This is a genomic window from Lentzea terrae (assembly GCF_003265345.1).
GTDB lineage: Bacteria > Actinomycetota > Actinomycetes > Mycobacteriales > Pseudonocardiaceae > Lentzea > Lentzea terrae.
Genome location: NZ_QFWW01000018.1, coordinates 1 through 57,671 on the forward strand (window position 1 = coordinate 1; position 57,671 = coordinate 57,671).

A 57,671-nucleotide genomic window follows, 5' to 3' on the forward strand; every position below is an offset into this window, starting at 1 on the left:
CACTACAACACTGAACGCGGTCACACCGCACTCGATGGCCACCCACCCATCAGCCGCGTTCAGTCACCAACCTCATGACCAAGTACAACTAGTGGCGTGGCCCAGAACGACGGCCGGGTAATTCACGCTCAGCAGGGCGCCTCGCGGCACCGCCCCCGCGCCCCCATACGTCCAGTATGAAGACGCGGGGGCGGCACCACGATGCACCCGTCTGACCGCGAATTCGCCTGGCAACGTTCTGGGCCACGCCACTAGGTCTTCGGGTCTGGCGGCGGGTTGTCGGGTTTGCGGGTCTCGACGAGCAGGTCGCGAATGTCACCGTTCATGTGCCCTTCATAGAGCGAACGCGTTGTTCGGTTCCGCCGACTGGACGCCGAACAAACAACGAGGGAACAATCCGCCGGGTGCCGAGACCCGAGCGCCCGCTGGATTCCGACGACGACGAGCTGCTCAGGTTCGCCGCGGACTTGAGATTGTTGCGTGAGAAAGCAGGTAAGCCGACCTACCGCGAGCTGAGCAAGGCCGCGCACTATTCGGTGACGGTGCTCTCCGAGGCCGCGAGCGGCCGGAAACTGCCCAGCCTGGCGGTGACCACGGCCTACGTGCACGCGTGCGGCGGTGACGTCGAACAATGGCGGCGAAGATGGCACGAGGTCGCCGACGGCGCGAAGCCCGCCGATCCCGAGCGCGAACCCCCGTACCTCGGACTCGCCGCCTTCCAAACCGAGGACTCGGGCCGGTTCTTCGGCCGGGAAAAGCTCGTCGGACAACTGCTGGAGAAAGTGGCCGAACGCCCTTTTGTGGGCGTCTTCGGTGCTTCCGGATCGGGCAAGTCGTCATTGCTGCGCGCGGGGCTGGTGGCGGCACGGCCCGCCGACGTCTTCTTCCCCGGCCCGCACCCGCTGGCGTTGTGGGACGGCGTGACCGCGGACCTCGTGGTGATCGACCAGTTCGAGGAGGTCTTCACCCTCTGCCGCGACGAGGACGAGCGGGTCGCGTTCATCGAGGCGATCACGCACTGCGCCAATACCGACTTCTCTGCACGCAAGGTCGTCATCGGCGTCCGTTCCGACTTCTACGGGCATTGCGGCCGCTATCCCGCGCTGGTCGACGCGTTGCACGACGCGCAGATCCTGGTCGGCGCGATGAGCCCACAGGAGCTGCGGCGGGCGATCACCGAACCGGCGTTGCGGGCCGGCTACACCGTCGAGGGCGCACTGGTGTCGGTGCTGGAGGCCGAGCACGCGCCGTTGCCGCTCGTCTCGCACGCGCTGCTGGAGACGTGGCGTCGTCGTCGCGGCACCCGTCTGACCGTGGCGGGCTACGAGGAGACGGGCGGTGTACGGCACGCGTTGGCCCAGAGCGCCGAGGCCGCCTACCTGGCGTTGGACCCCGCGCAGCAGGCGATCGCGCGCAAGATCTTCCTGCGGCTGACCGCGCTCGGCGAGGGCACCGAGGACACCAAGCGCCACGTGAGCCGCGACTCTCTCGACGGTGTTTTCAGTGACGACGACACCAGGCTCGTGCTGGACCATCTCGCGCGCGCACGGCTCATCACGCTCGACGACACCGGCGTCGACCTCACGCACGAGGCGGTGATCCGGTCGTGGCCGCGGTTGTCCGGCTGGCTGACCGCGAACCGCGACGCGCTGCGCGTTCACCACCAGCTCACCGAGGCGGCCGCGACCTGGGAGACGCTGAACCGCGACTCGGGCGCGCTTTATCGGGGCGTGCGGCTCGCGCTGGCCCGTGAGTGGGCAACGGGCGACGACGACGCGATGTCCGCGCGCGAACGCCGATTCCTCAACGCCAGCATCGCAGCCGAAGAAGAAGAGCAGGAGGCCACACGGCGCCGCACCCGCAGGCTGCGGCAGCTCGTCGGTTTACTCACCGTGCTGCTCGTGCTCGCCGTGACGGCGGTGGGGTTCGCGATCACCGCCCAGCGCGAGTCGACGGCCCAGCGGAACATGGCCCTCTCCCGGCAGGCGGTCAGCGACGCGAAGACGCTGCAGTCGTCCGAGTCCGACCGCGCCGCCCAGCTCAGCCTCGCCGCACACGAGCTCACCGACAACGCCGAGACCAGGGACAACCTGGCCAGCGCCCCGTCGGGACCGCACTTCACCCACTGGCACGCGGCCACCAAGGACATCCCGGGCATCGCGCTGCACGGCAGCACGCTCGCCACCACCAGCTGGGACCACTCGGTCAAGCTGTGGGACATCACCGACCACCGCGCGCCTGCTCTACTCGCCAGTACGACCGTCGACGAGCAGGCGCTGGGCATCGCGTTCAGCAAGGACGGCCGGCTGCTCGCGGTCGTCGACGAGCACGCGGTCACCTTGTTCGATACGGCCGACCCGCGTGCCCCGCGGCGCCTCGGCGTCGTCCGGTCGGCCGAGCAGCTGTGGGCCGGTGCCCTCAACCCGGACGGCACGCTCCTCATCACGACGCACGACGACGGCAGCGCACGGTTGTGGAACATCAGCGACCCGCGCACGCCCGTGCTCACACACACGTTGCCTGGTCACCACCGTGTGATGCGAGCCGCCGCCTTCCGTCCAGACGGCCGCGCGTTCGCCGTGTCGTCGCGTGCGTCCGTCGTGCTGTATTCGCTCGATGGCGCACCACAGCGCAAAGGTGAGCTGACCGGCCACTCGCAGGCGGTCCAGTCGCTCGCCTTCAGCCCGGACGGCCGGACGATCGGCACCGGCTCGTGGGACCACACGGCCAAGTTGTGGGACGTCGCCGACCTGCAGGCACCGCGGCCGCGCGCCGAGTTCACCGGCAGCACGGCGATCGTCTGGGGTGTCTCGTTCTCGCCGGACGGCACCACGTTCGCCGCGGTCGGCGACGGGCGGGTGCGCCTGTGGAGCGTCGACGGCGTCGGCCTGACCGGCACTCCCCGGATGCTCGGCGCGCTGCCCGGCGGCATCTACGCGGCGGAGTTCACGCGGGACGGCACCACCGTGGTGATCGTCGAAGGCAGCAAGGTGCGGCTGCAGGAGCTGCGCGAGATGCCGTTGTTCGGGCACGAGAACAACGTGTCGTCGGTGTCGTTCCGCCCGGACGGCCAGGTGCTGTCGAGCAGCAGCTGGGACGGGACGGTCCGGCTGTGGAAGATGACTCCGCAGCGCACCCGTGAGCCGCTCGCGTGGATCACCGACGCGGCCGGGTTCGTGCGTTCCGCGACCTTCAGCCCGGACGGCAGGTGGCTCGCCGCCGCGAGCGACGACTCGTGGGTCCGGATCTACGACGTGACCGACCCGGCAGCGCCTCTGCTGAAGGCGCAGTTCGTCGCGCTGGAGAACCAGCCGTCGGTGTCGGTCGCGTTCAGCCCGGACGGCAGGACGCTGGCCGTCGGCTCGTACAAGGTGTTGTCGTTGTGGGACATGACTCCTGAACAGCCGCAGGAGCTCTTCCGGCGGGAGGCCTGGTACGCCGCCGTGTGGACGGTGAGCTGGAGCCCCGACGGCACCCGGCTCGTCGCGGGCACCGGCAACCAGGCGCGGCTTTTCGATGCCACGAACCTGCGGTCGCTGCAGGAGATCGCGTTCCCCGGCAACGGCGACAACCCGTTGCGCGGCGGGTTCAGCCAGGACGGCAAGCTGCTGGCCACCGGGCACGGCGACAGCGAGATCCGGCTGATCGACACCTCGACACTGCGCGAGGTCGCCGTGCTGAAGGGCCTCGGCGGAATCGCGTACGCGGCGGCGTTCCACGGCGACCGCATGGCGATCTCGCACTCCGACGCCAGGATCCGGCTGTGGGACGTCGTGGACCCGGCCCGGCCGCGGCTGGAGACGACGTACACCGGCCACGTGTGGGACGTGCCGGGGCTCGCGTTCAGCCCGGACGGCACCTATCTCGCGTCCGGCGGCAACGACACCACCGTCCGGCTGTGGGAGGTCGGGCTCGACCGGGCGGTCGGGCGGCTGTGCGCGACTGCTCCGGCGCCGCTGACGCCGGAGCAGTGGCAGACGCACTTCCCGGACGTGCCCTACCGGCGGTTCTGCCGGTAGGGCACGGGGTTTTCCGGTTACGTGCAGGGAATGACGTCCGGATCATTGCCCGCCTTGGGCACCCACCGCACGTTCGCGAACGACGCCTGGAAGGTGCCGTCCGTGTAGACCAGGAACGGCGTGTTGACGTTCTCCAGGTCCAGTCCCTTGCTGGCGAAGCAGTTGACCGCCACCTTCACGGTCGCCTTCTGTCCAATGGGGAGTGTGCGGAACGCTTGCGTGGCATCGACTTCCGCCATGCACGGGTACACGCAGTGCGCGCTGATGACCGTGCGGTTGGCCGGTGCCTGATGCACGATCACGTCGAACTGGATGGCCGCGTTGGCGTTGCCGTAGCCGCGCAGGTCGGTGCCGGTCGGACTCTGCGCGTACACCTGGCCGGCCCCGGCGCCGGTCCACGTCGTCTTGAGCGCGTCCTGCTGAACGTTGACGTCGGACTGCACGACGTTGATGTTCGCCTGCGAGGCCTGGCCGTCGGGGCCGATCTCCAGGCCCCAGTTCTCCGGCGAGCCGAGGTAGCTCTTGTAGGGCGCGATGTCCGTGCGGTTGAAGACCTCGAGGTCCTCGGTCGCCGTGCCACCGCCACCACCGGAGCACAGGATGCCGGGGCTGGTCTCGTCGAGCGCGCCGACGTTGCCGGTCTGCCAGTCGCGCAGGCCGTAACCGAGCTTGAACAGCGGGGTCTTGGCCGGCTCACCGGGCAGTGCCGGGCAGGCCTCGGCCGGCCACGAGTAGGACAGCTTGCCGCTGAACCCGTTGTGGCGTCCCTTGATCAGCAGGTCGGCGATGCCCTGGCCCTCGGTGCCCGGCAGCCAGGCGGCCACGAACGCGTCGGACCGGTTGATCTCCTTGTTCATGTACATCGCACGACCGCCGACGTACACGGTGATGACCGGCTTGCCCTTGCCGGACACCTTGTCCAGCACGGCGATGTCCTGCGGGTACAGGCGCGCGGTCTCGAACGAGCGCTTGCCGAGGTCGCCGACGCCCTCCGCGTACGGCGTCTCACCGATGACGGCGATGACGGCGTCGAACGCGCTCGGGTCCACGTTGTCCGCGGTCTCGGCGAACGTGACGTTGGCGGCGCCCAGCGTGTCCTGGATGCCCTTGAGGATGCTGGTGGCGTTGGGGAAGTCGGCGTTGGTGTTGCCGGTGCCCTGCCAGGACAACGTCCAGCCACCGGTCTGGTTGCCGATGTTGTCCGCGCTCTTGCCGACCACCAGAACCTTGCTGCGCTTGGACAGCGGCAGCACGCGCTTGTTGTTCTTCAACAACACCGCGGACTCCCGAACCGCTTCCCGCGCGAGTTCCTTGTGCAGCAGCGCTTCCTGCTCGCCGGCGTGCTCCCGCTGCGACGGCTTGGGCGCGTCGAACGTGCCCGCGCGCAGCTTGACGCGCAGGATGCGGGTGACCGCGTCGTCGATGCGCGCCATCGGGATCACGCCGCTCTCGACCTGGCTGATCGTGTTGGTGATGAACGCCTTCCAGTCGTTCGGCACCATGATGATGTCCATGCCGGCGTTGATCGCCTGCGGGCAGCTGTCGTTGGTGCAGCCGGTGACCTGCCCGATGCCGTTCCAGTCGGAGACGAGCAGCCCGTCGAAGCCGATCTTCTCCTTGAGGATGCCGGTCTGCACGTACTTGCTGCCGTGCACCTTGCCCTCGTTGATGACGTCGTTCGTCCAGCTGTTGAACGAGATCATCACCGTCTGCGCACCAGCGGCCAGCGCCCCGTAGTAGCCCTGCCCGTGCACGTTGATCATCTTCTGCTCGGTGGACGGGTTGACCCCTTGGTCCTTGCCACCGGTCGTGCCACCGTCACCGATGAAGTGCTTGGCGGTGGCGATCACGCCATCGTCGCCAATGCGCCTCTTCGCGTTGTCCTGCAAGCCCTTGACGGCCTCGAACCCGTAGGCGCGCGTGATCCGCGGGTCCTCGCTGAAGCCCTCGTAGGTGCGCCCCCACCGGTCGTCCTCGACAACCGCGAGCGTGGGCGCGAACGCCCAGTCCTGCCCGGTCGCCCGAATCTGCTCGGCCGTGGCCTCGGCGATGTCGCGGACGAGGCACGGGTCGTGCGCGGCGCCAAGACCGATGTTGTGCGGGAACACCGTGGAGCCGTAGACGTTGTTGTTGCCGTGCACCGCGTCGATGCCCCAGATGACGGGAATCTTGGTGCGCGTCGCCTTCGACGCCTCCCAGTAGGCGTCGGCCAGCTTGAGCCAGTCCTGCGGCGTGGCCTTCTTGTTGGCGCCCGGCCAGCTACCACCACCGTTGAGGACCGACCCGAACCCGTACGTGGTGACGTCCTGCGCCGTGATCGCACCGATCTCGGGCTGCGTCATCTGGCCGACCTTCTCGGCCAGCGTCATGTCCTTGAGGATGGCCTTGATCCGGGCCTCGTCCCTGCGGTCACCCTTGAACTGGCTCTCGACCCGAGGCCAGTCCTTGAGGGTGGGCAGCGACTTCTCGATGCGAGCACACCCGTGCTCGGTGCGGGGCTGCCCGATGACCGGCTGCTTCGGTCCGTGCTGCGCGTCCGGCGCGGCGGCCGCGGTCGCGCTGGCGGCAAGCGTCAGCCCCAGCACTGCGGCGAGAGTGCTTCTCCAATGCATGCCGCAGATCCTCAACTTTGTGTTACGTCTGCGTCAATGGGAACGCTCTCACGACTTTGTTCCGGTACTCGGCGGGAGGAACTGCACATACCGGGCCCGCGCACTCGTGCGGGCGTGGACGGGTGGTCCGGTTGGGCGGCTCGGGTTGGGCGGTTGAGGTGGCGGCCGGTCGGGTGGTTTCCTCGCCCGGGGTGGTGTTGGCACCGGTTTTAGCGGGCTTTTAGCGGGCTTTAGCGGTTCCAGGGGCCCGTCCCGTGCGTCGTCTCACCTTGCGTTGTGCAGGGCTGGACGGGCGTTGGTCGCGTCATCGCCGCTTCGCGACGATCGCATGCATGGGCACGTCGGGTTGTTCGAGTTGCGTCATTACCGCTGTTCAAGAGCAGTCGGCTGTCGAAGCCCGCGTCGATCAGCCGGTCGTAGGCGGCGAGTACCTCCGGCGGGCACGTCCTTGCTCCACCGCGAAGCCCAGCTTCGGGTACTCGACGACCCGCTGCAGGTCCCCTACCAGCATGTCGATCACCAACTTCTCGTCGCCGATCGACCGGACGTAGTCGTCGAGCTTCAGCGGTTCGGACGCACACACACCTCGACCTCCGGCCACACCTTGCGACAGGTCGCGTATGCGCGGCGCTCCATGTACGGCTTCGAGATCAGCAAAACCGAGCGAGGCTCGCAGCCGTGCGCGGCGAGCAGTGCGCGCGAAAGCGACACGTTCTGTCCGGTGTTCGCGGCCTTGGGCTCGACCAGGATCGCGCTGTCCGGCACTCCGAGCGTGATCGCGTGATCGCAGTAGTGCCCCCGGTTCCCTCAGGAACCAGGGGCCGCCGAAACGAGCAACTAGCCGACGAGCGCGCGCACGCGCCGCAGCACCTCGTCCTTGCCCAGCGTGCGAGCCACCGAGTGCAGGTCCGGGCTGCGGGTCGACCCCGTCAGCGCCACCCGGATCAGCTGAGCCGCCTCACGAATCGAGCCGGGGTAGGCGTCCGGGTTCTTCTTGAGCTCCTTGGGGTTCGGCGCGAACCCGTGCTTGGCGGCGAGCTCGCGGATCTGACCGAACCACTCCTGGCCGTCCTCGAGGTCGGCGTACCCGTCCGCGAAGTCCGCGGCGAACGCCGAGATCAGCTCCGGCGACAGCCCGCCCAGCCGCTCGTCGGTCCGGTCGGTCACCAGCTCGAACAGCGACGGGAAGAAGAAGCCGTAGGCGGAGCGGAAGTCGGACCACTTGCGGAGGTCCTTGCGCGGGTTGGCGACCTCCGGGCCGCGCTCGACCTGCAGCGCGGCCAGAGCCTCGGCGCGCGAGTCGGAGAGCACGGACACGAGCGACGGGTCGTAGGTCGCGGCCCACTCGGAAATCCGCGACACGATCTCCTCACCGGACAGACCAGCCACGTAGTCGGCGCAGATGTCGTCGAGCTTCACGAGGTCGACGAGCGGGCCGGCGACACCGCACTCGGCCAGCGAAATGGGCGCCGCGAGGGCCTCCGCCAGCGGAAGCTCGGCCAGGCGGGCGTTCACCAGGCCGCGCAGGTAGTACTGGACGGCCTCGGCCGGGAAGCCCGCCTCGATGAAGAACTCGACGGAGGCTTCCGGGTCCTTGCGCTTCGAGAGCTTGCGCCGGGAACCGCCCTGCTGCTTCATCAGCGGCGCGATGTGGGCGTACTCGACGCGCTCGAAGCCCAGGGCGTCGAACAGCTGCAGGTGGGTCGGGACGGAGGAGATCCACTCCTCGCCGCGGATCACCAGGTTCACGCGCATCAGGTGGTCGTCGACGGCGTGCGCGAAGTGGTACGTGGGCAGCCGCGGCGACTGGTCGGACGCCTTCAGGATCACCACGTCGTTGCGGTTGGCCTCGTGCTCCAACGGGCCGCGGATCGCGTCGACGAACGACGTGCGCTCCCCCGCCTTGCCCGGCGAGCGGAAGCGGACGACGTACGGACGGCCGGCCTCCAACGCCTCGGCAACATCCTCGGCCGTCTTGTCGCGCCAGATCGCCCAGCGGCCGTAGTAGCCGGTGGGGAGCTTGGTGGCCTGCTGGCGCGCGGTGATGTCCGCGAGCTCTTCCTTCGTCGCGAAGCACAGGTACGCGGCACCCGAACGCAGCAGCTCGCGCACGTACGTCAGGTAGATCTGCTCGCGCTGCGACTGGTGGTACGGGCCGTACGAACCAACGGCGTCGGCCTCGTCGGGCTGCACACCGAAGTACGCGAACGCCCGGTTGAACTGGTCGACGGCGCCGGGGACCTCGCGCGCCTGGTCGGTGTCCTCGACGCGCACGATGTACGAGCCGCCCGACTGCGTGGCGATGTCGCGGTCGATCATGCCGACGTACAGGCCGCCGATGTGCAGGAAACCGGTCGGCGACGGGCCGAGGCGGGTGACCTTCGCGCCGTCGCCCAGACCACGGGGCGGGTACTGCTGCTCCCAGAAGGACGGCTCAGGCAGGTCCGCGGGGAACAGGGCGTCGACGACGGCACGGTCGAGCATCGCTGGGGGTCTCCATAACCGGGGTGAAAGAAGTCGTCCCAGGTTATCAACGCAAGCCCTCGGGGAACGCCAGTGGGCATGAAGGCAGTCACTTGGCACGGCAAACGCGACGTCCGGGTCGACAGCGTCCCCGACCCCGCGCTCAAGGAACCGGAAGACGTGATCGTCAAGGTCACCTCCAGCGGCATCTGCGGATCCGACCTGCACCTGTACGAGGTGCTGGGGCCGTTCCTCACCGAGGGCGACATCCTCGGGCACGAGCCGATGGGCGTCGTCGAGGAGGTCGGCGCGCACGTCACCCAGCTCAAGCCGGGCGACCGGGTGGTGATCCCGTTCAACGTCTCGTGCAACGCCTGCGTCATGTGCAACCAGGGCCTGCAGAGCCAGTGCGAGACCACGCAGGTCAGAGAACACGGTTCGGGCGCCGCGCTCTTCGGCTACACGAAGCTCTACGGCCAGGTGCCCGGCGGGCAGGCGGAGTACCTGCGGGTGCCGTTCGGCAACACGCTCCCGATCAAGGTGCCGGAGGGGCCGCCGGACGACCGGTTCGTCTACCTGAGCGACGTGCTCCCGACGGCGTGGCAGGCCGTGGAGTACGCGAACGTGCGGGAAGGAGGTGTCGTCGCGGTCCTGGGGCTCGGTCCGATCGGCGACATGTGCTGCCGGATCGCGCGGCACAAGGGAGCCCGCGTGATCGGCATCGACCTCGTCCCGGAACGACTGGCCCGCGCCAAGGCCCGCGGCACGGAGACGATCGACCTCAGAGGAGCCGGCAAGCGCCTCACCGAGGTCGTCCGGGACCTCACCGCCGGACGCGGCCCGGACGCGGTGATCGACGCGGTCGGCATGGAGGCGCACGGCGCGCCGGTCGGCAAGCTCGCCCAGCAGCTCACCGGGCTGCTGCCGGACACCATGGCGCAGAAGCTGATGAAGGAGGCGGGCGTCGACCGGCTCAAGGCCCTCTACAGCGCGATCGACATGGTCCGCAGGGGCGGCACGATCTCGATCGTCGGCGTGTACGGCGGCATGGCCGACCCGATGCCCATGCTGACGATGTTCGACAAGCAGCTGCAGATCAGGATGGGCCAGGCCAACGTGTGGCGCTGGGTCCCGGAGATCCTGCCGCTGCTCACCGACGACGACCCGCTGGGCACCGAGGACTTCGCCACCCACCGCCTCCCGCTCGAAGACGCGCCGCGCGCCTACGAGACGTTCCAGAAGAAGAACGACGGCATGGTCAAAGTGCTGCTCAAACCTTGATCGGCATATCCTGCCCCGCATGGCCAAGTACCTGGACGTCCACCCGGTCAACCCGCAGAAGCGCGCCATCGACCAGGCCGTGCGGATCCTGCAGGAGGACGGCCTGATCGCATACCCCACCGACTCCTGCTACGCGCTCGGCTGCCGCCTGGGCAACAAGGACGGCATCGACCGCATCCGCGAGATCCGCAAGCTCGACGACAAGCACCACTTCACGCTGATGTGCGAGAACTTCGCGCAGCTCGGCCAGTTCGTGGTGGTGGACAACGCGGTGTTCCGCGCGATCAAGGCCTCCACGCCGGGCAACTACACGTTCATCCTGCCCGCGACGAAGGAGGTGCCGCGCCGCATGATGCACGCGAAGAAGAAGACGGTGGGCGCGCGCATCCCGGACCACGTCGTCACGCAGGCGCTGCTCGAGGCGATGGGCGAGCCGCTGCTCACGTCCACTCTGCTGCTGCCCGACGAGGCCGAGCCGCTCGTGCAGGGCTGGGAGATCAAGGAACGGCTCGACCACGTGGTGGACGCGGTGCTCGACTCCGGCGAGTGCGGCACCACGCCCACCACGGTGGTGGACTTCTCCAGCGGCGAGGCCGAGATCATCCGCTACGGCGCGGGCGACCCGGACCGCTTCGAGTGACGGTCACACCCGCCGGAACCAGAACTGGTAGGTGAGGCGGCTGTCGCAGGTTTCCAGCCGGACGTTGGTGGTGCCCAGGCGCGTCAGGCACTTGCCGGTGCTGTGGGCGCGGATGGTCAGGCGCGAGGCCGAGCCGCTCACGACCCAGATCTGCGACACGGACCCGTTGCAGGTCGCGAGGCCCACCCGGTCGCCCTCCTGCCAGGCGCACTTGTTGCTCTGGTTGCTCACCAGCTGGGTCTGGCGGCCGAACGAGCCCACCCACCTGAAGTTCTGGAACGCACCGTCGTTGCACCCGGTGTGGTACACGTCGCCTTCCCGGTGGCCCACGTAGCCGTCCAGGCAGTGGCTCGTGTTCGTGCCCTGGAACTTCCAGGTCACGGCGGCCGAGGCGGGCTGGGCGACACCCACGGCGGCGGCGACCGCCAGTGCGGCTGCGCCAAGAACGCGGAGCTTCTTCATCGGAGGACTCCCCTCTCGCGCGCCGGCGTTCCGGCGCGTCCGAGGGGAACCCTGCCCGAGCTGTCTTGCGCGGTTTCTGGAATCCGCAGGTCAGAGCACGGATCTACGACACGACCAGCGCGTAGTCCGCGTCGGTCGCCGCCGTCTCGACGTGACCGTCCACGTTGACCGCGGTCGCGATCACCTCAACGGTCCAGGTGCCCGCCGCCGGCGCCTGGACGAGCACGTTCTCCACGGTGTCGACGGTGTTCGCGGCACCACCGGGCGTGGACCAGTTGCCGGCGAGCAGACCGTTGTTGCCCCAGTAGACCGTGCCGTCGGGAGCGGTGACCTTCAGCGTCAGGTCGTTCACGGTCGCCTTGGCCGCGGTCGGCGAACCGGCCGGGTCGGTGTAGGCCAGGGTCGCCCGCAGCGGCGTGGACCCGTTGGACGCCACCGCGTACTTGCGCGACTGACCGGTCGTGACCAGGTCGGTCTCGTTCACCAGCACCGGCAGCTTCCAGCCACCCGCACGAGCCCGGTCGTGCAGGTTGCGCACCGACACCGTGCCCCAGCCCTGGTGGGTGCGGGTCATGTCGTGCGCGGTGCCGCTGAACGCGTGCTGGTCGGCGGCGTTGATCAGCAGTGCCTTCGCGGTCGACGCGTGCGGACGGGACGCGAAGACGTCGCGCTTCTTGCCCGGACCGCCGTCGAACACGCCGTCGGCCCACATCTGGAACATCAGACCGGCGTTGCCGCAGGTGATCGGCGTGGCGCCGGACGTGCCGCCGAAGTCCGGCCGGTAGGCGGTGTCGCTGCCGATCGTCGTGGTGTCGATGCGGTCGAAGTAGTTCGACAGCTCCGGCTTGATGCGGCCGTCGGCGGCGGGGCCGATCGACGCGGTGCCGGCCCACCTGTCATCGGTGCGCGCCAAGGTGTTGTAGTGGTTGTGGGCGCCGACCGACAGCACGTTCTTCGCCCATGCCTGCGGGCGTGACGAACGGTTGCCGGTGTTGCTCTGCGACTGGCAGATCAGGATGTCGTGGTCGAACACGATCCGGTCCATCTGCTGCGATTCCGACGTGTAGGCCGTGGTGAGCGAGCCGCCCCAGCTGTTCGACTGGAACACCGCGCGGTACTGGCCGGCCGGGTCGACGAGCTGCTTGGTGTGCGCGTACCGGTCAGAGACGTTGCTGTAGGCGGCCGTGATGCCCTGCCCCTCGGGCAGCAGGCCGCGGTGCGCGGACGAGACGCCGGACGCGAAGATCTGCCCGTACGTCGACGTGCCGTGGCTGTATTGGTTGCTGGGGCCGTTCGAGGTGTGCTGGACCGGCGGACGAGCGCGGAACTCCTGGTGGGTCAGGAGGAACCCGCTGTCCATCACCTCGCCCCGCACGCCCTGGCCGCGGTAGCCGCCCGCGGCCTCGACGGCATTGGCACCGGTCGACTCGCGCGAGATCGCCATGTCGGTCTCGGGCGCCGACACCGGGTCGATGGCGAGCACGGCCGGCAGCTTCGCGAGCTGTGCGGCCTGGCCCGCGTCCAGCGCGGCCATGATGTGCTCGCGGTCCTCGGACAGCACGTTCACCTTGCCGCCCAAGGACTTCACCTTGGCCGCGACCGTCTGCTGGTCTCGTGTGTCCTGCTCGACGAGCGTGATCAGGTAGTCGGACGAGCCGCCCAGCGCCATGATCTGCGGCTGGGCCTGGAACGGGCGCACGTCGCGGACGTAGCTCAGCCGCGACACGCGCGAGGTGTTCGTCATGCGGGCCAGGTAGGTGCCGTCCTGGACGAACGCGCCGAGCCGGACGCCGAGGCCCTTGAGCTGGTGGCGCTGGGCGTCGGACAGGGTGGTGCGGAACTGCAGCAGGTAAGCGCTCTCCGCCGGCGCGGCGACGGCAGGAACACCGCTGATCAGGGCAAATGCGGATATGGCCGACAATAATGTGCGCAGCACGAATCCAACCTCCACATCAGGCAGGGATGGCGGAGACCGGAGGGAGTCACCGCCCGTGACCAGCACGTTACCGCTGCGGACCAGGTCAGGACATCAGTCGATCGGCGGTGATCATCTTGACGTCTGGTGTAGAACAATCCCTTTGGCCGCCGATATTCAGATCACCCGGATGGTGCACGCGGAGTAACGTCCGGCGTGGTGTGCCCGACATGCCCGGCAAAGCATTTCCGCGCGGAGGACGGATGCCAGTCTCACCTGAGCAGCTGATGGAAGAACTGCGCACGTTGTGCCGCGGGCGCGGTGTGCAGACTCCCGGAATCGACTTGCACGTCGGGCCGGCGCTGCGCCAGGTGTGCGGCATCGTGGAGACGGACGGCGCGGAAGCCGTCAGAACGAAACTCCGCGACTGGGTGACGAACGCGGTGCGCGCTTTCCCCACGGAGGTCCGCAACGCGGTTCTGGCGCCGCTCGGACTGCACGAGGAAGCGCAGTTCCGGTTCCTCAACGAACGCATCGAGTGGCTCGCGAAGCAACAGGACCGCGGCGCGCGCACGGTGCGCAGGAGGATGGAGGCCGGGCTGCAGCGCCTCGTCGAGGTGGCACTGCAGCCGGCACCCTCGACGGCGCACGTGGCGCCGTCGGAACTCTGGCACGTCAAGGAGTTCGACGCACTGCTGAAACTGGACGGCCCGACGCCCGCGTGCACGGAACGCCGGACCGTCGTGGCCGACACCGACGGTGTCAACGAGATCGCGTGGTCCATCACGATCCCCTCCCCCACGCTCGGCGGCGCACCTGGCGACATCGACATAGAGGTGTTGCACGGGGTGGAGCTCATCGGCCACGAGCGGCCGTCCCCACGGCGCTTCCTCATGAAGCTGCGGTTGCCCCGACCCCTCAACGCAGGACAAACGCACCAGTTCGCGCTGGAGGTGAAGGTGCCGCGGGGACAGTCGATGCGTCCGACCTACGTGTTCTGGCCGGAGCGGATGTGCGAGTCGTTCCGGTTGCGCGTTCGGTTCGACCGGAACGACCTGCCCGACTCGGTGTGGCGCGTCGAGGAGGCCCTGGCGCGCGACACCGACGACCTGACGCCCTGGCCGCACACGCTGCCGCTGGACGAGATCGGTGAGATCGACGTGTCGTTCCCACATCCTCGCCAGGGCCGCGGCTACGGCGTGCAGTGGACGCCACGCGGGTAGCCGGACGCGTTCAGATCAGTTCGATGCAGAAGTGCGGTTCCATGACTGACACCTCCCTTTGTGGGCTAAGGGAGAACCGCAGTCCGAAGTAGAGTCAGATCACCGATACCATGAACACGCTGCCGACCATGAACCCCACAAAGAGGCAGATCACGGCAACCTTCACGACGGTGGCGAGTGAGCAGATCATTCTCATCGAGAAATTCACCTTCTCATTCTGACTGGCTTTCGGACTGAAGTTCTCGCCGATGCACCAAGAGTGGCTTTTCGCCAGTCGAATGAGAACGGGTTTCCTGTTTCCAGCGAAATCAGGAAACCCTCCGAGCTTTATTTTCCGTTCGTGCGGCGCAGTGCCATGACGAGCAGCGCGTGCGAGCTGCCGGCGTGCGGGAGCATGCCCTGCTGGACGAGGTCGAGCGCGTGGTGAAACGGCAGGGTCCGCACGCGCAGGTCGGCCTCACCGGGCCCGAGATCGGGTTCGCCCTGGGTGAGGCCGGTGGCCAGGAAGATGTGGTCGACGTGGTTGCTGAGGCTGTCGGCGCCGTGGATCTGACCCAGCCGCTCCCACCTGTCGGCTCTCAGCCCGGTCTCCTCCGCCAGCTCACGGCGTGCCGCGGCCAGCGGGTCGGCGTCCGCGTCGTCGACGGCGCCGCCGGGCAGCCGCCACTCGGTGCCGCCGTGGGTGTAGATCCACTGTCTGGTCAGCACGACGTGGTCGTCGTCCTGGAGGGCCAGCACGGTGACCGATCCCGGCGCCACCACGTGGGTGTAGGTGGAGTGCCCGCCGTCCGGCCTGACGACGTCGTCCGACCGGACCTCGAACCACGGGGACCGGTGAACCACGTTGGTCGCCAAGCGCTGCCAGACCATCACCACACCAGCCGCCTCGTTCGAGCACGTCATCGCCATGACTCACATGGAACCATCGCGAACCGCTCGGTTTAGCCCCAGTTGATCGTCAATCTCCGGCCAATTCGTTGACATTCGGTGTCCTGGAGTTTGAACGCCAGCACACTACCGGGGAGGGGGTGAAGCCGGTGCCGCCCACGTTCGGGCAGGAGGTCCGCCGCCTGCGCAACGAGCGCGGCCTCTCGCTGACCCGCCTGACCGAACTGGTGCCCTACAGCAAGGGCCACCTCAGCAAAATCGAAAATGGACAGGTCCAGCCCAACCCGGACATGGCCCGCGTCTTCGACGACGTCCTGCAGGCCGAAGGCCGCCTGATCGAGCTGGCCGACGTGCCGGCGCGGCCGATCCCCAGCGACCACACGACCCTGCGCACGTACAACTCGATGTTCGACCACCACCGCGCCCTGGGCCACCGGCACAGCCCGGAGATAGTCCTCCCCGGCCTGCGACCGCAGGTGGACATCCTCAGCAGCATGGCCCGTTCCGCCGACGACCCCGGCCTCGGCCGCGGCCTGTGGCTGCTCGCCGCCCGGTACGCCGAGTACGCGGGCTGGATGGAGCAGGAACGCGGTGACGACGCCTCGGCCGCCGACATGACCAGGAAAGCCGTGCAGTACGCGGCGAAGGGCGGCGACCCGGAGCTCGAAGCGTGGGCGTTGGTCCGAGCCGCGGAGTTCGCTCTATACAGAGGAGACGCACGCGGAACCGTGTCCTTCGCGCGCCGCGCCGGCAAGTCCCGCTCCCCCGCCGTGCAGGCCGGTGCCGCCCTGCGCGAAGCCCAGGGCTACGCACTCGCCGGCGCCGCGGCCCAGTGCCAGGACGCCCTCGACCGGGCCGACGAACTGCAGCAGGCCGTCCGCGAATCCCCTTACGGCACCACGAGCCTGGTCGACCAGGTGGTCGTCGCCCGCGCGTGGACGTTCTACGACCTGGGCCGGCACGCGGAAGCCGCCGCCATCCTGGACATCCAGCTGCCGCTGATCGCACCGACCTCCCTGCGCGCCCGCACCCGCTTCGGCATGCGCCGCGCGCTGGCCCACGCCGCGGCAGGCGACGTGGACCACGCGTGCGACCTGGTGACCGAGCTGCTGGACGACATCCGCCAGGTGCAGTCGGCGACCGTGCACACCGACCTGACGTCGTTCAGCAAACTGTTGTCCCGCTTACGTCCTTCGGCCGGACGCGAGGTGGCGGGCGAGATCAGCGAGATCCTGTTCGCCGGCTAGACGGCCTGTCGCCGGCTCTCGCGTTCCAGCGCGTCGGCCATCTCGGCCCACACCTCTGCACAACCGCGGGCCATGTCCGCGACCAGCTCCCGGCAGTGCGACGGCACCCCGTCGACGACCGCGGCCCATTCGCCGGACGACACCGCGTGCGCCTCCAGCCACCGCAGCACCAGCCGCCCGTGCTCGTTGAACCGCAACGACGGATCGCGCCGCAGGATCGGCAACGTGGCGTCGGGCGCCCGGACCTCGCTGCGCGCGGCCGGCACCTCGACCTCGGCGAGCTCGGCCGCCCGCATCCGTTCCGGCACGGGGTCGAGCCCGGCGAGCAACCGCCGCCGCACGTCACGGACGGTCCCCGGCGACACCCCGGCCGCGCGCGCGATGTCGCGCAACGACGCCGTGGGCCGCGCCTCGATCATCTCGCCGGCCAGCCGCCGCCCGGCCGCGGAGTTGACCGGCCGGACCTTCCCGTCCCGTCCGACGCGGTTGGCCGCGCGGCCGCCGACCGCGCGCCGCAGCACGCCGACCGACTTGGCCGCGAGTCCGGTGGACGCCGCGATCGCCCGGTCCGACCACTGCGGGTGCGAGCGCAGCAGCCGGCGCGCGGCAGCTTCCCGGTCGGCGGTGGTCAGCGTCGACACGTTCAGCGACACGGACAGGACGAACACGTCCTCGACGGGTCCGTCGACGTACTCGACCTCGACCGACCGGAGCCCGCGCAGTGCGGCTGCCCGCAGGCGATGCGCGCCGTCGACGACTCGCATGGAACCGCGGTGCACCACGATCGGCGCGAGCACCGCACCGGAAGACGCGAGCTTGCGGACGAACTCCTCGCTGCAGCCACCGAGTCGCGGCGAATCCGCGGGCTGCAGCACGTTGATGTCAACGAGCATGGTGAAAAAGCCCCCCAGGCTTGGTGTCCCCGGAACCCCCAGGCGTCCGAGGACTTCAAGCCGCAGACTAGTCAGTTGGTCAACCGGAGCGCCACTCGATCGCCGGGCAGACGTCCATCACCATGTGCAGCCCGGCCGCCTTCGTCCGCCGGTAGGCCGCGTCGTCGACCACGCCGAGCTGGAACCACACGGCTTTGGCGCCGATCGCGACGGCCTCGTCGGCGAACTGACCGGCGTCCTCCGAACGGCGGAACACGTCCACGACGTCGACCGGGAACGGGATGTCCGCCAGCGTCGGGTAGCCCTGCTCACCGTGCACGGTCTCGGCCACCGGGTGCACCGGCACGATCTTCTTGCCGCGCTGCTGCAGGAACCGGGCGACGCCGTGCGCCGCGCGGGACGGGTTGTCCGCGAGCCCGACGATGGCCCAGACCTGGCAGTTCTCGAGGATCCAGTCGACGTCTTCGCGCATGCCCCCAACACTAACCTTGTGACGCCGGTCACATTTTCAGAAAGCTGGTCGAAACCAGCCGAAGCCGATCGACGCGTGAGTAGAACGGACCCACCAGACCTGAGGAGATCGAGATGCGGTTCATGGTCATCGTCAAGGCGAACGAGGACACCGAGAACTCCGTCATGCCCACGACCGAGGAACTGGCCGCGATGGGCAACTACAACGAGGAACTGGTGAAGGCCGGGGTCATGCTCGCGGGCGACGGCCTCTACCCGAGCGCCAAGGGCGCGCGGGTCGCGTTCGACGGCAGCGGCGCGACGAAGGTCATCGACGGCCCGTTCACCGAGGCCAAGGAACTGATCGCGGGCTTCTGGATCTGGGAGCTGCCGTCGCTGCAGGACGCCGTGGAGTGGCTGAAGAAGGCGCCGTTCCAGAGCGGCGAGGTCGAGATCCGGCAGATCCACGGCCCCGAGGCGTTCGAGGAGGTCATGACGCCCGAGATCCAGGCGCAGGAGGACCGTCTGCGCGAGCAGATCTCCGCCCAGAATCAGTAGGCACAGAACCAGTAGGCACAGAATCAGTAAGCGCGCGGCAGCGGAACTTGAGGCGTTGAGTGCGCCGTCAGCGCGACGCTCAACGTGAGCAACGCACGCGGTGAGGTCGGACGGCAGCCCGTGAGCCGTTCGACCAACCGCAGGCGGTGATCGAGCGTGCTGCGGTGGATGTCCAACCGGCGCGCCGCCGCCGCACGGTTGCCATCCTCGGAGATGAACGCCCGCAGCGAGTCGAGCAACGGCTGCTGCGCCACCACGGGTTCGATCATGCGGGCCAGTCGTTCGGCGACGTGCGGCTGACGCAGCACCGCGAAGTCCGCCAGCACGTTGCGCAGCTCGTAGACACCTGGCGCGCGGCAGGACGCGATCCGCAGCACGTCCTCGGCCGTCGCCCGCGCCGAGGCCAGGTCGCGCCGGGACGCCCACGCGACGGCCATCCAGACGTCGGAGCCGAGCCGGTCGTGCAGCGCCCGCGCCAGTCCCACGTGCTGGTCCTGAGCGCACGGCAGCAACAGGTACCCGCCGCGCACGCCGTCGAGCACGAGGACGTCCGCGTTGTCGCCCACCGCCGCGAGCACCTCGGTCGCACCGTCCTCAGTGGACGTGCAGAACGCGACGACCGCGTAGGCGAGCGCCAAGCCGTTGAAAGATCCGTTGTCCTGACCGGAAAGCAGCGTTCTGGCGAGCTGGCGGCGGGTGGTCACGTCCTCGACGGGGGGAAGGTCGTACGGGCTGAGGATGTCACGCAGCACGTCGTTGAGCAGCCGGCTGTGCAGAACGGTGGTCACTCGTCGCCTCCCTGAGGGCCCTACGGTGTCTCGCCCTCAGAACGGTAGGCAACTGTCGACAGTTGGCACAGATGGCTTGAGCCACCCTTAACGTTCACCAGAGTTGTTCGGAACCGTTTCAGCCCAACGCGTTCGTGCGGCTCAGGCCGATCGCGGTGCCGAGAAGCGCGAGGTCACGTGGGTTGACGGGGCTCAGTCCGGTGAGCTGCTCGATCTGCCACAACCGGTAGTCGATCGTGCTGCGGTGGATGAACAGCTTCCTGACAGCTACTGCCCGGTTGCCATCCGCCTCAAGCAATGCGAGCACTGTCTGCACGAGAACGGGGTTCGCCAGCAACGGCGCGACGACCTTGTCCAGCTCGTCGCGGACCTCCGGCGTGTCCAGCACCGCGCTTTCGAACAACATGTCGTCGATTCGATACACCCCGGGCGGCCGGCCGAGCGAGGTGACCAGCGCGTCGATCTCGTCAACCTCCTTGCGCGCCAAGGCAACGCGCGCGGCGGGCCGTTCCGCGACCGAGAACCACACCTCGCCGCCGAGCTCCGCGCACACGTCCCGGCACAACGGCAGCGCGGCCGCCTCGGGCACGGGCAGCAGGAGATGTCCGGATGTCGCCAGGAGCACCGGGCCGTGTCTGCGGAAAGCGTTTACCACCCGGTCTGCCAACGCTCCGCGCACGAGCGCGACGGTGTAGACGGCGGCGGCTCCGTCGGGTGCGCTCCCGGCGAGCAGTGCGTCCGCCAGGCCGTCGTCGTCGCCGGCGCAGAACGCGGACATGAGCTCGGCGGCGAGAGCGGTTCCAGCGGCGGCCAGCGCACGGGCGTCGCCGCCGTCGTCCAGCATGGCCTCGGTCAGCAGCCGATCGGTGGACCGCAGCGCCACGACCACCTGCGCGACGGGAACTTTCGCCGAAATGAGACGGGATCCCACGCGGCGCGCGACCGACACGGCCGCGTCCTCCCAGCCGTCGGCGTCGGCGGCAGCGGCGCGGTAGACGGCGAGGAACTCCTCGTGCAACAGCCGGCCGACGTCGAAGAGCACTGGCTGTCCCCTTCCCATCTTTCGGTCCGTTGCAAGGATTTCAGCGCCGGCCGTGGGGAAAACCCCAGCGTTCTCCAGCGCCACGCCAGTGTCGGCCACCCTAACTTCGAGTGCAGGTCGCGCCCAGTCATCCGCACGAATTGGAGACCGAAGTGGCACCTCAGCTGCTCGCCCCGTCGCGACCGGCCGTCCTCGCGCCCTCGAACGAGGCCTGGCGCCAGTTCGCGCACGCCCTGGAGCCCGTCGAGTTCTCCCGCGGCGACGTGCTGCTGCGCCTGGGCGCCCGCACCGACGAGCTGTTCGTGGTCCGCGCCGGCAAGGCCAAGACGTGCTGCACCTCCGCCGACGGCCGCGAGCTGGTGCTCGACTTCCACTGCGCGGGCGACGTGCTGGTGGAGCCGACGCTGTTCGACGCCGCACCGGCCGTGTCGACGACGATCGCGATCACCGACGTGCAGGCGGGCCGGATCACGCGGGCCGACCTGACGAAGTGGCTCGCGCTGTGCCCGGAGATCACCGAGCGGCTGCTGGGCTGCATCGCCCGCCGCCAGCGCGAGTCGCACCGGATGCGGATGGACCTGGTGCAGCTGGACGCCTCCGCGCGGCTCGCGAAAGCGTTGCTGCGCCTCGCGGGACGGTTCGGCACCGACCGGCGGGGCGCGCTGCTGATGATCGAGGACCTCACGCAGGAGGAGCTCGGCCAGTACATCGGCTCCCGCCGCGACACGGTCAACAAGACGCTCTCGGACTTCGCCCAGCGCGGCTGGATCTCGATCGAGCGCAAGAGCATCTTCCTCACCGACCCGGCGCAGCTGTCCCGCCGGGTTCGCGTGGGGATGCCATCGGTACCCGCGCAACGCTGAAGTTCCGCCATCCGAACAGGAGTGCTCCACCATGACAACCCGAACCAAGGCCGGCACCGGCAAAGTCGCGCTGGGAGTCGTCGCCGCCGTCGTCATCGCGTCGATCGGCAACGCGGTCGTGTCCTACTTGGCGCAGGCGCTCGGTGCCGACCCGAAAGCCGTGCTGGGCCTCTACCCCCAGGTCTTCGTCGTGCTGACCGCGCTCGGCGTGCTCATCGCGGCGTTCGCGTGGGCGTCCATTCGCAAGCGCGCCAAGGATCCGGCGCGCACGCTCGGCAAGCTCGTGCCGATCGTCGTAGTGCTGTCGTGGCTGCTCGACATCCCGTTGTTCTTCCAGCCCGGAGCTGACGTCGTCGGCATTGTCGCGCTGATGGTCATGCACGTCGTCGTGGCCGCGGCCGCCGTCCCCGTCTTCCGCCGCGTGCTTCCGGTCTGACCGCACACCGGAAACGGCCGGGGAGGCGTTCTCCCCGGCCGTTTCCGCGTTCACTCCGAAAGGCTCAGCTCCGGCCACACCAGCGTGGTGGCGCCCCACGTGAGGCCGCCGCCGAACGCCGTGAGCAAGACCTTCTGCCCTGCCTGCAGCTCCCCCGACCGCACGCCGTGGGCCAGCGCCAGCGGAATCGAGGCGGCGGAGGTGTTGCCGACGTCGGTGATGTTGGAGACGAACTTGTCGCGCGGCACGTCGAGCTCGGCCGACACGGCGTCCAGGATCCGGGTGTTGGCCTGGTGCGCGATCACCCTGTCCACATCGGACGCGACCCAGCCCTGCCGTTTGACGGCGTTGCGCGAAGCGGCGGACATCCGGGCGACCGCGTTCGCGAAGACCTCGCGTCCTTCCATCTGGAAGAACTTGTCGCCGTGCGGCACGATGTCGCGCGACGACCGCTGCCGCGACCCGCCGGCGGGCACGGTGATCAGGTCGGACAGCTCGCCGTCCGAACCGAGGTCGAACGGCCCCAACGCACCTGGCTCGTCAGGAGATCCCGCACGCAGCACGACCGCACCAGCGCCGTCGCCGAAGATGACGGACGTGGTGCGGTCCTGCGGGTTGAGGATCGTGGAGTAGGCGTCGCCGCCGATCACGAGCAGGCTGTCCGCGATGCCGGACGTGATCAGACCGGCTCCGACGCCCAGCCCGTACACGAATCCCGTGCACACGGCCGCGATGTCGAACGCCGGCACGTCGACGAGCCCGAGCCGGGACGCGATCTCCGGTGCGGTCGCGGGGCAGGGCCGGTCCGGTGTCGTGGTCGCGAGGACCACCCCGCCCGCGCCCGGCACCCCGGCCGAGCGCAGGGCGCGCCGCGCCGCCTCGACCGAGAGGTCCGAGGTCGCCATGCCGGGTTCGACCACGTGTCTGGTGGCCACGCCGATCCGCGTTCTGATCCACTCGTCGGTCGTGTCCAGCTTGGTTATGAGCTCGTCGTTGGTGACCACTCGCGGCGGGAGCCATGACCCGAGTCCCGCGACCACCGCTGCGCGCATTCTCCGACCTTCCTCACGCGTTGCCAGTCACAACTTCTGCCAGCACTTCCGGCAGGAAGCGGCTGGGAAACCCTTGGAACACCACGGGACGCTGGAACCGTTCGACGGCCCGCACGCCGACGGAGGTGTGGAACGGGGACGTGGTCGCGGGCCAGGGCCCGCCGTGGTGCATGGCGGGGGTCGTCGCGATGTCGTTGGGCCACTGGTTCCACACGATGCGTCCGGCACGTCCGGTCAGTTCGCTGATCAGCTCGGGCAGGACGTCGTCGTCTGCGCCCTGCACGGTCGCGGTGAGCTGTCCCGGCAACGCGACGGCGAGCTCCAGCAGTTCGTGGCTGTCGCGGTAGGTGGCGACGACGGAGACGGGTCCGAAGCACTCGGACAGCGCCTCGTCGTGGCCTTCGAGGATCTCGGCGGCGGTGGTGCGCAACAACGTCGGTGCGTGCCCGCCCGCGCCCGACCCGCCCTCGACCAGCACGTCGAGGAACTCGGTCAGCGCCTCCACGCCGGTCTCGTAGCGCTTGGCCACGAGCTTGTTGAACAACGGCTCTGCCCGCAACGCGCGCACCTCGGCGGCGACGTCGTCGGCGAAAGCCTCTGGTACCACGAGAAGTCCGGGTTTGGTGCAGAGCTGTCCGCTCTGCTGCGCCAGCGCGTTCGCGAATCCCCGCGCGATCTCGTGGCCGCGGGTTTCCATCGCCCGCTTGGTCACGAACACGGGGTTCACGCTGCCGAAGCCGCCGTAGAACGGGATGGGTTCGGGGCGGGTGGCGGCGAGGTGGTGCAGTTCGCGGCCGACGCGCGAGCTGCCGATGAACGCGACGGCTTTGATCCGCGGATCGAGCACGAGCTGACGGGCCCGGCGCTGACCGTGGACGAGCGCGAACACGCCCTTGGGCAGCACTTCTTCGACGATTTCGGCGGTGCGGTCGGCGAGGTCGGGGTAGCTGTGGCTCGCCTTCACCACGACCGGGCAGCCGGCGGCCAGCGCGGACGCCGTGTCGCTGCCCGCCACGGAGAACGCGAACGGGTAGCTGGTGGAGCCGAAGACGGCGACCGGGCCGAGCGGGACCAGCATGCGGCGCAGGTCCGGTCGCGGTCCGGCCGGCCAGTTCGGGTCCTCCCGGTCGACCACGACCCCGTTGACGGCGCCCGAGCGCAGGTACTCGGCGAACGAGCGCAGCTGGAAGGTGGTGCGACCCACCTCCGCGCGCAACCTGTCGCCGGGGAGCCGGCACTCCCACTCGGCCAGTGCCACCAGCTCGCCGGTCTCGCGGTCGAGCGCGTCGGCGACGGCGTCGAGTGCCGCCGCGCGGTCGTCCGGACTGGTTCCGGCCCACTCGCGGGCGGCGTGTGCGGCCCGGTCGAGGATCTCCTCCATGACCGCGTGACCTACTTGATGTAGTCCGCCGAGACCCGAGGCGGCCAGCTGGCGACGCTCAGCACACCGAGGCTGTAAGCGCGGGACACGAGCGCGGCCCGGTTGGGCGCCTTGAGCTTCTTGAGCATCGTGCCGACGTGGTACTCGACCCCCTGCCGCGACAGGAACAACCGCGACGCGAGCCGCACGGTCGACTCCCCGGTCGCGATCCCCTCCAGAATCCGCGCGTCGAGCTCCGTCAGGATCCGGTTGCGGTCGACGACGACGGCGTTGGGCTGCTCGCCCTTCTCCGGGTTCACGACGACGACGAACTGCACCAGGTCGCCGTGCGCGTCGTGGACCGCGATGCCGGTGATGTCGCCGGTGAAGACGGCGTGCCGCGGGCCGATGCCGGCGAGGTGCTCGACGAAGCGCTGGCGGCGGCCCTCGACGAGCCGGTCGAACTGCTTGCGCATCGGGCCGTGCACGCCGGGGTGCAGCAGCTCGTAGAAGCTGCGGCCGAGCAGCGACTCGCGGGAGTGCCCGAACTGGGTGACGAAGTCGTCGTTGGCCTCGACGACGCGCAGCTGGAGGTCGAGGCGGGCGAGGCAGAGACCGGACCGCTCGAGCAAGGAGCGGAACACGTCGGCGTCGGGAACGACGGTGGTGTGGTCAGGTACGAGAGAACCAGCGGCAACAGTGTGCATCGGAGAGTATCCCTCTCGATCTCGTCGAACTCGGCGTTCCGCGACTGCGTGCAGAAAGACTGGGTCGCCAGGCGATCTAGGGTTATTTCCTGATTCCCGCCTTGACACGATGAATCGTAGGAAGATTCACCGAACGCGGTCAACGAGGAGTGAGGGGTGGCCCCTAATGTTGTGGTAGGGGTGGGCCGGGGGTTCGGGGAGGAGTCCGCACATTTCGGTAGGGCGTTTCGGGTGCGTCTCACCTGATGACCCGCTACGGCGCTGAGCTGCGGAGATACTCGCCACACCGATCGAGACGCCACCACCCGGTAACCGAGGTGCGACTCAACTGTGCGGTAATCGCGCACCAGAAATTCGTAGATGTGTCGCCGATGTTACGCGGATGGCGGATAGGCCCTGGCGAGCGCGCCGGGCAGTTCGGTGCGCCTGCGGATGCCGAGCTTCCGGAACGAGTTGGTGAGGTGCTTCTCGATCGCGCGCGAGGTCACGGCGAGCTCGTCCGCGATTTCGGCGTTGGTGAGCCCTTGGACGACGAGTCCGGCGACCTTGAACTCGGTCCGGGTCAATGCCACGACCATGCCCGGCGAATTACCGTCGAGTTCCTGCGCAATTCTCCTGGCCAGTCTCTCGGCACCTGACTGCACCGCGAGCCGGTGTGCCTCGTCGAGGTGGTGCTGCGCCTGCGGGTCGCCATCGGCTCGTTCGCGCGCGCCGAGCTGGAGGAGTGCCTTGGCTCGTTCGAACGGGTTGGCGTGCAGGACTTCGACGGCTTCGTGCAGCAGGTCGAGCCCCTTGCGGCCGGGCGTGCAGCGGCCCAGCACGGACAGCGCCCGTCCGACGCCGACCGGCGCGCCCCATTCGGTCGCGCGGTCCCAGGCCTGCGCGGCGGCTTCCCGTGCGGCGGTGAGGTCGCCGAGCCGGGCGTGCAGCCGGGCCGTCGTGATGCACCACGGCAGCAGCACCGGGTTGCGCCAGCCGACGCTGTCGAGCGCGCGGCCGCAGTCCACGAGCTGCTTCAACGCCTGGGCGTGCCGGCCCGCCAGCGCCTCGCCGGCCGCGTGCAGCATGCGGTAGGCCGCGTCGCAGCCGGCGGACTCCTCCCGGTCGGGGCGGGAGGTGAGGATCTTCGCGATCAGGTCGGGGTCGCTGAGCTCCATCGCGACGGCGGTGAGCCCGATCGCGGCGGTGGTCGTGTCGCCGCGCCAGTCCAGCACGGCGAGGTCGACGGCGTGCTCGGCCGCCCGGTGCGCCTCCCCCGGCCGGCCTTGGTGCATCAGGACGCACGACTGCTGGGCTCGGATCAACGCCTGTTCGACGGTGCTCGTGGCCTGGCTGAGGGCCCGGTCGAGCCACGGCACGGCCTCGTGCGCGGCGTCGGCGGCGGCGAGCACCCTGATGAGCAACGGGATCGCGGTGTGGACGTGCCTGGGGTGAGGTGCTTCCTGGCGCAGCACCGCGTTCGCGATGCCGGCGACCTCGTGCGCGGGCATGCGGGCGGTGAGCATGGCGGCGTCGAGCAGGACGATCTTCAGTTCGCGCCGGCCGGGTGTGCTGCCGTCGATCTGCTTCAACCGCAGGGCCGCGTCGGCGAGCAGGGCGGGGTCGGCGTGCCACGCATACCGTTGCCGTGCCTCCAGCCGGTAGCCAAGTTCCTCGTTGCCGGGTTCGTGGTTGTCGAGTTCGGCGGCGACCTGGTCGATGAGGTCGCGCACCGGCCGCGGCGCCTGACCGAGCGAGGTGGGTGCGATCCGGACGAGCGCGGCCGCCCGGTCCTCGACGTCGCGGAGCAGCGGCACGGCGTAGGAGATGTGCCGGACGGACGAGGCGGGATCGAAGAACCGTTCGGCCGTGGCGAGGTCGACGAGCAGCCGCGCGCGGTGCTCGGAACCGATCGGCACGTCCCTCAACGCGCGCCGCAGATACCGGGCCGCGACTTCGGGCGCTCCTCGGCGCAGTGCGGTGCGGGCGGCTTCCCTGAGCGTCTCGATCGCCCAGCACTCCTGCTTCGTGGTGACCGCGAGCAGCCGGGCGGCGACCTGTTCGGCCGGCCTTCCCTTGGCGTGCAGCAGCTGCACGGCCCGCGTCTGCCAGTCTTCGCGCTCGCTGACCGTCATCGACTCCTCGACCGCGTCCCGGACGGCGGGCCGGCTGGTCACGATCCCGGCCTGGTCGAGAGTCCGCTGCGCCGCGCGTGCTTGCTGGTCGGTCAGCCCGGCCAGCTGTCCCGCGAGATCGTCGTCGTCGCCCAGGATCGCGACGGCTTTGGCGAACTGCCGAACTTGCTCCGGCTGGGTCGCGAGCCCGCGCACGAGCCGTTCTTCGAGCTGCGCCGGCCGCAGCTGGAGGACGTGCGCGACCTGGTCCGCCGCCGGGCTGGTGACGTGGCCCAGCACCGCGGCCAGGAACATCGGGTTGCCGCCGGTCACGGCGTGGCAGGCGGCGACGAACTCGGCGTCGGGACTTTGGCCGGTGCGGCGTTCGACGAGCTCGGCGACCGCGTTGGGGGACAACGGTTCCAGCCGGATCTCGGTGCGCAGGAGCTCCTCCAGCCACGGGCCGCGCTCGCCGTCCCTGGTGGCCGCCACCAGCAGGACCGGTTGGTGCCGCAGGGTTCTGGAGAGCTTGGCGAGCCACCGCACCGACGGGTCGTCGGCCCACTGCAGGTCGTCGATCAGCAGCACGGTCGGTTGTTCCGCGCTCATGACGTGGGTGAGCGCGGTGAGGCCGCTGACCGCGGCTTCCTCGACGGCGAACACCGGGTCGACCGGCGCGTCGATCTCGAACACGGGTCGCGCGAGGCCCGCGGTGCCGGTGAACCAGCGATCGCCGGCTCTGGCCAGGGCCGGCTCGAGCAGCTGGCGGGCGACGCCGAACGCGAAGTCCTGTTCCAGCGGTGAACAGTTCGCCGTCAGGACGCGCACGCCGGTGGCTCGGGCGCGGAGTGCGCCGAGCAGCGCGGACTTGCCGCAGCCGAGGGGTCCGGTGAGGACGATCTGGTCGCCGTGGCCGGTCTGGGCGCGGTGCAGTGCGCGGGTGAGCTGCCGCAGCTCGTCGGTGCGTTCGAGCAGGATCATCACGAAGCCAGGACGTCCGCCAGCTCCGCGCGGCTGGAGATGCCGAGCTTGCGGTACGCGCGCGTGAGGTGGACTTCGACGGTCCGCAGCGTCACGAACAGGTGGTCGGCGATCGCCCGGTTCGTGACCCCGGCGGCGGCGAGCTCGACGACCTTGCGTTCGCTGGCGGTCAGCACCGCCAGACCGTCCGCTGTGGACGGAACGCGCATCCGGCCGCCTACGCCGAGCAGCATCGTCCTCGCCGAGTCCGCCAGCGTCCGGCTCCCGGCCCGCAACGCCAGCCCGACGGCGGTGCGCAGGTGTGCGCGTGCCTGCCGTGCCTGGCCCGCGCCTGTCCACCGCTGGCCCAGCAGCAACTCCGTGCGGGCCTGCCGGAGGAGCGACGGCACCGCGGCGAACCCGTCGGAGGCGGCCTTCGCCATGTCCAGCGCCGCCGTTCCCTGCGTCGTGTAGGCCCTGGCCAGCAAGGAGAACGCGACCGCCTCGCGGGTCGGCCAGGCCTTGGCCAGCCGGTCGACCTCCCGCAGCGCGGCGGTGGCGTCGCGGCCGGCGAGCGTCAGGACCTGGACGATGTCGGTCCACGACGGCAGCGTGCTGGGGTCGCTGAGCCCGGTGGCCGTCAGCACCGTCGCACAGGCCGTCATCCGGTCCGCGGCGAGCGGGACCTCGTCCTGCTGGAAGGCGAGCCACGCGGACGTGCGCAGGTATTCGCGGTGCGTCGGCGTGAGATGCCGGATGTCGTCCTCATCGACCTCGTCGAGCAACCGCACGGCGAGCGGGGTGTTGCCGGTCTGCACTGACAGCCAGGCCAGCAGGATCACCGCACGCGGCAGCTGCCAGCCGCCTTCGCGCATCGCCTGGACCGCGGCCGTCGCGTCCTTTGTGGCCTTGACGAGGTCGCCCAGCGACATGTGGACCAGCGCCCGCTGCACCAGCGACCGGCTGTGCGCGAGCGAGTCCCCGTTGTGGGAGAAGGCGTCGACGGCCCGGTCGAGCACGGCCAGTGCCTCCCCGGTGTGCCCGGCGACGCGCAGCACGGACGCGGCCGACAGCATCGACCAGTCGGTCAGCGCGTCCGGGTCGGCGAGCGCGGCCCTCGCGTACCCGACGGCGGTGTCGATCGAGCCGCCGCCGCGCATGGTGGCTTCCGCGACGACGCCGAGCAGGCAGCGTTGCGCTGTCGTGTCTCGTGCCTTTGGTGGCACCGCTTTGGCCACGGCTCCCGACACCGCGTGGACGTCGTCCAGGTCGATCGACAGCTGCACCGCGTCGAGCAGGGTCGCCAGGTCCTCGGACAGCGCGGGATCTTTGGCGAGCCGCAGGAAAGTGCGCGTCCGTCCGGTCAGCGCGTGCTTGACGGCCAGTGCGGCTCGCAGGTCGGGGTCGGTGGTGCGGTGGAACGCGGCGGCGAGGTGCTCGCACGCCTCGCCGGGGTCGTGCCGGGACAGTTCGGTCGCGAGCTGCACCCGCAGTTCGACGTCGTCCGGGTGCAGCTCGACCAGGCGCCGGAGGTAGCGCGCGGCGTCCTGGGCCGGTCCGGTGGTCGCTGCCTCGTGCAGGATCTGCGACATCCACGGGGTGTCGACGGCGGGCAGGTGCACGAGCTGGTCGGCGACCGCCCGCACGTCGTGACCCGACTCGTCGAGCGCGATCGCGGCCCGGTGCCGCAGGTCGGTGACCTCGGCCGGGTCCAGCACCTCCAGCACGCCAGCGCGGTACCACTCGCGGACGTGGTCGGGCAGCCCGTCGCCGAGCAGATGTTGGTTCCGCAGTGCGGAAATCCCGGTCTCGGCGACCCGTGCCGACACCCCGGCGAGCGGCCCGACCAGTTCCTCGGAGTCCACGACGACCAGTGCGGCGGCGATCGCGCGCAGATGTGCCGGCTGGTCGCGCAACCGTCGTGCGGCGACCAGTTCGACCGACTCCTGCCGCAACGCGCGGGCGGCGCGGATGTCCGCGAGCACGGTCGTGAGGTGCCGCGGGATGCCGCCGGACAACCGCAGGCACATGCTCGTGAAGATCGCGTCCGGCGGGAAGTCCAGCGTCGTGAGGATCATGTCGGCGACCTGGGGAGTCGTGAGCGGCTCGAGTTCGACGACGTGCGCGCGGGCCAGTTCCACCGGCAGTGGCGCGAAATGAGACAGCACTAGGCTGATCGGCTCGTCACCGAGCCTGCGCACCACGAAGTCGATCCACCGCACGGTCGCGTCATCACACGCGTCCAGATCGTCGAGCATCAGGCAGACGGGCGTCCGCTCCGCCAACGTCACGACATCGCGCCACATGCCCCGGTATACGCGGTAGAGGTCGGCTGCGGCCAGGCCGTCGAGTTCCGGAACAATCACACCAGCCTGGACCAGCAGTCTTCTGGCCACGGCGAGCGGCAGGCGTTCCCCGCGCCCCACCGCGGACACCAGCGTCGTTCCCGCCCGCGACTCGGTCGCGGCCGCCCGCCGGAGCACGGCGGACTTGCCTGAGCCGCGAGCACCGCGCACGAGCACGGCCTGCCCGCCCGCGCCGCGGCGGGCGGCGGTCGTGTGGTGCGCGACCGTGGTGAGCGCGCTCTCACGACCGAACAGCTCAGTGACGGTGCCCGACTGGTTGTCCACCACCCACCGCCTCAGGCTCGAAGAGATGACCTGCGCTGAGGATAAATGCCCCAGGTGACCGGGCCGCAAACTCCGCGAGGCAAGTGTCAAAGTCTGGCGTGGTGATTCCGCAATGTGCGGGTGGTGAATCCGGCCGCGGTTCCAGTCAGTGAACTAATACGCCACGACGCGGCCGGGCACAACCCGGTAGAGGCCGGGTTTCTCCGGCAGGAACGCGAGCCCGAAGCGGGTGAGAAACTCGCAGAACGGCGCGTCGACGAAGCCGGGGTCGGGCAGCCCGTCCCACGTCTCGGCGGCCGCGGTGGCCACCTCGACCGCGGTGCCGTCGTAGACGACGAGGTCGGGCAGGTCGTCGGCGAAGTACCCGCGGGCCAGCGAGATCGGCGACACGCTGTCGTCGAGGAAGCCCACCACGTCCCACTTGCCCTCGGTCGCTTCGCTGAGTGCGAGGCGGGCGGCGACCTCGGAGGAGGTGGCGTAGGTGACGCGGTAGCCGCGCCGCACCAGTTCCTCGATCACCGCCAGCGCCGGAAGTGCCTGTCCCTGGCAGGGATTGGCGAAGATCGCGACGTGCCGCCGTGCCGTGCCGACCTCCTCGGCCATCTGTGATGACCACCTCTCTGCGAACGACGAGCTGCCTGCTTGGGAGTTCTACGGCATTTAATGCTCGGGAATCTCTCACTTTCCTTTGTTCACGAGCCGGAATCCGCTTCCCGTTTTCGTCCCGAGGTGGCCGGCCGCGACGAGCCGGCGCAGTTCCTCGGCGGGGGCGGGTTCACCGCTGGGCGAAGCGGCGCTGAGTGTCTCCAGAATGGCCAGTGAGACGTCGAGACCAATGGTGTCGAGGAGCGTGAAGGGACCCATCGGGTGGTGGAACGCCGTGACCACCGCGGTGTCGATCTCCTCCACCGTCACGTCGGTGCGGGCGAGCATGCGGATGGCGTCGTTCAGATATGGGAACAGAACGTGGTTCACGATGAACCCGACGCGGTCCGCGCAGTCGACCGCGGTCTTGCGCAACCACTTCACCAACGCGTGGGCGGTGGCGTGCACGTCGTCGGCGGTGTGTTCGGTGCGGACGATCTCGACGAGCTTCATGACCGGTGCGGGGTTGAAGAAGTGCAGCCCGATCACGTCGGCGGGGCGGCTCGTGGCGTTCGCGCAGTCCGTGACGGACAGGCTGGACGTGGTGGTGGCGATGATGGCACCCGGCGCGAGGACGGCGTCGATTCCTTGCAGCACAGCGAGTTTGGCGGTCATGTCCTCGGCGACGGCTTCGATGACGATGTCGGCTTCTTGGAGAGCTTGGTAGCTCGTGGCGACGGTGAGTCTGGCGAGGACGTCCTGCCGGTCCTGTTCGGACATCCGTCCTTTCTGGACGAGCTTGGTGAGCGACTCCCGGATCCGGTCCTGCGCGGCTTCGGCTTTTTCTGCGGTACGGGCGACGAGCGTGGTCGGGATGCCCGCCACGATCAGGACTTCGGCGATGCCGCGGCCCATCAGGCCGGCGCCGACGACGCCGGCGCCGCGGATCTCGCGCGGTTCACCGTTCGTGCCGCGGTTGCGGGGTGGCGGCATGATCTCGCCGCGGTCGTCGTAGCGGTGGAAACCCCTGCCTGTTTTTCGGCCGAGCAGTCCTTCTTCGACCATGCGGTCCAGCAGCGGCGCGGGGATGTAGGAGTCGGAGCCGGTGATCTCGTGGAGTGTGCGGAGGGCGGATCGGACGGTGTCGAGGCCGATGAGGTCGACCAGGTGCAGTGGCCCGAACTTGAGACCGCAACCCAGTTTCAGGGCGGTGTCGAGGTCTTCGACGGTCGCGTAGCCGGCGCCGGCGAGGTTCATGGTGCGGTTGATGCACGCGTAGAGCAGTGCGGTGGCTGCCTCCGCGGGCCGGCCGCCGAGACTGACGATCTCGGTGCCGGCCAGCCGGACTGCCTTGCGCGCCAGGTGCATCGCCTCGGGTGCGGACATGGACGTGCCGATCAGGCTGGCGTGCTGCCCGTACGGCGGTGGGATGGAGTAGCGCAGTCCGACGACGCGGTCCGGCGCACCGGAGGCGATCGCGAGCTTCGCCACCGAGAGCGTCGGTGTGGTGGTGAGGAAGACCGTGCCCGGCGCGCACTGCTCGACGAGCCGTTGCAGCACGGTCTCCTTGGTTTCGAAGTCCTCTGGCAGTGCCTCGATGACGAGGTCCGCCCGTTTGAGGTCGATCAGCTCGGTCGCGAGGGTCAGCTGCGGGCCGCTCAGCCTGCGGTGCACGCGGGACAGCACGTCGAGATCGCTGTCCACGCCGATCACCTCGGCCCCGTGCGCGAGCAGGACCTTGGTGAGCCCCTCGCCGAGGCCGCCGAGTCCCACCACCCCGATCACCAGTGGCATGTCCGTCTCCTCCTCAGAGACCGAGCTCTTCGTCGAGCATGGCGAACATCTCGTCGTCAGAGGCGGACTCGAAGTCCCTCTCGGTGCTGGTGTTCTTGGCCCACTTGGTGCGCAGGACGTCGAGCCGGCCCGCGATCTGCTGGTGCAGCGCTTCGTCCACAGTGGCCTGGGCGAGTGCCTTCTCGAACGCGTCGAGGTCGGCGAGCACGCTCGGCAGCCCGGCTTGCGGCGCGTCGGCCAGCAGCTCGGACTTGAGGTGTGCCACCAGGTCCGCCGGCGTCGGGTAGTCGAACACCAGCGTGGCCGGCAGCCGCAGCCCGGTCGCCTGGCCGAGCCGGTTGCGCAGCTCGACCGCGGTGAGCGAGTCGAAGCCGAGGTCCTGGAACTGCCGGTCCTCCTCGACGACCTCGCCTTCCGCGTGGCCGAGCACCTCGGCGACCTGACCGCGGACGAGGTCGAGCAGCGCGTCCGTGCGTCCCTGGTCGGTGAGTCCGGTGAGGCGCTTGACCAGTGAGCCGGCCGTTTCCTGGCCTGCCACGGCCTTCTTCGACTTGGTGCGAACCAGGCCGCGCAGCAGTGGTGCTACCTCGTGGTTGCGCAGGACCGCGAAGTCCAGCTTCACCGGAATCGTTTGTGCTGCTTCGGTTTGGACTGCTTCGTCGAAGAGTGTGGTGCCGAGCTGTGCGGTGATCGCCGGCATGCCGGAGCGGGCCATGCGTTCCGCGTCCTGGGCGGTGAGCATGCCGGTGTCCCAGGCACCCCACGCCATGCTCGTCGCCTTCTGGTTGTGCGCCTTGCGGTTCGCGGCCAGTGCGTCGAGGAACGCGTTGGCCGCCGCGTAGTTCGCCTGGCCCGCGTTGCCGAACGTGCCGGCGACGCTGCTGAACAGGACGAGGTTCGCTGCCGGTGCCAGCTCGTGCAGGTACCAGGCGGCGTCCACCTTCGGCTGGAGCACCGGGTCGACGCGGTCGAGCGTCAGCGACTCGATGGTGGCGTCGTCCAGCACCCCGGCCGCGTGGATGATCGTCGTCGGTTGGTGTTCCGCAAGGAGCGCGGCGACCGCGTCCCGGTCGCTCACGTCGCAGGCGACGATCTGGGCACCGGGCACGTCCGCCTGGCCGCTGCGGCTGACCAGCACCAGTTCCTGGACTCCGTGGTGGTCGACGAGGTGCTGGGCGATGATCCGGCCGAGCCCGCCCGTGCCACCGGTGATGAGCACCTTGCCGTACTCGACGGTTTCTTCGCTGCGTTCTGCCCTGGCGAGGCGGCCGCCGAGGACTTCCCCGTCCCTGAGCACGATCTGGGGCTCGTCGGCGTTCACGGCCTGCCTCAGCACGGCCAGGCTGGACCGCTGGTCGTCGATGTCGAGCAACCCGAAACTGCCGGGGTGCTCGGACTGCGCAACCCGGACGAGGCCCCAGATCGCCGCCGACACCGGGTCCGGGACGTCGTTCTCCGTTGCCGTGACGGCGTTCTTCGTGACGAACCACAGACGTCCCTGCCGGTGGCTGGTGATCCACTCCTGGACGTTGATCAGCGCGTCCGACACGGCGGCGTGCGTGGAGTCCACGACGTCGCCCGAGTAGGCGGTGACCTGGGTGATGATGACCTCGGCGTCGGCGTTCTCGATGTTGTCGTAGACGCGTCCGGCGACGAAGTGGTCGACCAGTCCGAAGTGGTCCTCGCCCGCGATCACGACCGTGGCGTCGATGGGCTCGGTGGCGTTGATCGGCGTCCAGTTGAGTGTGAACAGGGCGTCGCGCGTGGTGTTCTCGTTGAGCTGCCCCGCGTTGACCGCCCGGACCACCAGCGACTCGACCTCGGCGACCGGATTCCCTTGCGGGTCCGCGATGACGATGTGCATCGCCCCGCTCTCGTCCCTGCTCATCCGCACCCTGACCGCGGATGCGCCGGTGGCGTGGATCTTCACGCCTTCCCAGCTGAACGGCAGTCCGGCGCCTTGGTCACCCTCGGCGAGGAGCGCGGTGTGCAGCGCGGCGTCGAGCAGTGCCGGGTGAATCCCGAACGCGCCGGGCTCAACCCCTTCCGGCAACGCGACTTCCGCGTACACCGCACCTTCGTGCCGCCACGCTCGCTGGAGCCCCTGGAACGTCTCCCCGTACGCGAACCCGATCTCCGCGAACTTGTCGTAGACGTTCCCGAGCTCGATCGCTTCTCCGACCGGCCAGGCGTCGAGCCGCTCTCCTTGGTTTTGGTTGCTGCTGAGCGTGCCGCCGGCGTTCTCCGTCCACGGCAGGTCCGTGTCCTCGGGCCTGCTGTAGATCGTGACCGTCCGCTTCTCGTTCTCCTCAGCGCTGATCGCGACCTGCAGCTGCACCCCGCCCTGCTCCGGCAGCACGAGCGGCGCCGCGATCGTCAGCTCCTCGAGCGTGTCGAGCCCGAGCTCCTCCGCGGCCTTGAGGGCGACCTCCACCAACGCCGCCCCCGGCACCAACGCCCGTCCCATGATCACGTGGTCCGCCAGCCACCCGTGCGTCCTGAGCGCGATCCGGCTGGTGAACAGGTGCCCGTCCTGCCCGGCGAGCTGCACCGCGGCCCCCAGCAACGGGTGCCCGACACCGCTCAACCCGGCCGACTTCACATCGCTCACGCCCTCCACGACCTTCGGCCAGTACGACTGCCGCCGGAACGCGTAGGTGGGCAGGTCGATCTTCTTGGCTCCCTCCGTCAGCGGTGACCAATCGACCTGGACGCCCTCCGCATGCGCCTGCCCGAGCGCCGTGAGGAACTGCGTGACCTCGTTGCTCTTTCGCCTGCTGGTCGGAATCGCCCCGTCCACCAACGGCGTCAGCGCCGCATCGGGCCCGATCTCGATGAAGGTGCAGTTTTGGAGTGCCGTCACGTTCTCGTGGAACCGCACCGCATCCCTGACGTGGTTGACCCAGTAGTCGACGCTCGTGACATCCCCACTCGCCTGGAACGCGATCCGCGGCTCACTGAAGGTGATCTCCGCGATCGCCTCCCGGAAGTCCGGCAGCATCGGCTCCATCAACGGCGAGTGGAACGCGTGGCTGACCTTCAGCTGCTTGTACTTCCACTGCTTGGCGATCTTGAGGACCTCGTCCTCCTCCCCTGCCAGCACCACGGTCCGCGGGCCGTTGACAGCCGCGATCGACACGTTGCCCGTCAGGTACGGCGTCACCTCCTCCTCCGAGGCGATGACCGACACCATCGCCCCTCCGGCCGGCAACATCTGCATCAACGCGGCCCGCGCCGTGATCAGCTGGCAAGCGTCCTCGAGGCTGAGCACTCCAGCCACGTGCGCCGCCGCCACCTCACCAATCGAGTGCCCGGCAACGTGGTCCGGCCGCACCCCGAACGACTCTGTGAGGCGGTACAGCGCAACCTCGACCGCGAACAGCGCAGGCTGCGCCATCCCGGTCTGGTTCAACGCCTCCTGGTCCTCACCCCACATGACTTCCTTGAGCGCCGGGTCGAGGTACTGCAGCACGTCGTCAAGCGCCTCTGCAAACACCGGATACGCCTCGTACAGCTCCCGCCCCATGCCAACCCGCTGCGACCCCTGCCCGCTGAACAGGAAGGCCACCGGCCGCCTCTGCACAGAACCCCGCGCAACCACCTGACCGTCCAGCACCACCGCCCGGTGCTCGAACAACGTCCGGCCCGCCAGCAACGAGTACGCCACATCCCTGGCGTCCCCACTGACCTGCAAGATCCGCTCAACCTGCCCGTCCAGCGCCCCCTCGGACCGCGCCGACACCACCCACGGAATCGATCCCGCTTGGCTGGCCCCCTGGGGGGAGCCACCCCCCATCCCCATCATCTCAGGCAGGTCTGACAATTCCGGCGCCTCGAGGATCACGTGCGCGTTCGTCCCGCTGATCCCGAACGACGACACCGCAGCCCGCCGCGCCCGCGCCACCGCCGGCCAAGCCGTGTTCTCCTGCAGCAGCTCGACCGCACCCTCACTCCAGTCGACGTGCGAGGAAGGCGTCGCAGCGTGCAGCGTCCGCGGCAACACCCCGTGCCGCATCGCCTGCACCATCTTGATGATGCCCGCGACACCAGCAGCAGCCTGCGTGTGCCCGATGTTCGACTTGATGCCACCCAACAGCAGCGGCACGTCCCGATCCTGCCCGTAAGTCGCCATCAACGCCTGAGCCTCAATGGGATCGCCCAAAGAAGTACCGGTGCCGTGCGCCTCCACAGCGTCGACATCAGCAGCAGTCAACCCAGCAGACGCCAACGCCTGACGAATCACGCGCTGCTGCGACGGCCCGTTGGGCGCCGTCAGTCCGTTGGACGCACCGTCCTGGTTGATCGCCGACCCTCGCACGACCGCGAGAACCGTGTGTCCATGGCGAACAGCATCGGACTGACGCTCCAACACGAGCAGACCAACACCTTCAGACCAGCCAACACCATCAGCCGAGTCAGAGAACGCCTTGCACCGTCCGTCCTCCGACAAACCCCTCTGCCGCGAGAACCCGACAAACGAGCCCGGCGTCGACATCACGGTCACACCACCGGCCAACGCCAGTGAGCACTCACCGGCCCGAAGAGCCTGCATAGCCCAGTGCAGAGCAACAAGAGAAGAAGAACACGCGGTGTCGATCGACACCGACGGCCCTTCAAGCCCCAAAGCGTAAGAAACCCGGCCGGAGATCACCGAAGGCGACGCACCGGTCGACCCGAAGCCCTCGCTGTCCGCACCGCCGATGAGCTGCGTGTAGTCGTTGTACATGACACCGGCGAACACACCGGTGGAGCTGCCCCGCAACGAAGCCGGCGCGATCCCAGCCCGTTCCAAAGCCTCCCACGCGGTCTCCAGCATGAGCCGCTGCTGCGAGTCCGTCGCAACGGCTTCCCGCGGCGACATCCCGAAGAACTCGGGGTCGAACAGGTCGGCGTCGTGCAGGAACCCGCCGGCCCGGACGTACGACGTACCGGGGTGGTCGGGGTCCGGGTGGAACAACGTGTCCAGGTCCCAGCCGCGGTTCGTCGGGAACGGCGTGATCGCGTCAATCCCGCCGGACACCAACTCCCACAAGTCCTCCGGCGAAGAAACACCACCGGGGTAACGGCAGGCCATGCCCACGATGACGATCGGATCATCCGAAGTGGACACCAAAGCGGGCAACGACTCCACCGGCGAAACCGCGCCGAGCAACTCGTCCTGCACGTACCCGGCCAGCTGCAGGGACGACGGGTAGTCGAACACCACGGTCGCCGGCAGCTTGAGCCCGGTGACCGCCGTGAGCCGGTTGCGCAGCTCGACCGCGGTCAACGAGTCGAACCCGAGCTCCTGGAACGCCCGCGCCGGATCGACCGCCGCGATCGTGTCGAAGCCGAGCACGGCCGCGACCTCGCCGCGAACCAGGTCCACCACCGCGTCCAGCCGTCCCGCAGAGTCCAAACCGGACAGACGCTGCACCAGCCCGGACGCCGTCTCCGAGCCAGCGACCTTCCGCCGCGCCTTGACCCGGATCAGCCCGCGCAGCAACGGCTTCACATCACCGTTCTGCTTCAACACCCCGAGATCGAGCCGCACCGGCACCACCGCCGGTTCCAGTCCGGCCACCGCCGCGTCGAACAACCGCAGCCCCAAAGCGGCGTCGATCACAGGCATACCGGACCGCCGCATCCGTTCCGCGTCCTCGGCCGACAACATGCCGGTGTCCCAAGCACCCCACGCCAGCGACACACCCGGCAGCCCGTTGAGCTGACGGTGCGAGGCCAGCGCGTCCAGGAACGCGTTACCCGCGGCGTAGTTGCCCTGCCCGGCGTTGCCGAACACACCGGCCGCCGACGAGAACACCACGAACTGCGTGGCCTCAGTCGCAAGATCGTGCAGGTTCAACGCCGCGTCAACCTTGGCGCGCAACACACCGTCGACCCGCTCCGGCGTCAACGACTCGATCACACCGTCATCCAGCACACCGGCCGCGTGCACCACGCCCCGAACCTTGTGCTGCTTCAGCAACTCCCACAACGCGGCCCGGTCGGCCACATCGCAGGCGACGACGGAAACCCGTGCTCCCAACGCCTCCAGCTCGCTGACGTCACCCTGACCGCTGCGGCTGACCAGCACGAGCTCGCTGACCCCGTGGTTCTCCACCAGGTGCCGCGCCACGATCCTGCCCAGCCCACCGGTACCGCCAGTCACCAGAACCGGGCTCTCCCACACGACTTCCTCGGCCCCGGCCGCAACCCTGCCGAGCCGCGCCGCCCGAGCCTCGCCGTCGCGGATCACCAGCTGCGGTTCGTCGAGGTCCAGCACCCCGAGCAACGTCGCCAAGGACGACTCCTCGGCATCCAGATCGATCAGCCCGAACCGTTCGGGGTGCTCGGTCTGCGCGGTCCGCAGCAGCCCCCACACCGCCGCACCGGCCAGATCGTCACCCTCGACCGCGCCACGCGTGACGAACACGAGCCGCCCGTCGCGGTCCGCCCGGATCCACTCCTGCACCAGCTCCAACGCCCGGTGCGTCACCGCCCGGACCGACTCCGCGTTCTGCTCCCCGGCGACCGGCACGAGCACAACATCCGTGTCGGTCAACGAAAGCAGACCCTCAACCCGGCCCACCGACAGCCCGAGCACGTCCGGCCCGAGCACGCTGACCGTCTTGCCGGCCTCGGCCGGCGGCACCGCGACCGGCGTCCACTGCACCGAGAACAACGCGTCCAGCTCAGCAGGTTGCTCCGCCGCGACCGCCCGCATCACCAGCGACTCGACTGACGCCACCGGATTCCCCGCCGGATCAGCCAAAGCGATCCGCAACCCGCTGCCGTCGCGCGTCATCTTGACCCGCAACGCAGTCGCACCGGTCGCGTGCAGCGACACGTTCTCCCAGGCGAACGGCAGCCCAGCCGCTCCGCTCTCGTCCAGCAACGAGGCGTGCAACGCAGCGTCCAGCAACGCCGGGTGCAGCCCGAACTGCCTGACGCTCACGTCGTCCGGCAGCGCAACCTCGGCATACGTCGTGTCACCGGCCCGCCAAGCCGCCCGCAGCCCGCGGAACATGCCGTCGTAAGCGAACCCGGCCTCAGCGAACCTCTCGTAGCAACCCTCAACGTCCACCACTTCGCCGGCCGGCGGCCACGCCGAAGCGTCGAACTCAACCGTCGGCTCACCCTTCGCGAGCACACCGCTGACCACCTGCATCCACTGCGCGTCAACAACCTCGTCCGGCCGCGCGTGAATCGTGAACGTCCGGCGCTCGTCCCCGGCGGACACCTTCATCTGCAGCGCCAGCCCACCGTGCTCGGGCAACACCACCGGCGCCGACAACGTCAGCTCCTCCAGCCGATCCAGTCCGACCTCGTCCCCGGCCCGCAAGGCGAGCTCGACGAGCGCCGCACCCGGCACCATCACCCGCCCGTTGATCGTGTGGTTGCGAATCCACGGATGCGTGCGCACCGCCAGCCGGCTGGTGAACAGAACCCCTTCCCCGTCAGCGAGTTCGGCCGACGCGATGAGCAACGGGTGCCCGACCGCGACCATGCCGATCCCGGACGCGTCGTCCCCGCCGAGCCGCACCGCCGGCCAGTACCGCTGGTGGTCGAACGCGTAAGTCGGCAGGTCGATCTTCTTGCCGCCAACGCAGAACCCGCTCCAGTCGACCTTCACGCCGTCGACGTGCAACCGAGCCAGCGCGGTCAACACCGCCACGCGCTCGCCCTTGTCCTTGCGCAGCACCGGAATGGCGTCCTCGACCAGCGCGGACAACACCCCGTCCGGTCCGACCTCGAGGAACGTGGTCGCGCCACCATCCCGCAACTTCTGCACGTTCTCGCTGAACCGAACCGCATCCCGAACGTGGTTCACCCAGTACTCAACAGTCGTAACATCCCCGCTGGCCACCACCGGAACGCTCGGCTGCCTGAACACAACCTCCGCCAACGCTTCCCGGAAGTCGTCCAGCATCGGCTCCATCAACGGCGAGTGGAACGCATGGCTGACCTTCAGCCTCTTGCTCTTCCACCTCTCCGCAACACCCAGCACCTCGTCCTCGTCACCGGCGATCACGACCGACCGCGCCCCGTTGACCGCAGCGATCGACACCCGCTCAGTGAGATGCGGCAACACCTCCTCCTCAGAGGCCTGGACCGCAACCATCGCCCCACCCTCAGGCAACGCCTGCATGAGCGCCGACCGTGCCGTGACCAGCAAGCACGCGTCCTCAAGGCTGAACACGCCCGCAACATGCGCCGCCGCGATCTCCCCGATCGAATGCCCGGCAACCTGCTCCGCCCGCACACCCCACGACTCGAGCAACCGGTACAACGCCACCTCAACCGCGAACAACGCAGGCTGCGCGACCCCGGTCTGGTTCAACGCCTCCTGGTCCTCACCCCACATGACGTCCCGAACCGCCGGATCCAGGTACATCAACACCGCATCCAACGCCTCAGCGAACACGGGGAACGCCTCATACAACTCACGCCCCATGCCAACCCGCTGCGACCCCTGCCCGGAGAACAGCACCGCGAGCGACCGCTGCGACTGCGCGGTCCCCTGCGCCAGCACCTCGCCCCCGAGCACCACGGCCCGATGCTCAAACTGCGCCCGCGTCGTCAGCAGCGAATACGCGACATCCTCAGCCGCCCCCTCAACGCCCTTGACCCGCTCAACCTGCCCCGGCAACGCCTCCGCCGTCCTGGCCGAGACCACCAACGGAATCGATCCCGTCTGGGCCCCCCAGGGGGAGACCGAGGTCCCCACTCCAATCGTCCCATCCAGCACCGACATTCCGGCGCCGGAAAGATCGACAACACCCGAGTTGTCCACAGGCGCCGAGTTGTCCACAGATTCCGCCGAGCCCGTCTGACCAGCCGTTTCAACGACTACGCTGGAAATTGGGGGGATCCCCGCGGGCGCTTCCAAGATCACGTGCGCGTTCGTGCCGGAGAATCCGAACGACGACACGCCCGCCCGCCGCGGCCGCGACACCTCAGGCCACGGCGTCACCTCGGTGACGAGCTCGACCGCACCTTCGCTCCAGTCGACGTGCGTGGACGGCGCGGTGATGTGCAACGTCGGCGGCACAACGCCGTTCCTCATCGCGTGCACCATCTTGATCACACCGGCGACACCGGCAGCCGCCTGCGCGTGCCCGATGTTCGACTTGATGCCACCCAACAGCAGCGGCACATCCCGATCCTGCCCATAGGTCGCAAGCAACGCCTGCGCCTCGATCGGGTCACCCAGCGTCGTGCCAGTCCCGTGCGCCTCAACCGCGTCGACATCAGCAGTAGTCAACCCAGCAGACGCCAACGCCTGACGAATCACCCGCTGCTGCGAAGGCCCGTTAGGGGCCGTCAAACCGTTCGAAGCGCCGTCCTGGTTGACAGCGGAACCGCGCATGACCGCCAAAACCGTGTGCCCATGACGAACCGCATCCGACTGACGTTCCAACACGAGCAGACCAACACCCTCGGACCACCCCACACCATCAGCCGAGTCGGAGAACGCCTTGCAGCGCCCGTCCTCCGACAGACCGCGCTGCCGCGAGAACCCGACGAACGCCCCCGGCGTCGACATCACCGTCACACCACCGGCCAGCGCCAGCGAGCACTCACCGGCCCGCAGCGACTGCGCCGCCAGGTGCATCGCAACGAGTGACGACGAGCAGGCGGTGTCGATCGACACCGACGGCCCTTCGAACCCGAAGGTGTACGAAACACGCCCAGAGACGACAGACGGTGACGTGCCGGCACCCTGGTGTCCCTCGGAGTCGGCCTCGATGATCTGCGCGTAGTCGTTGTACATGACACCGGCGAAGACACCCGTCCGAGAACCACGCAGCGACGTCGGGTCGATACCCGCTCGCTCCAACGCCTCCCAGGTGGCCTCCAGCAGGATGCGCTGCTGGCCGTCAGTCCCCAAAGCCTCCCGCGGCGACATCCCGAAGAACGCCGGGTCGAACTGGTCCGCGTCGTGCAGGAAGCCACCGGCGCGGGCATACGAAGTGCCGAGGTTGTCCGGGTCCGGGTGGAACAGCGTGTCGAGGTCCCAGCCGCGGTTCTCCGGGAACGGCGTGATCGCGTCAACCCCGTCGACCACCAGCCGCCACAGGTCCTCCGGCGACGAAACACCACCGGGATAGCGGCAAGCCATACCCACGATGACGATCGGATCGTCCGAAGTGGACACCAACGCGGGCAGCGCGTCAACCTCCGCAGCCCCGAACAGCTCGGAGTGCAGATGGTCCGCCAGCGCGACCGCCGTCGGGTAGTCGAACACCAGCGTCGCCGGCAACCGCAACCCGGTCGACTCGGTGAGCTGGTTGCGCAGCTCCACAGCGGTAAGCGAGTCGAACCCGAGATCCTGGAACGCCCGAGTCGCGTCCACCGCGTCGATCGACGAATGGCCGAGCACCGAAGAAACCTGCGTGCGCACCAGGTCCACGAGCGCCACACGCCGGTCCGCGACGTCCATCGAGCCGAGCCTCCGCACAAGTCCGGACGACGCACCCGCAGCCACCCGCCGTGCCTTGACCCGGATCAGACCCTGCAGCAACGGCGCCACCGCCCCGCGTGCCCGCAACGTAGCAAGGTCGAGCCGCACCGGAACGGTCAGCGCCGCCTCGCTCGCAACGGCCGCGTCGAACAGCTCCAGCCCTTGCTGCATCGTGATCGGCGGCATACCGGCAGCCGTCATGCGCGCCGCCTCAGCCTCGGTCAGCTCACCGGTCATCCCGCTGACCTCGGACCACACGCCCCACGCCATCGACGTCGCCGGCAGCCCGCGAGCCTTGCGGTGCGCGGCAAGCGCGTCCAGGAACGCGTTGCCCGCCGCGTAGTTCGCCTGCCCAGCGTTGCCGAACACCCCAGCCGCCGATGAGAACACGACAAACGCCGTCAGATCGCTCGTCAGCTCGTGCAGGTGCCACGCCGCATCAGCCTTGGGCCGCAACACAGCCGACACCCGCTCGGGCGTCATCGACTCGATCACACCGTCGTCCAGCACACCGGCCGCGTGCACGACGCCCCGGATCTCGTGCTGCGCAAGAAGTTCCGCGACCGCGTCCCGGTCCGTCACGTCACACGCCGCAACGGTGACCTGCGCTCCCAACGCTTCCAGCTCGGTCGTGTCCGCCTGACCACGACGGCTGAGGAGCAGCAGCTCCCGAACACCGTGCGTCTCGACGAGGTGCTTGGCGATGACCGCGCCCAGCCCGCCGGTACCGCCGGTGACGAGAACCTTGCCCTCCCACCGGACTTCAGCGTCCCCGGTGACCCGCGCCAGCCGTGCGGCCAGCACCTGACCGTCGCGAACCACCAGCTGCGGCTCGTTGACCCCAAACGCCACCGAGACCATCGCAGTGGAGAGGTTGTTGCCACACAGGTCGATCAGCCCGAACCGCCCGGGATGCTCCGACTGTGCCGACCGCACCAGCCCCCAGACCGCCGCAGCCCCCAGGTCCTCACCCGTGGTCGCACCACGCGTGACGAACGCGAGCCTGCCGCCCTTCCCGCTGCGAACCCACTCCTGCACGAGCTCCACCACGCGACCCGCGTTGCTGTGCGTGCTGCCGAGCACGTCCACGTCACCAGCGACCGGCACCAGCACCAGCTCGGCGTCGGCGGCGGCGATCGTGTCGACCACGGGATACCCGAGATCAAGCACGTCCGGCCCGATGACGGCGACCGACGCGGGCGCCGCGACGTCCTCCTGCGTCACCGGCACCCACTCGAGCCCGAACAGCTCGCTCTGCCGCGCCTCACCGAGCTGTTCGACGTGGACCGCCCGCACGACGACAGCCTCGACCGTGGCGACTGGCGCACCCGTGACGTCGGCCAGCGCGATCGTCCTGCGCATACCGCCCTCGTCGCGGGTCAGCTTGACGCGCAGTTCGCTAGCTCCGGTGGCGTGCAGCGACACGCCCTCCCACGAGAACGGCAGCCCGGCGTCGAGCGTCTCGTCCAGCAACGCCGCGTGCAGCGCCGAGTCGAGCAACGCCGGATGCAGCCCGTACGCAGTGCCGTCAACGTCCTCGGGCAACGCGAGCTCGGCGTAGATCTCGTCGCCGACCCGCCACGCGGCCCTGAGGTTCTGGAACGCATGACCGTAAGCGAAGCCAACGGCCGCGAACCGCTCGTAGCACTCCTCGTAGTCCATCGCCACAGCGCCAGCCGGCGGCCACACCGACGTCTCGAAGTCGCTGCCAGTCGTCCCGCTCGCGAGGAAACCGGTCGCATGCTGCGTCCACGGCACATCCGGCGCGTCTTCGAGCCGCGAATGGATCGCGTACTGCCTCCTGCCGCCGCTCGCCGGTCCCACCTTCAGCTGAACCTGCACAGCCCCGCGCTCAGGCAGCACGAGCGGCGCGGCCAACGTCAGGTCGTCGACCCGGTCGAGCCCGACCTCGTCCGCGGCCCGCATCGCGAGCTCGATCAACACCGCGGCCGGCACCAACGTGCGCCCCATGATCACGTGATCCGTCAGCCACGGCTGCGTGCTCAGCGACACCCGACTGGTGAACACCACGCCTTCGCCATCGGCCAGCTCCACCGCCGCTCCGAGCAACGGGTGCGCCACCCCGACCAGCCCCAGCCCGGACGCGTCCGACGCCCGCCCAGCGCTCGCCGGCCAGTACCGCTGCCGGTTGAACGGGTAGGTGGGCAGCTCGATCCGCTTGCCACCCTCGTAGAACTGCATCCAGTCAACATTGACGCCGTCAATGTGTACTTGACTCAATGCAGTCAACATTGATTCAACATCAGACTTGACGCGCGTCAACGTCGGAATCAACCCGTCAACCATCGCCGTCAACTGCGCATCCGGCCCGACCTCAACCAGCGTCACGTCACCCAATGCGGTGACGTTGTCGTGGAACCGCACCACGTCCCGAACGTGCCGAACCCAGTACTCAGCCGTGGTGACGTCCCCGGACGCACAGATCGGGATGCTCGGCTCGGCGAATCGGATCTCCGCAATCGCCTCGCGGAAGTCTGCGAGCATCGGCTCCATCAACGGCGAGTGGAACGCATGCGACACCTTCAGCCGCTTGTTCTTCCACCGCTCGGCAACGCTGAGAACCTCGTCCTCAACCCCAGCGATCACCACGGCCCGCGGCCCGTTGACGGCGGCAATCGACACACCGTCAGTCAGGTACTCACGCACGTCCTCTTCAGACGCGACGACCGACACCATCGCGCCACCGGCCGGCAACGCCTGCATGAGCGCCGCACGAGCCGTGACCAACAAACACGCGTCCTCAAGGCTCAACACCCCAGCAACATGCGCCGCCGCGATCTCACCAATCGAGTGCCCGGCAATCTTCGCGGGCTTGACCCCGAACGACTCCAACAACCGGTACAGCGCCACCTCAACCGCGAAGATCGCCGGCTGCGCGAACCCGGTCTGGTTCAACGTCTCAGCGTCGTCACCCCACATGACGTCCCGCAGCGCCGGATCAAGGTTCACGAGCGCAGCGTCCAACGCCTCCGCAAACACGGGGAACGCCTCGTAAAGCTCCCGAGCCATCCCAACCCGCTGAGACCCCTGCCCGGAGAACACGAAGCCAAGCGGCCGGTCCCGCACCACACCAATGGCAAGCTCAACGCCGTTCCACACCACAGCCCGGTGCTCGAACAACGCGCGCGTGGTAGCCAACGAGAACCCGACATCCACCGCCGACACGCCGCTCTCCACCAGCGTCGTGACCCGCTCAACCTGCGCCCGCAACGACGCCTTCGACCTGGCCGACACCACCAACGGCGTCGGAATCGATCCCGTCTGGGCCCCCCAGGGGGAGACCGAGGTCCCCACTCCAATCGTCCCACGCGAGGCCAACGAATCCGTGCCGGCAAGATCGACGACAGCCGGGTTGTCCACAGGCGCGGAGCTGTCCACAGAATTCGAAGTGGTGCTTGCGGACTCGAGGATGATGTGGGCGTTCGTGCCCGAGACGCCGAACGACGACACGGCGGCACGGCGAGCGCGGTCGACCGCGGGCCACGAGGCGTTGCCGGTCAACAGCTGAACCGAACCGGCCTCCCAGTCCACGTGGGACGAGGGCTCATCGACGTGCAGCGTCTGCGGCACAACGCCGTGACGCAGCGCCTGCACCATCTTGATCACGCCCGCGACACCGGCTGCTGCCTGCGTGTGACCGATGTTCGACTTGATGGAGCCGAGCAGCAGCGGCTCGGAGCGGTCCTGGCCATAGGTGGCCAAGAGCGCCTGCGCCTCGATCGGATCACCCAGAGTCGTGCCGGTGCCGTGCGCCTCGACGACGTCAACGTCCGCAGTGGACAGACCAGCCGAAGCCAGCGCCTGGCGGATCACCCGCTGCTGCGAAGGACCGTTCGGCGCAGTCAACCCGTTCGACGCGCCGTCCTGGTTGACCGCCGACCCGCGCACAACAGCAAGAACGTTGTGGCCGTTGCGAACAGCGTCGGACAGCCGCTCCAGCACGACCACGCCGACACCCTCGGACCAGCCGACACCGTCAGCCGAGTCGGAGAACGCCTTGCACCGGCCGTCCGGCGAGAGCCCGCGCTGCCGTGAGAACCCGATGAACGCACCCGGCGAAGCCAGCACGGTCACGCCGCCGGCCAGCGCCAAAGAGCATTCACCGGCGCGGAGAGCCTGCATCGCCCAGTGCATCGCGACCAACGACGACGAGCAAGCCGTGTCGAGAGTGACCGCAGGCCCCTCGAAACCGAACGTGTAAGAGACACGGCCGGACACAACCGAAGGCGAGCCACCGGTCGTCTGATAGCCCTCGGAATCGCCTTCGAGCAACAGCGAGTAGTCGTTGTACATGACACCGGCGAACACACCGGTCGGGCTGCCCTTCAGCGCGACGGGATCGATTCCCGCGCGTTCCAACGCCTCCCACGACGCCTCGAGCAGGAGTCGCTGCTGGGCATCGGTCGACACGGTCTCGCGCGGCGACATGCCGAAGAACTCCGGGTCGAACAGGTCGGCGTCGTGGATGAAGCCACCGGACTTCGTGTACGAGGTGCCGACGTGGTCAGGGTCCGGGTGGTAGAGCGAGTCGAGATCCCAGCCGCGGTTCGTCGGGAACTCGCTGATGGCATCACGGCCGTCGACCACGAGGTCCCACAGCTGTTCTGGCGTGGTGACTCCGCCGGGGTAGCGGCAGGCCATGCCGACGATCACGATCGGATCGTCCGAAGTGGACGTCAGCGTCGGCAACGCCGTCAGAGCAGCGTCAGCGCCAAACAGCTCGTCCCGCAGGAAACCGGCGAGCACCGCGGACGTCGGGTAGTCGAAGATCAGCGTGCTCGGCAGGCGCAGCCCGGTGACACCGGTCAGGCGGTTGCGCAGGTCGACCGCGGTGAGCGAGTCGAACCCGAGGTCCTGGAACGCCTTGGCCGGGTCCACCGCGGCAACACCGTCGTGGCCGAGCACAGCTGCGACCTCGACGCGAACCAGGTCGAGCAACGCCGCCAGCCGCGCCTCCGGGGTCATTGCGGCAAGACGCTGGACCAGCCCGGAATCGGCCTGAGCCGCCGCCCGTCGAGCCCGCGTGCGGATCAGGCCGCGCAGCAACGGACGAACCTCGCCGTGGTTGCGCAACGTCGCGAGGTCGAGGCGCAACGGCAGCAGCACCGCGTCCTCGCCGGCGATCGCCGCGTCGAACAGCGCGAGTCCCTGCTCCGCCGACAACGGCGGCGTACCACCACGCACCATCCGTTCGGCGTCGGCCTCCGACAGCATGCCGGTCTGGTTCCACGCACCCCACGCGAGCGAGACCGCAGGCAGCCCAGCGCCCCGGCGGTGCTCGGCCAACGCGTCGAGGAACGCGTTGCCCGCAGCGTAGTTCGCCTGCCCGGCCGCACCGAACGTCCCGGCAGCGCTGGAGAAGATGACGAAGTTGTCGAGGTTCTTGGTGAGCTCGTGCAGGTGCCATGCGGCGTCGACCTTGGGCCGCAACACGTTCGCCAGGCGCTCCGGCGTGAGCGACTCGACCACACCGTCGTCCAACACGCCGGCGGTGTGCACGACGCTGCGGACCTTGTGCTTCTTCAACACCTTCTGCAACGCCTTGCGGTCACTGACATCGCACGCGACCACAGCTACCTTGACGTCCAAATCGGACACATCAGCCTTGCCGCTCCGGCTGACCAGAACGAGATCCTTGACGCCATACCGTTCGACGAGGTGCCGGGCAACCAGCCGCCCAAGCCCACCGGTGCCGCCGGTGATCAGCACCGGCCCGGTGAACTCGCCGGGCTCCACCGCCTCGGCGCGCGCGAGCCGTGCCACGAACGCCTGGCCACCGCGCACCCGCAGCTGCGGCTCGTCGATCGCGAGAACCTGCTCCGCCACCTCGCCATCGGTGTCGATGAGCGTGAACCGGCCGGGGTACTCGTTCTGCGCGGCCCGGACCAGGCCGTGCACCGCACTCGCGGCCAAGTCGCCCTGGCGCGTCACGAACACCAGCCGTTCCGCGCGCTCTTCGGCGATCCAGCGCTGCACCAGTTCCAGTGCACGGGCAGCAAGAGCGTGCGTCTGCACGACGACATCCCCGTCGCCGACGAACTCCTCCACCACCACGGCAACCGCACCGGCGTTGGGCAACGACACCGGCACCCAGTCGAGCCGGAACAGCGAATCCCGTTCTACAGCACTGATCTGCGGCGCCGACACCGCTCGCGTCACCAGCGAGCCGATCGTGGCAACCGGCGCACCTGACGTGTCCGCGACCGCGATCACCCACGCGTCACCGTTGCGCCGCAACCGAACCCTGACCGCGGCGGCACCAGTCGCGTGCAGGGACACGCCTTCCCACGAGAACGGCAGCCCCGCCTCGACCCCGTCGAAGAACCCGCCCGCGTGCAGGGCGGCGTCGAGCAACGCCGGGTGCAGCCCGAACGCGCCCCCGTCCACTCCTTCGGGCAGCGCGACCTCGGCGAACACCTCGCCGTCCGCACGCCACACAGCCCGCAGCCCCTGGAACACCGGCCCGTACTCGAACCCGTTCGCCGCGAACCGCTCGTAAGCACCCTGGACGTCAACAACCTCGGCCCCAGCCGGCGGCCACACCGTCGCGTCAAAGTCACTGCTGTTCGTGCCACTCGTCAGGAAGCCGGTCGCGTGCTGCGTCCACGGCACGTCCTCGCCGTCGGGCCGCGAGAACACCTCGACCGCACGCCGCCCGTTCGCCTCGACACCGACCGCGACCTGCACCCGGACCGCACCCTGTGCCGGCAACACGAGCGGCGCGGCCAGCGTGAGCTCGTCGACGCGGTCGAGCCCGACCTCGTCGCCGGCCCGCACCGCCAACTCCAGGAAGGCCGTGCCCGGCAGCAGCACCTGCCCGAACACCGTGTGGTCCGCGAGCCACGGGTGCGAGCTCAGCGACAGCCGGCTCGTGAACAGGTATCCGTCCGCTCCCGCGACATCGACCGCCGCCCCGAGCAACGGGTGCTCGACCCGTGTGAGCCCCAGCGCCCCGACGTCGCCCGCCTTGCGCATCGCCTTCGGCCAGAACATCTGGTGCTCGAACGCGTAGGTGGGCAGATCAACCTTCCGTCCGCCTGTGTACAGCTGCATCCAGTCAACATTGATTCCGTCAACATGTACTTGACTGAGTGCAGTCAACATTGACGCGACCTCGTCGCGGTCCCGCCTCAACACCGCCGTGGAGCCGTCCACCATCGCGCTCAGCTGCGCGTCCGGCCCGACCTCCAGCAGCGTGACATCACCCAATCGCGTGACGTTCTCGTGGAACCGCACCGCGTCCCGGACGTGGTTCACCCAGTAGTCGACAGACGTGACATCGCCGGATGTTGACATTCCGACAACCGGCTCAGCGAACGTGATCCCGCTGATCGCCTCGCGGAAGTCGTCGAGCATCGGCTCCATCAGCGGCGAGTGGAACGCATGCGACACCTTCAGCCGCTTGTTCTTCCACCGCTCGGCAACCCTGAGAACCTCATCCTCAACCCCAGCGATCACCACAGCCCGCGGCCCATTGACAGCAGCAATCGACACACCGTCAGTCAGGTGCGGCAACACCTCTTCTTCGGACGCGACGACCGACACCATCGCCCCACCGGCCGGCAACGCCTGCATAAGCGCCGCACGAGCCGTGACGAGCTGGCACGCGTCCTCGAGGCTCAGCACCCCAGCAACATGCGCCGCCGCGATCTCACCAATCGAATGCCCGGCAACCTTCGCGGGCTTGACCCCGAACGACTCCAACAACCGGTACAGCGCCACCTCAACCGCGAACAACGCCGGCTGCGCAAACCCGGTCTGGTTCAACGCCTCAGCATCGTCACCCCACATGACGTCCCGCAGCGCCGGATCAAGATGCACAAGCGCAGCGTCCAACGCCTCCGCAAACACCGGGAACGCCTCATACAACTCACGCCCAGCCCCGACCCGCTGCGCCCCCTGGCCGGAGAACAGGAACGCCAACGGCTTTCCGCCCACCACCCCCTCGGCAACGACCTCACCGTCGAGCAAAACCGCCCGATGCTCGAACAACGCGCGAGTGGTAGCCAACGAGAACCCGACGTCGACAGCAGACACACCGCCGTCCACCAACGCCTTGATCCGCTCGACCTGCCCCCGCAGGGCCCCGGCCGACCTCGCCGACACCGCCAACGGCACCGCCGCCACCTGCGGAATCGATCCCGATTGGCTGGCCCCCCGGGGGGATCCACCCCCCATCCCAATCGTCTCAGAGGGGTCTGACAATTCCGGAGCCTCGAGGATCACGTGGGCGTTAGTGCCCGAGACGCCGAACGACGACACGCCCGCGCGGCGCGCGCGAGAGACCTCAGGCCACGTGCGGGAAGAGGTCAGGACCTCGACGGCCCCGGACTCCCAGTCGACCTGGGTGGTCGGCGTGCCGACGTGGAGGGTCTGGGGCAGCACGCCGTGACGCAGCGCCTGCACCATCTTGATCACGCCGGCAACACCCGCGGCGGCCTGCGTGTGGCCGATGTTCGACTTGATCGAGCCCAGGTAGAGCGGCTCGGAGCGGTCCTGGCCGTAGACAGCCAGCAGCGCCTGCGCCTCGATCGGGTCGCCGAGCTTCGTGGCCGTGCCGTGCGCCTCGACGACGTCAACATCCGCTGGCGACAGACCGGCCGAAGCCAGGGCTGAACGGATCACGCGTTGCTGCGACGGGCCGTTCGGGGCGGTCAGGCCGTTAGAAGCACCGTCCTGGTTCACCGCCGAGCCGCGCACGACAGCGAGAACCGTGTGGCCATGACGCAGAGCATCAGACTGGCGCTCCAGCACCAGCAGACCGACACCCTCGCCCCAGCCGGTGCCGTCGGCGTCGTCGGAGAACGCCTTGCAGCGCCCGTCGACCGAAAGCCCGCGCTGGCGGGAGAACTCGACGTAGGTGGTGGGCGTCGACATGACGGTCACACCACCGGCGACCGCCAGCGAACACTCGCCCGAACGCAACGCCTGCGCAGCCAAGTGCAGAGCCACCAACGAGGACGAGCACGCCGTGTCGACCGTGACCGCCGGCCCCTCGAAGCCGAACGTGTAGGAGACGCGACCAGAGGCGATGCTGCCCGCGCTGCCCTGGCCCTGGTGTCCCTCGAACTCGCCACCGTCCAGAATGGACGCGTAGTCGTTGTACATGACACCGGTGAAGACGCCGGTCGCACTGCCGCGCAACGAAGCCGGGTCGATACCGGACCGTTCCAGCGCCTCCCAGGTGGTCTCGAGCAGCAGACGCTGCTGGGAGTCCGTGGCCAGAGCTTCCCGCGGTGACATGCCGAAGAACGCCGGATCGAACGCACCCGCCTCGTGCAGGAAGCCGCCCGAGATCGAGTAGGTCGTGCCCGCGTGGTCGGGGTCGGGGTGGTAGATGCCGTCGATGTCCCAGCCGCGGTTGACCGGGAACTCGGTGATGGCGTCGACACCATCGGCGACCAGCTGCCACAGGTCCTCCGGCGACGACACACCGCCGGGGTAACGGCAGGCCATGCCGACGATCACGATCGGATCGTCCGCCACGGCCGCGGCGGACACCGCAGGCAGCAGGACATCCGAGGCACCGAACAGCTCGGCCTTCAAGAAGCCGGCCAGCACCGCCGCGGTCGGGTAGTCGAACGTCAGCGTCGCCGGCAGCCGCAGCCCGGTGACCTCACCGAGGCGGTTGCGCAGCTCAACGGCGGTCAGCGAGTCGAAACCCAGCGACTGGAACGCGCGCGACGGGTCGATCGTCTCGCCGCCGCTGTGGCCGAGCACCGCACCGACCTCGGCGCGCACCAGGTCGAGCAGTGCTTCCAGGCGTCCGGAGTCGTCGAGACCCGCCAGCTTCTGCGCCCACGACGAGGTACCGGACGCGGCTGTGCGACGTGCACGGACCTTCACGAGCCCCTGCAGCACCGCCGGAACCTCGCCCCGCGCCCGGAACACCGGCAGGTCGAGCCTCAGCGGCAGCACCAGCGACGCGCCGGAAGACAGTGCCGCGTCGAAGAGTTCCACGCCTTCCGCGGGCGTGATCGGTGGCATGCCCGACTTGGCAAGACGTTCAGCGTCGGCACCGGACAGCATGCCCGTCTCGGCCCACGCACCCCACGCCAGCGACACACCCGGCAAGCCCTGCGCCCGCCGGTGCTCGATCAGCGCATCGAGGAACGTGTTGCCCGCCGCGTAGTTGCCCTGGCCGGACGATCCGAAAATGCCTGCACCAGACGAGTAGACGACGAACGCCGAAACATCGGACGCGAGCTCGTGCAGGTTCCACGCAGCGTCGACCTTCGGCCGCAACACCTTCGACAACCGCTCGGGCGTGAGCGACTCGATGACGCCGTCGTCCAGGACGCCGGCGGTGTGCACAATGGAGCGGATCTGGTGGCCCGCAAGAAGATTCGCAACGGCATGCCGGTCGGCGACATCACACGCCACCACGGTGACCGACGCGTCCAGCGCCGCCACCCAGTCCGGCGTCTCACCGCGCCGGCTGGCCAGCACCAGGTCACGAACACCATGCACGGCAACGAGATGCCGCGCGATGACCTGACCGAGTCCGCCGGTACCGCCGGTGATCAACACAGGTACTTCCAACGCAACGCTGTCACCGGCGGCGATCCGGGCGATGCGCGGCACGAACACCTCGCCACCCCGCACCCGAAGCTGCGGCTCAGCGCTCGCGAGCACCGCGTCCGGCAGGTCACCGTCGGTCTCGACCAGCGCGAACCGGCCGGGGTGCTCCGACTGCGCGGCCCGCACGAGACCCCACACCGCCGACGCGCCCAGATCACCCTGTCGCGTCACGAAAACGAGCTTCTCGGCCCGCTCGGTCGCGATCCACTCCTGGATCCTCGCCAGCACATCGGCCGTCAACGCGTGCGCGGCCTCGACCGGAGATCCTTCCGCCGACACGTGTTCGACGACGTGCGCCGCCGGCACCGCCTCGGTGAGCGTGACCGGCACCCAGTCCAGCCCGAACAACGCCTCCTGCGCGGCGCTGAGCTGCCGCGCCGACACGGCCCGCGTCACGAGCGACCCGACCGTCGCCACCGGCGCACCGGTGGTGTCAGAGATGGCGATCTCCATCGAGCTGTCGCCGGTAGTCCGCAGCCGCACCCGCAACGACGTGGCGCCAACCGCATGCAGCGCAACGCTTTCCCACGAGAACGGCACAGCGCCCTCGGTCCGCTGGTCCGCGAACGCCACGGCGTGCAGTGCCGCGTCCAGCAGCGCCGGGTGGATGCCGAAGCCGGTCGCCGTCACGTCCTCCGGCAACGCGACCTCGGCGAACACCTGGTCGCCCAGCTTCCACGCGGCCCGCAGCCCCTGGAACGCGTGCCCGTAGTCGAAGCCGAGCTCCGCGAACCGTTCGTAGGCGCCGTCGACCTGCACGGCCTCTGCTCCAGCGGGCGGCCACACGGAAGCGTCGAAATCCGCAGCAGTCGTTCCGGAGGCCAGGAAACCGGCAGCGTGCTCGGTCCACGGCAGGTCGCTGTCCTCGGGACGGCTGTGGACCGCCACCGCCCGACGCTCGCTGCCGGTGTGGCCGACCCGGATCTGCACCTGTACGGCACCCGACTCGGGCAACACGAGCGGCGCCGCGATGGTCAGCTCGTCCACGCGGTCGAGGCCGACCTCGTCCGCGGCCCGCAGCGCGAGCTCGACGAGGGCCGCACCGGGCACGAGCACCTTGCCGTGCAGCGAGTGGTCCCGCAGCCACGGGTGCGTGCGCAACGACAGCCTGCTGGTGAACAGCAGCCCCTCTCCCCCGGCGAGTTCGACGGCGGCCCCGAGCAACGGGTGCTCGACCGCGCCGAGACCGGCCGACCGGACATCCGACTTCGTGGACACCTCGGGCCAGAACCGCTGCTGCTCGAACGCGTACGTCGGCAGGTCGACCTTGCGGCCATGTTGACAGAACTTGATCCAGTCAACATTGACGCCGTCAACATTGATTCGACTCAATGCCGTCAACATTGACTTGACCTCGTCAACATTGCGCCTGACCGCAGGCACGCAGCCGTCCATGAGGGCGGACAGCACACCGTCTGGTCCGATCTCAAGGCACTTCACGTCACCCAAAGCGGTCACGTTGTCGTGGAAGCGCACGGTGTCGCGCACATGGCTGACCCAGTAGTCGACGGTGTTCACTTGTCCGCTTGTTGACATGCGGACAAGCGGCTCGTTGAACGTGAGCCCGCTGATCGCTTCGCGGAAGTCGTCGAGCACCGGCTCCATCAGCGGCGAGTGGAACGCGTGCGAGACCTTCAACCGCTTGTTCTTCCATTTCGCGGCGATGGCGAGCACTTCTTCTTCGACACCGGCGATCACCACGGACCGAGGCCCGTTGACCACCGCGATGGACACGCCATCAGTCAGGTGCTCACGCACCTTCTTCTCGGACGCGACCACGGACACCATGGCGCCACCCGCCGGCAACGCCTGCATGAGCGACGCACGCGCGGTCACGAGCTGACAGGCGTCCTCCAGGTTCAGCACGCCGGCAACGTGCGCGGCGGCGATCTCGCCGATGGAGTGGCCCGCGATGTGGTCGGGCGTCACGCCGTAGAACTCGAACAGCCGATACAGCGCCACCTGGAACGCGAACAGCGCGGGCTGCGTGTACCCGGTCTGGTTCAGTGCCTGCTGGTCGCTCCCCCACATGACCTCGCGAACAGCCGGGTCGAGGTTGGCCAGCACCGCGTCGAGCGCCTCGGCGAACACCGGGAACGCCTCGTACAGCTGGCGCCCCATGCCGAGCCGCTGCGACCCCTGCCCGCTGAACAGGAACGCCAGCTCCCCGGCCTTGGCCACACCGGACGCCAGCACCTCGCCGTCGAGCACCACCGCCCGGTGATCGAACACCGCGCGCGTGGTCAGCAACGAGAACGCGATGTCCGCCGCATCCCCCGGCCACGCCTTGATCCGCTCGACCTGCCCGGCCAGCGCCTCAGCCGACCGCGCCGACACCACCCACGGCACGCCACCGCCCTGGATCGATCCCGCCTGGGGGCCCCAGGGGGAGACCGAGGTCCCCACTCCAAGCGTCCCACGAGGGCCGGACGATTCCGCGGCCGCAAGATCGACGACGGGCGGGTTGTCCACAGAAGTCGAGTTGTCCACAGAAGTCGGAGGCGGGGTTGCGGCTTCGAGGATCACGTGGGCGTTGGTGCCGGAGACGCCGAAGGACGAGACGCCGGCGCGGCGCGGGCGGGAGACGGCGGGCCACGCGGTCGCGGTGGTCACCAGGGAGACGTCGCCCGCCGTCCAGTCGATGTGGGTCGAGGGCTGGTCGACGTGCAGGGTCGCGGGCACCACGCCGTGTTGCATGGCGTGGACCATCTTGATGATGCCCGCGACACCGGCAGCGGCCTGGGTGTGGCCGATGTTGGACTTGATGGAACCGAGCAGCAGCGGCGAGGGCCGGTCCTGGCCGTAGACCGCAAGAAGCGCCTGGGCCTCGATCGGGTCGCCCAGTGTGGTGCCGGTGCCGTGGGCTTCGACCACGTCGACGTCGGAGACGGACAGGCCGGCGGAGGCGAGAGCCGAGCGGATCACGCGTTGCTGCGACGGGCCGTTCGGGGCGGTCAAGCCGTTCGAAGCGCCGTCCTGGTTGATCGCCGAGCCGCGCACGACCGCCAAAACAGTGTGCCCGTTGCGGATGGCGTCCGACTGGCGTTCCAGCATCAGGAGACCGACGCCCTCGCCCCACCCCGTGCCGTCGGCGGCGTCGGCGAAGGATTTGCAGCGGCCATCGAGAGCGAGGCCGCGCTGCTTTGAGAAAGCGACGAAGGAACCCGGCGTCGACATCACGGTCACACCGCCGGCCAGCGCCAGCGAGCACTCACCCGAACGCAGCGCTTGCGCAGCCAAGTGCAGTGCCACCAAGGAAGACGAGCAGGCCGTGTCGACAGTGACCGCAGGGCCTTCGAGGCCGAAGGTGTAGGCGACGCGGCCGGACAGCACACTCTGTGCGGTGCCAGTGCCTTGATAGCCCTCGAAGATGTCGTCGGACACCAAAGTCGAGTAGTCGTTGGACATCACGCCCGCGAAGACACCGGTTTTGGAGCCACGAACCGAAGCCGGGTCGATGCCGGCGCGCTCGAAAGCCTCCCAGGCCGTCTGCAGCAGCAACCGGTGCTGGACGTCCGTGGCGAGCGCCTCGCGCGGGGACATGCCGAAGAAGTCCGGGTCGAAGGACGGGGCGTCGTGCAGGAATCCGCCCTGCATCACGTGAGTCTTTCCCGCCGCGTCCGGGTCCGGGTCGAACAGCCCGTCCAGGTCCCAGCCGCGGTTC

The 57,671-nt window shown here is 69.0% G+C and carries 27 protein-coding genes (1 of these 27 running past the window's edge); 8 read left to right on the top strand and 19 right to left on the bottom strand.

The genetic code is table 11. The features are described from left to right. Window positions 1-404: 404 nt before the first annotated feature. Window positions 405-4,019: an nSTAND1 domain-containing NTPase gene (locus tag DI276_RS21655; RefSeq protein WP_112266167.1), complete on the top strand. Its 3,615-nt coding sequence runs from the start codon at window positions 405-407 to the stop codon at window positions 4,017-4,019. A gap of 17 nt (window positions 4,020-4,036) precedes the next feature. On the opposite strand, the gene DI276_RS21660 is transcribed toward DI276_RS21655, so the two are convergent. From DI276_RS21660 to DI276_RS21670, 4 genes are all read right to left on the bottom strand, one after another. Beyond that, window positions 4,037-6,631, bottom strand: a complete 2,595-nt coding sequence (locus DI276_RS21660) for a glycoside hydrolase family 3 protein (RefSeq protein WP_112266169.1) — start codon at window positions 6,629-6,631, stop codon at window positions 4,037-4,039. Window positions 6,632-7,037: 406 nt separating this feature from the next. After that, the gene (locus DI276_RS52240; protein ID WP_232836811.1) at window positions 7,038-7,214 is read right to left on the bottom strand and encodes a hypothetical protein; all 177 of its coding nucleotides are present in this window, start codon (window positions 7,212-7,214) and stop codon (window positions 7,038-7,040) included. Beyond that, on the bottom strand, window positions 7,193-7,396 hold the full coding sequence (locus tag DI276_RS52245; RefSeq protein WP_232836812.1) for a YdcF family protein: 204 nt from the start codon (window positions 7,394-7,396) through the stop codon (window positions 7,193-7,195). The genes DI276_RS52240 and DI276_RS52245 overlap by 22 nt, the downstream gene beginning before the upstream one ends. A gap of 72 nt (window positions 7,397-7,468) precedes the next feature. Next, window positions 7,469-9,115 (bottom strand): glutamate--tRNA ligase, encoded by a 1,647-nt coding sequence (locus tag DI276_RS21670; protein ID WP_112266171.1) that lies wholly within the window; start codon window positions 9,113-9,115, stop codon window positions 7,469-7,471. Between the two features lie 78 nt (window positions 9,116-9,193). Here DI276_RS21670 and DI276_RS21675 point away from each other — a divergent pair, with 78 nt between their 5' ends. Both DI276_RS21675 and DI276_RS21680 read left to right on the top strand, forming a co-directional pair. After that, complete coding sequence (locus tag DI276_RS21675) at window positions 9,194-10,375, top strand: zinc-dependent alcohol dehydrogenase (protein ID WP_112266173.1); 1,182 nt, start codon at window positions 9,194-9,196, stop codon at window positions 10,373-10,375. 19 nt (window positions 10,376-10,394) lie between these two features. Beyond that, window positions 10,395-11,015, top strand: coding sequence for an L-threonylcarbamoyladenylate synthase (locus DI276_RS21680; RefSeq protein WP_112266175.1), 621 nt, complete (start codon window positions 10,395-10,397; stop codon window positions 11,013-11,015). A gap of 3 nt (window positions 11,016-11,018) precedes the next feature. Here the strand turns inward: DI276_RS21680 and DI276_RS21685 are convergent, their stop codons facing one another. Together DI276_RS21685 and DI276_RS21690 are read right to left on the bottom strand one after the other, a co-directional pair. Beyond that, window positions 11,019-11,477: an RICIN domain-containing protein gene (locus tag DI276_RS21685; protein ID WP_112266177.1), complete on the bottom strand. Its 459-nt coding sequence runs from the start codon at window positions 11,475-11,477 to the stop codon at window positions 11,019-11,021. Between the two features lie 103 nt (window positions 11,478-11,580). Further along, complete coding sequence (locus DI276_RS21690) at window positions 11,581-13,413, bottom strand: S8/S53 family peptidase (RefSeq protein ID WP_232836813.1); 1,833 nt, start codon at window positions 13,411-13,413, stop codon at window positions 11,581-11,583. Window positions 13,414-13,655: 242 nt separating this feature from the next. Here DI276_RS21690 and DI276_RS21695 point away from each other — a divergent pair, with 242 nt between their 5' ends. Further along, window positions 13,656-14,615, top strand: a complete 960-nt coding sequence (locus DI276_RS21695; protein ID WP_157984860.1) for a hypothetical protein — start codon at window positions 13,656-13,658, stop codon at window positions 14,613-14,615. 327 nt (window positions 14,616-14,942) lie between these two features. On the opposite strand, the gene DI276_RS21700 is transcribed toward DI276_RS21695, so the two are convergent. Further along, complete coding sequence (locus tag DI276_RS21700) at window positions 14,943-15,524, bottom strand: NUDIX domain-containing protein (RefSeq protein ID WP_232836814.1); 582 nt, start codon at window positions 15,522-15,524, stop codon at window positions 14,943-14,945. Between the two features lie 128 nt (window positions 15,525-15,652). On the opposite strand from DI276_RS21700, the gene DI276_RS21705 reads away from it, so the two are divergent. After that, a complete protein-coding gene (locus DI276_RS21705; RefSeq protein ID WP_198680808.1) occupies window positions 15,653-16,750 on the top strand; it encodes a helix-turn-helix domain-containing protein in 1,098 nt (365 codons plus the stop codon). Here DI276_RS21705 and DI276_RS21710 read toward each other — a convergent pair. Both DI276_RS21710 and DI276_RS21715 read right to left on the bottom strand, forming a co-directional pair. After that, window positions 16,747-17,643: a ParB/RepB/Spo0J family partition protein gene (locus tag DI276_RS21710; protein ID WP_112266185.1), complete on the bottom strand. Its 897-nt coding sequence runs from the start codon at window positions 17,641-17,643 to the stop codon at window positions 16,747-16,749. The two genes, DI276_RS21705 and DI276_RS21710, sit on opposite strands and share 4 nt — an antisense overlap. A 79-nt stretch (window positions 17,644-17,722) precedes the next feature. Continuing rightward, entirely contained in the window at window positions 17,723-18,115 is a 393-nt protein-coding gene (locus DI276_RS21715) for a CoA-binding protein (protein ID WP_112266187.1), read from the bottom strand. 113 nt (window positions 18,116-18,228) lie between these two features. Here DI276_RS21715 and DI276_RS21720 point away from each other — a divergent pair, with 113 nt between their 5' ends. Beyond that, the gene (locus DI276_RS21720; protein WP_112266189.1) at window positions 18,229-18,651 is read left to right on the top strand and encodes a YciI family protein; all 423 of its coding nucleotides are present in this window, start codon (window positions 18,229-18,231) and stop codon (window positions 18,649-18,651) included. A gap of 23 nt (window positions 18,652-18,674) precedes the next feature. On the opposite strand, the gene DI276_RS21725 is transcribed toward DI276_RS21720, so the two are convergent. Together DI276_RS21725 and DI276_RS21730 are read right to left on the bottom strand one after the other, a co-directional pair. Next, window positions 18,675-19,439 carry a PucR family transcriptional regulator gene (locus tag DI276_RS21725; protein ID WP_112266191.1) on the bottom strand — a complete coding sequence of 255 codons (765 nt, stop codon included), beginning with the start codon at window positions 19,437-19,439 and terminating at the stop codon, window positions 18,675-18,677. A 118-nt stretch (window positions 19,440-19,557) separates the two neighbouring features. Beyond that, window positions 19,558-20,481, bottom strand: coding sequence for a PucR family transcriptional regulator (locus DI276_RS21730; RefSeq protein WP_112266193.1), 924 nt, complete (start codon window positions 20,479-20,481; stop codon window positions 19,558-19,560). Window positions 20,482-20,633: 152 nt separating this feature from the next. Between DI276_RS21730 and DI276_RS21735 the strand changes: the two genes are divergently transcribed. Together DI276_RS21735 and DI276_RS21740 are read left to right on the top strand one after the other, a co-directional pair. Beyond that, the gene (locus tag DI276_RS21735; protein ID WP_198680809.1) at window positions 20,634-21,344 is read left to right on the top strand and encodes a Crp/Fnr family transcriptional regulator; all 711 of its coding nucleotides are present in this window, start codon (window positions 20,634-20,636) and stop codon (window positions 21,342-21,344) included. Window positions 21,345-21,375: 31 nt separating this feature from the next. Next, complete coding sequence (locus DI276_RS21740) at window positions 21,376-21,780, top strand: DUF6069 family protein (RefSeq protein WP_112266197.1); 405 nt, start codon at window positions 21,376-21,378, stop codon at window positions 21,778-21,780. Between the two features lie 50 nt (window positions 21,781-21,830). On the opposite strand, the gene DI276_RS21745 is transcribed toward DI276_RS21740, so the two are convergent. The 8 genes from DI276_RS21745 to DI276_RS21780 form a co-directional block, all read right to left on the bottom strand. Further along, window positions 21,831-22,832, bottom strand: a complete 1,002-nt coding sequence (locus DI276_RS21745; RefSeq protein ID WP_112266199.1) for a beta-ketoacyl-ACP synthase III — start codon at window positions 22,830-22,832, stop codon at window positions 21,831-21,833. Between the two features lie 13 nt (window positions 22,833-22,845). Beyond that, window positions 22,846-24,213 carry an aldehyde dehydrogenase family protein gene (locus tag DI276_RS21750; protein WP_112266201.1) on the bottom strand — a complete coding sequence of 456 codons (1,368 nt, stop codon included), beginning with the start codon at window positions 24,211-24,213 and terminating at the stop codon, window positions 22,846-22,848. Between the two features lie 11 nt (window positions 24,214-24,224). Continuing rightward, the gene (locus DI276_RS21755) at window positions 24,225-24,899 is read right to left on the bottom strand and encodes a PAS domain-containing protein (protein ID WP_112266202.1); all 675 of its coding nucleotides are present in this window, start codon (window positions 24,897-24,899) and stop codon (window positions 24,225-24,227) included. A 374-nt stretch (window positions 24,900-25,273) separates the two neighbouring features. Continuing rightward, a complete protein-coding gene (locus tag DI276_RS21760) occupies window positions 25,274-27,973 on the bottom strand; it encodes an ATP-binding protein (protein ID WP_232836816.1) in 2,700 nt (899 codons plus the stop codon). Then, window positions 27,973-30,582, bottom strand: a complete 2,610-nt coding sequence (locus tag DI276_RS51050) for a LuxR C-terminal-related transcriptional regulator (RefSeq protein ID WP_198680810.1) — start codon at window positions 30,580-30,582, stop codon at window positions 27,973-27,975. Before DI276_RS51050 ends, DI276_RS21760 begins: the two co-directional genes overlap by 1 nt. Window positions 30,583-30,735: 153 nt before the next feature. Next, complete coding sequence (locus DI276_RS21770) at window positions 30,736-31,185, bottom strand: hypothetical protein (protein WP_112266208.1); 450 nt, start codon at window positions 31,183-31,185, stop codon at window positions 30,736-30,738. A 75-nt stretch (window positions 31,186-31,260) separates the two neighbouring features. Next, the gene (locus DI276_RS21775; RefSeq protein ID WP_198680811.1) at window positions 31,261-32,961 is read right to left on the bottom strand and encodes a 3-hydroxyacyl-CoA dehydrogenase family protein; all 1,701 of its coding nucleotides are present in this window, start codon (window positions 32,959-32,961) and stop codon (window positions 31,261-31,263) included. 13 nt (window positions 32,962-32,974) lie between these two features. Continuing rightward, window positions 32,975-57,671, bottom strand: the 3' portion of a protein-coding gene (locus DI276_RS21780) for a type I polyketide synthase (RefSeq protein ID WP_112266210.1). The gene runs 5,111 nt beyond the window's last position; 24,697 of the gene's 29,808 nt are visible here — the last part of the coding sequence; the start codon falls outside the window, past its right edge; it ends in the stop codon at window positions 32,975-32,977.

Coding starts and splice junctions, on each gene's coding strand:
- DI276_RS21700 (WP_232836814.1), bottom strand. CDS start 15,524: ATGGCGATGACGTGCTCGAACGAGGCGGCTGGTGTGGTGATGGTCTGG.
- DI276_RS21695 (WP_157984860.1), top strand. CDS start 13,656: ATGCCAGTCTCACCTGAGCAGCTGATGGAAGAACTGCGCACGTTGTGC.
- DI276_RS21740 (WP_112266197.1), top strand. CDS start 21,376: ATGACAACCCGAACCAAGGCCGGCACCGGCAAAGTCGCGCTGGGAGTC.
- DI276_RS21770 (WP_112266208.1), bottom strand. CDS start 31,185: ATGGCCGAGGAGGTCGGCACGGCACGGCGGCACGTCGCGATCTTCGCC.
- DI276_RS21670 (WP_112266171.1), bottom strand. CDS start 9,115: ATGCTCGACCGTGCCGTCGTCGACGCCCTGTTCCCCGCGGACCTGCCT.
- DI276_RS21775 (WP_198680811.1), bottom strand. CDS start 32,961: ATGCCACTGGTGATCGGGGTGGTGGGACTCGGCGGCCTCGGCGAGGGG.
- DI276_RS21720 (WP_112266189.1), top strand. CDS start 18,229: ATGCGGTTCATGGTCATCGTCAAGGCGAACGAGGACACCGAGAACTCC.
- DI276_RS21715 (WP_112266187.1), bottom strand. CDS start 18,115: ATGCGCGAAGACGTCGACTGGATCCTCGAGAACTGCCAGGTCTGGGCC.
- DI276_RS21710 (WP_112266185.1), bottom strand. CDS start 17,643: ATGCTCGTTGACATCAACGTGCTGCAGCCCGCGGATTCGCCGCGACTC.
- DI276_RS21680 (WP_112266175.1), top strand. CDS start 10,395: ATGGCCAAGTACCTGGACGTCCACCCGGTCAACCCGCAGAAGCGCGCC.
- DI276_RS21750 (WP_112266201.1), bottom strand. CDS start 24,213: ATGGAGGAGATCCTCGACCGGGCCGCACACGCCGCCCGCGAGTGGGCC.
- DI276_RS21660 (WP_112266169.1), bottom strand. CDS start 6,631: ATGCATTGGAGAAGCACTCTCGCCGCAGTGCTGGGGCTGACGCTTGCC.
- DI276_RS21675 (WP_112266173.1), top strand. CDS start 9,194: ATGAAGGCAGTCACTTGGCACGGCAAACGCGACGTCCGGGTCGACAGC.
- DI276_RS21760 (WP_232836816.1), bottom strand. CDS start 27,973: ATGATCCTGCTCGAACGCACCGACGAGCTGCGGCAGCTCACCCGCGCA.
- DI276_RS21745 (WP_112266199.1), bottom strand. CDS start 22,832: ATGCGCGCAGCGGTGGTCGCGGGACTCGGGTCATGGCTCCCGCCGCGA.
- DI276_RS21685 (WP_112266177.1), bottom strand. CDS start 11,477: ATGAAGAAGCTCCGCGTTCTTGGCGCAGCCGCACTGGCGGTCGCCGCC.
- DI276_RS21755 (WP_112266202.1), bottom strand. CDS start 24,899: ATGCACACTGTTGCCGCTGGTTCTCTCGTACCTGACCACACCACCGTC.